Annotated in this window: 50 protein-coding genes (2 of these 50 cut by a window edge); 14 read left to right on the forward strand and 36 right to left on the reverse strand. The window is 66.7% G+C overall.

The genetic code is table 11. The features are described from left to right. From IBX18_RS15665 to IBX18_RS15710, 10 genes are all read right to left on the reverse strand, one after another. Window positions 1-668, reverse strand: partial view of a type I polyketide synthase gene (locus IBX18_RS15665; RefSeq protein ID WP_194834404.1) — the beginning only. The gene continues 3,049 nt to the left of window position 1, outside the view; the window shows 668 of its 3,717 coding nt (coding positions 1-668); the start codon lies at window positions 666-668; its stop codon lies off the left edge, out of view. After that, a complete protein-coding gene (locus tag IBX18_RS15670) occupies window positions 665-1,840 on the reverse strand; it encodes an acyl-CoA dehydrogenase family protein (RefSeq protein WP_194834405.1) in 1,176 nt (391 codons plus the stop codon). The genes IBX18_RS15665 and IBX18_RS15670 overlap by 4 nt, the downstream gene beginning before the upstream one ends. Before the next feature lie 8 nt (window positions 1,841-1,848). Next, a complete protein-coding gene (locus tag IBX18_RS15675) occupies window positions 1,849-2,889 on the reverse strand; it encodes a C45 family peptidase (RefSeq protein WP_194834406.1) in 1,041 nt (346 codons plus the stop codon). After that, window positions 2,886-3,500, reverse strand: coding sequence for a GNAT family N-acetyltransferase (locus tag IBX18_RS15680; RefSeq protein WP_194834407.1), 615 nt, complete (start codon window positions 3,498-3,500; stop codon window positions 2,886-2,888). Before IBX18_RS15680 ends, IBX18_RS15675 begins: the two co-directional genes overlap by 4 nt. 1 nt (window position 3,501) lies before the next feature. Continuing rightward, window positions 3,502-3,762: an acyl carrier protein gene (locus tag IBX18_RS15685; protein WP_147135292.1), complete on the reverse strand. Its 261-nt coding sequence runs from the start codon at window positions 3,760-3,762 to the stop codon at window positions 3,502-3,504. Next, complete coding sequence (locus tag IBX18_RS15690) at window positions 3,755-5,242, reverse strand: AMP-binding protein (RefSeq protein WP_194834408.1); 1,488 nt, start codon at window positions 5,240-5,242, stop codon at window positions 3,755-3,757. The genes IBX18_RS15685 and IBX18_RS15690 overlap by 8 nt, the downstream gene beginning before the upstream one ends. Then, window positions 5,242-7,257 carry a class I tRNA ligase family protein gene (locus tag IBX18_RS15695; RefSeq protein WP_194834409.1) on the reverse strand — a complete coding sequence of 672 codons (2,016 nt, stop codon included), beginning with the start codon at window positions 7,255-7,257 and terminating at the stop codon, window positions 5,242-5,244. Before IBX18_RS15695 ends, IBX18_RS15690 begins: the two co-directional genes overlap by 1 nt. Further along, window positions 7,254-8,330 carry an FAD-binding oxidoreductase gene (locus IBX18_RS15700; protein ID WP_194834410.1) on the reverse strand — a complete coding sequence of 359 codons (1,077 nt, stop codon included), beginning with the start codon at window positions 8,328-8,330 and terminating at the stop codon, window positions 7,254-7,256. The genes IBX18_RS15695 and IBX18_RS15700 overlap by 4 nt, the downstream gene beginning before the upstream one ends. Then, the gene (locus IBX18_RS15705; RefSeq protein WP_194834411.1) at window positions 8,327-9,646 is read right to left on the reverse strand and encodes a lysine N(6)-hydroxylase/L-ornithine N(5)-oxygenase family protein; all 1,320 of its coding nucleotides are present in this window, start codon (window positions 9,644-9,646) and stop codon (window positions 8,327-8,329) included. The genes IBX18_RS15700 and IBX18_RS15705 overlap by 4 nt, the downstream gene beginning before the upstream one ends. A gap of 488 nt (window positions 9,647-10,134) precedes the next feature. Then, window positions 10,135-11,157, reverse strand: a complete 1,023-nt coding sequence (locus IBX18_RS15710) for a ParB/RepB/Spo0J family partition protein (protein ID WP_194834412.1) — start codon at window positions 11,155-11,157, stop codon at window positions 10,135-10,137. A 569-nt stretch (window positions 11,158-11,726) separates the two neighbouring features. On the opposite strand from IBX18_RS15710, the gene IBX18_RS15715 reads away from it, so the two are divergent. Then, window positions 11,727-12,872, forward strand: a complete 1,146-nt coding sequence (locus IBX18_RS15715; protein WP_194834413.1) for a hypothetical protein — start codon at window positions 11,727-11,729, stop codon at window positions 12,870-12,872. Window positions 12,873-12,976: 104 nt separating this feature from the next. Here IBX18_RS15715 and IBX18_RS15720 read toward each other — a convergent pair whose 3' ends face one another. After that, entirely contained in the window at window positions 12,977-13,297 is a 321-nt protein-coding gene (locus IBX18_RS15720; RefSeq protein WP_194834414.1) for a hypothetical protein, read from the reverse strand. Between the two features lie 262 nt (window positions 13,298-13,559). Between IBX18_RS15720 and IBX18_RS15725 the strand changes: the two genes are divergently transcribed. Beyond that, complete coding sequence (locus IBX18_RS15725) at window positions 13,560-14,408, forward strand: SDR family oxidoreductase (RefSeq protein WP_228541240.1); 849 nt, start codon at window positions 13,560-13,562, stop codon at window positions 14,406-14,408. Next, the gene (locus IBX18_RS15730) at window positions 14,405-14,890 is read left to right on the forward strand and encodes a DUF1772 domain-containing protein (protein ID WP_228541241.1); all 486 of its coding nucleotides are present in this window, start codon (window positions 14,405-14,407) and stop codon (window positions 14,888-14,890) included. The genes IBX18_RS15725 and IBX18_RS15730 overlap by 4 nt, the downstream gene beginning before the upstream one ends. Here the strand turns inward: IBX18_RS15730 and IBX18_RS15735 are convergent. Both IBX18_RS15735 and IBX18_RS15740 read right to left on the reverse strand, forming a co-directional pair. Beyond that, window positions 14,868-16,373, reverse strand: coding sequence for a SulP family inorganic anion transporter (locus IBX18_RS15735; RefSeq protein ID WP_194834416.1), 1,506 nt, complete (start codon window positions 16,371-16,373; stop codon window positions 14,868-14,870). The genes IBX18_RS15730 and IBX18_RS15735 overlap by 23 nt on opposite strands. 210 nt (window positions 16,374-16,583) lie before the next feature. After that, window positions 16,584-17,210 (reverse strand): glyoxalase, encoded by a 627-nt coding sequence (locus tag IBX18_RS15740; RefSeq protein WP_194834417.1) that lies wholly within the window; start codon window positions 17,208-17,210, stop codon window positions 16,584-16,586. A gap of 168 nt (window positions 17,211-17,378) precedes the next feature. Here IBX18_RS15740 and IBX18_RS15745 point away from each other — a divergent pair, with 168 nt between their 5' ends. After that, window positions 17,379-18,713, forward strand: coding sequence for a glycosyltransferase 87 family protein (locus IBX18_RS15745; protein WP_228541243.1), 1,335 nt, complete (start codon window positions 17,379-17,381; stop codon window positions 18,711-18,713). On the opposite strand, the gene IBX18_RS15750 is transcribed toward IBX18_RS15745, so the two are convergent. Together IBX18_RS15750 and IBX18_RS15755 are read right to left on the reverse strand one after the other, a co-directional pair. Beyond that, window positions 18,668-20,380: an ABC transporter ATP-binding protein gene (locus tag IBX18_RS15750; protein ID WP_194834418.1), complete on the reverse strand. Its 1,713-nt coding sequence runs from the start codon at window positions 20,378-20,380 to the stop codon at window positions 18,668-18,670. The genes IBX18_RS15745 and IBX18_RS15750 overlap by 46 nt on opposite strands. Further along, on the reverse strand, window positions 20,377-22,197 hold the full coding sequence (locus tag IBX18_RS15755; RefSeq protein ID WP_194834419.1) for an ABC transporter ATP-binding protein: 1,821 nt from the start codon (window positions 22,195-22,197) through the stop codon (window positions 20,377-20,379). Before IBX18_RS15755 ends, IBX18_RS15750 begins: the two co-directional genes overlap by 4 nt. Window positions 22,198-22,329: 132 nt before the next feature. Here IBX18_RS15755 and IBX18_RS15760 point away from each other — a divergent pair, with 132 nt between their 5' ends. The 4 genes from IBX18_RS15760 to IBX18_RS42075 all read left to right on the forward strand — a co-directional run bounded on the left by IBX18_RS15760 (window position 22,330) and on the right by IBX18_RS42075 (window position 27,220). After that, entirely contained in the window at window positions 22,330-23,076 is a 747-nt protein-coding gene (locus tag IBX18_RS15760; protein ID WP_306796273.1) for an alpha/beta hydrolase, read from the forward strand. A gap of 121 nt (window positions 23,077-23,197) precedes the next feature. Then, window positions 23,198-24,655: an AMP nucleosidase gene (locus tag IBX18_RS15765; protein WP_194834420.1), complete on the forward strand. Its 1,458-nt coding sequence runs from the start codon at window positions 23,198-23,200 to the stop codon at window positions 24,653-24,655. 555 nt (window positions 24,656-25,210) lie between these two features. Further along, entirely contained in the window at window positions 25,211-25,693 is a 483-nt protein-coding gene (locus IBX18_RS15770) for a hypothetical protein (protein ID WP_159080665.1), read from the forward strand. Window positions 25,694-25,831: 138 nt separating this feature from the next. Then, complete coding sequence (locus IBX18_RS42075; RefSeq protein ID WP_306796274.1) at window positions 25,832-27,220, forward strand: CAP domain-containing protein; 1,389 nt, start codon at window positions 25,832-25,834, stop codon at window positions 27,218-27,220. 63 nt (window positions 27,221-27,283) lie between these two features. On the opposite strand, the gene IBX18_RS15780 is transcribed toward IBX18_RS42075, so the two are convergent. Beyond that, window positions 27,284-28,159, reverse strand: a complete 876-nt coding sequence (locus IBX18_RS15780; protein ID WP_194834421.1) for an LLM class F420-dependent oxidoreductase — start codon at window positions 28,157-28,159, stop codon at window positions 27,284-27,286. 122 nt (window positions 28,160-28,281) lie between these two features. Between IBX18_RS15780 and IBX18_RS15785 the strand changes: the two genes are divergently transcribed. Continuing rightward, window positions 28,282-28,908, forward strand: a complete 627-nt coding sequence (locus IBX18_RS15785) for a hypothetical protein (protein ID WP_194834422.1) — start codon at window positions 28,282-28,284, stop codon at window positions 28,906-28,908. Window positions 28,909-28,950: 42 nt separating this feature from the next. On the opposite strand, the gene IBX18_RS15790 is transcribed toward IBX18_RS15785, so the two are convergent. From IBX18_RS15790 to IBX18_RS15820, 7 genes are all read right to left on the reverse strand, one after another. After that, window positions 28,951-30,408 (reverse strand): M20/M25/M40 family metallo-hydrolase, encoded by a 1,458-nt coding sequence (locus IBX18_RS15790; RefSeq protein ID WP_306796275.1) that lies wholly within the window; start codon window positions 30,406-30,408, stop codon window positions 28,951-28,953. Window positions 30,409-30,552: 144 nt separating this feature from the next. After that, on the reverse strand, window positions 30,553-32,070 hold the full coding sequence (locus IBX18_RS15795; protein WP_306796276.1) for a protein kinase: 1,518 nt from the start codon (window positions 32,068-32,070) through the stop codon (window positions 30,553-30,555). 191 nt (window positions 32,071-32,261) lie between these two features. Then, entirely contained in the window at window positions 32,262-34,487 is a 2,226-nt protein-coding gene (locus IBX18_RS15800; RefSeq protein WP_194834423.1) for a TIM-barrel domain-containing protein, read from the reverse strand. 416 nt (window positions 34,488-34,903) lie between these two features. Further along, window positions 34,904-35,347 (reverse strand): hypothetical protein, encoded by a 444-nt coding sequence (locus tag IBX18_RS15805; protein ID WP_228541246.1) that lies wholly within the window; start codon window positions 35,345-35,347, stop codon window positions 34,904-34,906. A gap of 120 nt (window positions 35,348-35,467) precedes the next feature. Beyond that, window positions 35,468-35,638: a hypothetical protein gene (locus IBX18_RS15810; RefSeq protein ID WP_194834424.1), complete on the reverse strand. Its 171-nt coding sequence runs from the start codon at window positions 35,636-35,638 to the stop codon at window positions 35,468-35,470. Window positions 35,639-36,011: 373 nt separating this feature from the next. Next, window positions 36,012-36,539, reverse strand: coding sequence for an RICIN domain-containing protein (locus tag IBX18_RS15815; protein ID WP_194834425.1), 528 nt, complete (start codon window positions 36,537-36,539; stop codon window positions 36,012-36,014). Window positions 36,540-36,954: 415 nt separating this feature from the next. Then, a complete protein-coding gene (locus IBX18_RS15820) occupies window positions 36,955-38,100 on the reverse strand; it encodes a lactonase family protein (protein ID WP_306796277.1) in 1,146 nt (381 codons plus the stop codon). A gap of 368 nt (window positions 38,101-38,468) precedes the next feature. On the opposite strand from IBX18_RS15820, the gene IBX18_RS15825 reads away from it, so the two are divergent. The 3 genes from IBX18_RS15825 to IBX18_RS15835 all read left to right on the forward strand — a co-directional run bounded on the left by IBX18_RS15825 (window position 38,469) and on the right by IBX18_RS15835 (window position 41,705). Next, a complete protein-coding gene (locus IBX18_RS15825; RefSeq protein ID WP_135232778.1) occupies window positions 38,469-38,648 on the forward strand; it encodes a hypothetical protein in 180 nt (59 codons plus the stop codon). A 176-nt stretch (window positions 38,649-38,824) separates the two neighbouring features. Beyond that, entirely contained in the window at window positions 38,825-40,717 is a 1,893-nt protein-coding gene (locus tag IBX18_RS15830; RefSeq protein WP_194834426.1) for a cutinase family protein, read from the forward strand. Between the two features lie 58 nt (window positions 40,718-40,775). Then, on the forward strand, window positions 40,776-41,705 hold the full coding sequence (locus IBX18_RS15835; protein WP_194834427.1) for a carbon-nitrogen hydrolase family protein: 930 nt from the start codon (window positions 40,776-40,778) through the stop codon (window positions 41,703-41,705). 10 nt (window positions 41,706-41,715) lie between these two features. On the opposite strand, the gene IBX18_RS15840 is transcribed toward IBX18_RS15835, so the two are convergent. The 3 genes from IBX18_RS15840 to IBX18_RS15850 all read right to left on the reverse strand — a co-directional run bounded on the left by IBX18_RS15840 (window position 41,716) and on the right by IBX18_RS15850 (window position 45,546). After that, window positions 41,716-43,974 (reverse strand): hypothetical protein, encoded by a 2,259-nt coding sequence (locus tag IBX18_RS15840; RefSeq protein ID WP_194834428.1) that lies wholly within the window; start codon window positions 43,972-43,974, stop codon window positions 41,716-41,718. A gap of 73 nt (window positions 43,975-44,047) precedes the next feature. Beyond that, window positions 44,048-44,752, reverse strand: coding sequence for a CoA pyrophosphatase (locus IBX18_RS15845; RefSeq protein WP_194834429.1), 705 nt, complete (start codon window positions 44,750-44,752; stop codon window positions 44,048-44,050). A 29-nt stretch (window positions 44,753-44,781) separates the two neighbouring features. After that, window positions 44,782-45,546: a DUF1206 domain-containing protein gene (locus tag IBX18_RS15850; protein ID WP_228541247.1), complete on the reverse strand. Its 765-nt coding sequence runs from the start codon at window positions 45,544-45,546 to the stop codon at window positions 44,782-44,784. A 297-nt stretch (window positions 45,547-45,843) separates the two neighbouring features. Here IBX18_RS15850 and IBX18_RS15855 point away from each other — a divergent pair, with 297 nt between their 5' ends. Beyond that, a complete protein-coding gene (locus IBX18_RS15855; RefSeq protein WP_194834431.1) occupies window positions 45,844-47,271 on the forward strand; it encodes a hypothetical protein in 1,428 nt (475 codons plus the stop codon). 5 nt (window positions 47,272-47,276) lie between these two features. Here the strand turns inward: IBX18_RS15855 and IBX18_RS15860 are convergent, their stop codons facing one another. From IBX18_RS15860 to IBX18_RS15875, 4 genes are all read right to left on the reverse strand, one after another. Next, the gene (locus IBX18_RS15860; protein ID WP_194834432.1) at window positions 47,277-47,414 is read right to left on the reverse strand and encodes a hypothetical protein; all 138 of its coding nucleotides are present in this window, start codon (window positions 47,412-47,414) and stop codon (window positions 47,277-47,279) included. Further along, window positions 47,411-48,784 (reverse strand): OFA family MFS transporter, encoded by a 1,374-nt coding sequence (locus IBX18_RS15865; RefSeq protein WP_194834433.1) that lies wholly within the window; start codon window positions 48,782-48,784, stop codon window positions 47,411-47,413. Before IBX18_RS15865 ends, IBX18_RS15860 begins: the two co-directional genes overlap by 4 nt. A 187-nt stretch (window positions 48,785-48,971) precedes the next feature. Next, window positions 48,972-49,934: a sphingomyelin phosphodiesterase gene (gene sph / locus IBX18_RS15870; protein ID WP_194834434.1), complete on the reverse strand. Its 963-nt coding sequence runs from the start codon at window positions 49,932-49,934 to the stop codon at window positions 48,972-48,974. Between the two features lie 173 nt (window positions 49,935-50,107). After that, window positions 50,108-51,166 carry a metallophosphoesterase gene (locus IBX18_RS15875; protein WP_306796278.1) on the reverse strand — a complete coding sequence of 353 codons (1,059 nt, stop codon included), beginning with the start codon at window positions 51,164-51,166 and terminating at the stop codon, window positions 50,108-50,110. Between the two features lie 193 nt (window positions 51,167-51,359). On the opposite strand from IBX18_RS15875, the gene IBX18_RS15880 reads away from it, so the two are divergent. Continuing rightward, on the forward strand, window positions 51,360-51,818 hold the full coding sequence (locus tag IBX18_RS15880; RefSeq protein ID WP_194834435.1) for an SRPBCC family protein: 459 nt from the start codon (window positions 51,360-51,362) through the stop codon (window positions 51,816-51,818). A 7-nt stretch (window positions 51,819-51,825) separates the two neighbouring features. Here the strand turns inward: IBX18_RS15880 and IBX18_RS15885 are convergent, their stop codons facing one another. The 6 genes in view from IBX18_RS15885 to IBX18_RS15910 are tightly spaced (at most 44 nt apart) and all read right to left on the reverse strand, a layout consistent with a single transcriptional unit that may run on beyond the window. After that, complete coding sequence (locus IBX18_RS15885; RefSeq protein WP_194834436.1) at window positions 51,826-52,509, reverse strand: GntR family transcriptional regulator; 684 nt, start codon at window positions 52,507-52,509, stop codon at window positions 51,826-51,828. Window positions 52,510-52,551: 42 nt separating this feature from the next. Further along, the gene (locus IBX18_RS15890; RefSeq protein ID WP_194834437.1) at window positions 52,552-53,985 is read right to left on the reverse strand and encodes an amino acid permease; all 1,434 of its coding nucleotides are present in this window, start codon (window positions 53,983-53,985) and stop codon (window positions 52,552-52,554) included. 44 nt (window positions 53,986-54,029) lie between these two features. After that, on the reverse strand, window positions 54,030-55,031 hold the full coding sequence (locus IBX18_RS15895) for a proline racemase family protein (protein ID WP_194834438.1): 1,002 nt from the start codon (window positions 55,029-55,031) through the stop codon (window positions 54,030-54,032). Window position 55,032: 1 nt separating this feature from the next. Next, window positions 55,033-56,532 carry an FAD-dependent oxidoreductase gene (locus tag IBX18_RS15900; protein WP_194834439.1) on the reverse strand — a complete coding sequence of 500 codons (1,500 nt, stop codon included), beginning with the start codon at window positions 56,530-56,532 and terminating at the stop codon, window positions 55,033-55,035. Continuing rightward, a complete protein-coding gene (locus IBX18_RS15905; protein ID WP_194834440.1) occupies window positions 56,529-56,843 on the reverse strand; it encodes a (2Fe-2S)-binding protein in 315 nt (104 codons plus the stop codon). The genes IBX18_RS15900 and IBX18_RS15905 overlap by 4 nt, the downstream gene beginning before the upstream one ends. Further along, window positions 56,840-57,533, reverse strand: the 3' portion of a protein-coding gene (locus IBX18_RS15910) for an FAD-binding oxidoreductase (RefSeq protein ID WP_194834441.1). The gene runs 524 nt beyond the window's last position; the window shows 694 of its 1,218 coding nt (coding positions 525-1,218); the start codon falls outside the window, past its right edge; the stop codon is at window positions 56,840-56,842. The genes IBX18_RS15905 and IBX18_RS15910 overlap by 4 nt, the downstream gene beginning before the upstream one ends.

Below are 57,533 nucleotides of genomic sequence, written 5' to 3' on the forward strand. Positions count from 1 at the left end.
AAATGGCCGCCCGGCAATACGCGCGTTCGCACTGTCCCATCGGTGAGTTCATCCCACGCGTCGGCATCGTCCGGCGCGGCCATGGTGTCGTCCCGGCCGCTGAACACCACGATCGGGCACTCCACCGGTGCGGCGGGCCGATGCTGGTAGGTGGAGAACATCGTGACGTCCGCGCGCAACGCGGGCAGCGCCGCGCGCAGCAGATCACGCTCATCGCGCAATTCGGCTGGGGTGCCGCCCATCTCGAAGATCCGGTCGAGCAGCTCGTCGTCGGGCAGCTCGTGCATGGGATCCGGGGTGAGCCGATGCGCTGCGGCCAGGCCTGCCACCAGCAGCGCGACCGGGGCGGGTGCGCCGTCGCGGTGCAGCCGCAGCGCCACCTGGTAGGCCAGCAGGCCGCCCAGGCTGTGCCCGAACAGCGCGAAGGGCGCGTCGAGATGTGGACGGAGCGCGTCGACGACCGCGTCGGCCAATGCGTCCAGATCGGCAAGCGGCGGCTCGCTCGCGCGTTCCTCCCGTCCGGGCAGCAGCACCGGTAGCACGTCCACCCAACCTGGCAGCTCCTGTTGCCAGCCACGGAAAACCGATGCGCCGCCGCCGGAATGCGGGAAGCAGAACAGCCGCACCCGAGCCGAACGGCGGGGCGGCCGTGACAGGAACGCACTCATTTCGCCCGCCCCCGGCCGCCCAGCGAGCCCGCGATGATCAGTTTCTGCACCTCGGAGGTGCCCTCGTAGATCCGCAGCGACCGGATCTGCCGGTACAGCCGCTCCGGCACGCTGTCGGCGACCAGTCCCGCGGCACCGAAGACCTGCACGCAGGCGTCCACGATGTGCTGCGCGTGTTCGGTGGCGTACAGCTTGGCGATGCTGGAGTGTTTCGCCGCCGCCGGATCGCCGCGGTCGGCCTCCCATGCGGCGCGGGCCACCAGCAAGGCCGCGGCGTTCAGCTCGACCTCGATCTCCGCGAACGTCGCCTTCACCAGTTGCAGGTCGAACTGCCGAGCGCCGTACATCGACCGGTTCTTCGCGTGGGTCAGCGCGGCGTCGGTGGCCCGGCGCGCGAACCCGATCGCCGCGGCGCCCACGGTCATCCGAAACCGTTCGAGTACCTCCATCGCGATCACAAAACCGCCGCCTGGTCTGCCCAGGACGCTGTCTTGCGGCAGGTGGCAGTCCACGAACTCGAGATCGGCGAAGGATCGGGGTGCGATCAGCGGAACTCGTTGCCCCACCGTCAGTCCTGGGGTGTTCGCGGGCACCAGGAACGCCGTCAGGCCCAGTGCGCCCGGACCCTCGCCGGTCCGCGCGATGACGCAGAACAGGTCCGCGATACCGCCGTTGGCAATCCAGGCCTTCTTGCCGTTCAGCACAAAGCCATCGGCAACCCGCTCGGCCCGCAGGCCGATCGCCGCGACGTCCGAACCGACCTCCGGTTCGGAGATGGCGAACGCGCCGCACAGGGTGCCCTTCGCCATCGGCGCCAGATACCGGCGCTGCTGTTCTTCGTTGCCGTGCCGCACGATCGGCGTCGCGGCCAGGGCCTGGATCGAGAAGGCGAAGTCGGCGAGATCGTCGGCGTAGGCCAGCGCCTCGCGCAGCAGGCATAGCGAGCGGCAGTCGCCTGCCGCCAGGCCCTCCGGTCCCGCCGCGGGATCCAGCGCCGCCAGCCAGCCGTGTTCACCCAGCGCCCGCAGGATTCGCAGCCCGGTCGCATCAGGATCGGCCTGGTTGTCCCACAGCTCGGTGTGCTCGGCACACCAGCTCTCGATCTGCCTCGCGCGCTCCACATGTCGCGGCTCGTAGAAGGGTAGGGCGAGGATGCCCCCATCGAAGCTCATCGTTGCTCCTAGGACAGCGTGAAGATTTCGGTGGCGTGCACCGCCGGGTCACCCGGGCGCAGGTGCAGCCGACCGCGACCCGGACACAGCACGACGGCGGCGACGGTGCGTTCGCGGCGGATGTCACCGTTGTCCGTGACGTTGATCGGTGGTGCGGACAGCACGGCGAAATGGTCTTCCGGATCGGCAGGCACGGTGGCGAGGCGGGTCCGGCACTGTTCGAGCCTGCGGACCGACGAATTGCGGGCGAACACGTTGATCTCGTCGCGTGGCGCGAGGTCGGGATGCAGGAAATGATTGGTATGCGCGGTATTCAGGCTGTACTCGACCCGGAAATCCGAGTCGAGCACCTCGACATAGGCGGCGGTGTCTTTGTCGCACAACACGATGTTGCGCGAACTCGCCAGCGGCAGCTTCCGCAACACGCGCACCGCTTCCTCGACGGAGCCCGCGTTGTCGAGCAGATGCCGGATGGCGAGGTAGGGCGGCACACCCGGATGCCACTCACCACCGAGCACGAGATTCAACCCGACCGCAAGCCCGTCGCTGTTGAGGCCGAGGTAACCGAGCAGACCGCCGAAACTGAGCACGAGAACGCGCCGGGATGTCCCGGCACGCACGACCTCCAGCACACTGATCTGATCATCGAGATTTCCGTTGAGATCCACGGTCTGCGCCAGCACGGGTTCGGCACCGGCCAGCGCGTATGTGGTGCAGTCCCCGGCGGTCGGAATCTTTTGGTACCCAAGGATTTCACGGCGTAGTTGTAGCAACGCCGCCTCGTACGGGTCGATGTCCGCGCCGGCGGCGAGGCCGCGGATCTCCTCGGCCAGGTCCGGTGTCGCAGCGGTGATCTCGGCCAGATAGGCGTCGATCGTCGGCCGTAACTCCGGCAGCGACACCGGCTCGGGCAGGATCCGGTTCAACCGGCACAACTCGTCGTCCAGGAAGGCCCGCAGGTCGGCGGCTCTGGCCTTGCCGTGCTGATAGCCGAGGGCGAAGGAATCACCCTCGACTCGGACGAACGGAGTCCGCAGGACCGCGCTCATTCGACGGCGCCCGCCAATTGCACCTTCGGATATGCCGCCAGTTTGCTTTTGACGCCGGGCCATTCCCCACGCAGCACGCTGTAGAAGATGGCGTCCCGGCGACGGCCGCCGGGCATCGGATTGAAGCTGCGCAGTACGCCCTCCTCGACCGCTCCGATATTGCGCAGGCCGCGGCGTGCCTGCTCGTTGAGCACGTCGGTCTTGAACTCCACCCGTTCCGCGCCGAGTCGCTCGAAGGCGTGTTCCAGGAGTAGGTATTTCGCCCACCGGTTGAGCCCGCTGCCGCGGAAGTCCCGGCCGAGCCAGGACCAGCCGATCTCGAGCCTGCCGTCCCGCTCGGCCATGTTCCCGTAGCTCATGCTGCCCGCGGCCCGGCCGCTGGCCTTGTCCATGATGTAGAAGACCACCCGGCGCCCGGCCAGCTGATCATCCAGTGCCGCATCGAAAAACGTGTCGAAGTCCGCTTCGTTCTCCACCAGCGAGACGAAGTATCGCCAGATATCGGGGTCCAGCGCGATCGCGCACAAAGCCGCCCGGTCCGTCGGCTCGATCGGCCGGAGCAGGACGTGGTCGTTCTCCAGCCGCGCGGGCGCCAGCTCAGCCCAACCCATGTCAGACCGCACTTTCGGAGTGCCGGGACAGCGCGGCCGTCACGTCGCGCAGGGTGCGCATGGCGGCCACGTCCTCCTCGGTGAAGCTCGCCAGCGAGATGCCCGTGTCGTCGCAGACCGCGGTCAGGAACAAAACCTTGTTCAGCGAGGTGAGGCCGTAGTCGTCGACCATGTCGAGGTCCGGATCGAGTTCGCCGGGCGCGTTGTTCGACGCAATTACCTTCCGGAAGTTGTCGTGCACGGCCTTTTCCAGATCAGGCATGTGTTCGTCCTTTCTCGCCGATTTCCCGTCGATACTGCTCGAGGATCTGCCGACGTTTCGGTTTGTATTGCGAACTGAGCAGCCCGTTTTCGATGCTGAACCGGGGCTCGGCGATCACCACTTTGGCGATGCGCTCATCGCGTTCGAGCTCCTGATTGGTGCGCTCGAGGTGTTCGGCGATCGCCGCCGCATCGGCGGGTTCGCTGGTCGGCGAGACGACCGCGACGAGTTGGGTCTGCGTCGGGCAGAACAGCACGCAGTGCTCGATCGCCGGACTCGCGGCCATGCGTTCTTCGATCGGCCGGACGATGATCTTCTTCCCGTTCGCCAATACGATCACGTCGTCGGCGCGACCCTGGATATACAGAAAGCCGTCCTCGTCCAGGTAGCCGATATCGCCGGTCCGGACCGTGCCATCCGCGGCGAACGCGCCCATCGAATGCGCGGTCGCGCCGTACTCGTACCGCCGCGCCACCGGGAAGTCGCTGCGCACACTGATGACTCCGTCGGCGTCGAACAGCACCTCCTTGCCGGGCACGACGCGTCCGACGCTGCCTTCCTTGCTCGCGCCCGGGTAGTTCTTGGCGACGATGCAGGTCTCGTTCATGCCGTAGCCCTCGTAGATGGGCAGGCCCAGGTTCGTGAAGAAACGCAGCATGTCCGGGCCGGCCGGCGCGGAACCGGTCCACAGGTATCGGATTCGGTCGCCGAACATCTCCTTGGCCGCCACCTGCGGATCGGTCTGCGCCGCCAGATGCCGTTTCACGGTCTCGTAGAAGCCCGGCACTCCCATCACGACGGTGGGCCGCACCTGCCGCATCGCCGTGAAGGCCGCTTCGTAGGTGCTCACCGTGACGTCGTGGCCGAAACACAGCGCCGAATAGACCCAGTACCGCTGCTGCAACAGGGCCAACGGCAGAAAGCAGAACAGGTGGTCGCCGGGGCCGTGCGCGAACATTGCCTGGACGGCGCGCAGTGAACTGTCGATGCTGCCGACGCTGGCCGCCAAGCCTTTCGGCACGCCGGTGCTGCCCGAGGTGAACTTGAGGGTCGTCGCCTCCGCGCTGTCGTACCGGATCTCGGGCAGGGGGTCGGCCGGTTGGTCGGCGAGCACGCGAGCCTCGCTGATCGGTCGGACACCGGCGGCGGTGGACGGCTGATCGGTGAACAGCAGCTTCAGGTCGTAGCGGGCGAGCAGCGCCGCGTCGGGCTCGAACTTGCCGGGCTCCAGCCCCGCGGTCACCGCTTTGCACCGCAGCGCGGCGAGATCGAGCAGCACCCACTCCAGACAGTTCGCGGCGAGGATGCCGATCCGATCCCCTTGTCGCACACCCAATTCGCGGAGCCGGACCGCCAGGCGTTCGGCACTGGCCGCCAGCTCGCGTAGTTCGATCGTTTCCGTCTTACCCAGCCGCGCGAAGGTCGCGTGGTATCCGGCCGGGGGCGGCGTCGTGACGATCTGGTTGATCACCGAATCCATCAAGCGCTCCCCACCCCGACCGGCTCCGCTGCCTCGACCGATGGTTCGGCGAAGAACTCGCGCACCAGGTCCACCCGGGTTCCGGCCGGCACGAGTTCCACGGTGTGCGGCCATTCGTCCGGGCGCTCCTCGCCGAGGGCTGCGCCGAGCTGACCGGCGAACCGGGGCAGCACCGGTGTGGCGCAGTGGGCGAGCAACCGCGCTGCGGCGAGTTCCAGCGCCACCGCGGTACGGGCCTCGTCGGACCAGTCCTCGGCCGTTGCCACGGCGCTTTCCTGGTCGACGAATCGGCGTGTGTCGGTGACGATTCCGTGCAGCTCCGCGGCCGCGACCTCCAGCGAGAACCCGTCGGGACCGAGGGCGGCGGTGACGGCGGACAGTCGCGCGCCCAGGCGACCGAGAAATGCGGTGTGCTCCGGGGTCCAGATGCCGGCGTCCGGGGCGTGGCCGCCGTATCGAGTCCGGATGCGGTGGCCCAGGTCGTTGAGCCACTGCTGCCAGGTGCCGATCAGTTCGTCACGTACTGCGGCCGTATAGCTTTCGCGAGTGAAGTTGGTGCGCTTCGACTCCGGCCGCGTCCGGGAAAGGAAATAGCGCACCCCGTCCACGCTGTCCGGCGTCAGGATTTCCTTGCCCCAGACGGCATGGCGTCGGCTGGTGGAGAATTTGCCGCCGTCCAGGAGATAGAACTCGTTGACGTGGTAGTCGATATCCGGCTGCCAGTCGGGGAAGGCCAGCCGGTACAGCACCGGATACAGGATCGAGTGGTAGAAGCTGTTGTCGTAGCCGAAGAAGTGCACGATCTTCCAGTCCTGCTCGGGCTCGTCCGCCCGCCAGTCGCGGCCGAGGCGACGGCCCAGCGCCGAAATGCTGTGCAGGAAGCCGTAAGACATCTCCGGCCAGACCCAGATGACCTGGCCCTCCACGTCGGGTTCGGCGGGCGACACACCCCAGTTCGCGGGGTGGGTCATTGCCACGTCGAGCCGAGGGCGGGCGAACAATCGCCCGGCTAGTTCGCGCAGCCGCGCCGGAACGCGGCCGAGCCGGTGGTGCGCCGCGAGTTCGGTGGCGAACTCGTGCAACGGAAGGGTGAACCTGGTGATCGTGTCGATTCGCGGGGTCTCCTGCGAGAGCTTCGACTGCGGATCGGCCAGGTCGACACAGGAATTGGGCTCGCCGCAGCCCTCGCAGATGTTTCCCCCGGTTACGGCGCCGCAGCCGGGGCAGCCACCGGTCACTTCGGCCTCGTACAGGTAGTCGTGCGTCGTGGCGTCGAAGAGCGCTTTACCTTCTTGGGGCGCAATGGATCCCGACTTCACGAGGCGGGAGAAATACGCCTGCAATCCGGCGCGGTAGGTGGGTTCCGTATCGGTCACCGTGTATTGGTCGGGCTCGATGTCCATCAGCCGCAGCGTTTCGGCGATCTCGGCGCTGTAGTACGCCGCCGTCGCGGCGGGGTCCTTGCCCTCGCGCCTGGCCCGTTCGACCACGTAGCTCTGATAGTCGTCGCTGCCGGTGAGGTGCCACGCTTGCGCACCGTTCATCCGCTGGAACCGGACGAAAACGTCCGCCCCCAGATACGGTCCGGACAGATGCCCGAGATGCAGATCCCCATTGGGAGTCGGCGGCGTGGAGAACACGAAGATCGGCCGCTCGCCGAAACGCCGCCGGTCGCTGTGTCCGGTCGCCGCGCGGGCGGCTCGGCTCGGATCGCGCCAGTACAGGTCGAAGAACACCAGCTCGGTGGACCCGGTGTTCTCGACGACGTGGGTCTCGAACGGATCGAACAGCACGGCCATGCCTGCGGCGACGGGATGCCGGCCACCGTCGACGATGACATCGCCGTGCCCGCTGACCACCAGGAACAGCTCGGTCTCGTCGTGCTGGTGCGGATCGGACCGGCCACCGGCCGGGACCCGGGCCCAGCCGGCGCCGAAGCCGAATCCGTCGATCGAACTCATGTCGATGCCGAATGCGGAGTGCAGTTCGGCCGTGTCGAAACGATTGATGATCACGCGGGACTCATCTCCTTCGGTGGCTGACTTGTCTCCCCGTCCAGTTGCAGCAGGCCGACCGCCTCGGCCGCGATCGCCGGGGCGAGCCGGTAGCCCGAACCGTTCGCGGCACCGGCGAAGATCACCCGTCCGGCCGGGTCGAGCGCGCGCACCTGCGGCTCCCGGTCGGCGCTGTAGGCGTCGCAGAACACGCGACCGCCTGCGGCGCGTTCGGCCAGTGCGGGTGAGTACCGGTGCAGCAGCGGCAGGGCCGCGTCGAGAACTTTTTCGTCGAGCCCGTCGGACACGGTGTCGGGGTCGACATCCCACTCCTGGTGGGTGTAGCTGAACAACCAGTGCCTGCTGTGGCGCAGCGGCAGCAAGAAGGCGTCTTCGTCCTGGAACACGATGACTCCGTCGTCGCGTCTGGGCTCCTGTTCGATGTGGATCGCGGCGACCTTCTTGACTCGCGCGTGCAGCGGGGCGACGAGGTCGCGCCATGCTGGATCGGCCAGCCAGGGGCCGGGGGCCAGCACCACGCGTCCGGCCGTGCACGTCTTCCCGGTGCTGAGCCGGATCAGCACCTCGGAGCCCGTGTCTTCGACGGCGGTGACTCGCACGCCTTCCCGGAAGGTGACGTGCGGACGCAGTTCGCGGGCCACCGCCTGCGCGACCGCGGGTACGTCGGCGTAGTGGCATCCGTTGCCGCGCCAGGCGCGGGCGCCTTGCGGCAACCGGATGTCGGCCGGCACCGTTTCCGTCGGTGTCAGTGCGGCACGGTCGAGATAGACCGCACCGAGCTGTGCAGCGGTCTCTGTCGCCACCACGGTCAGGCCGAGCGAATGTATCGGCAGGGCAGGGTGTTTCGCGGCGAGGTCGGCGTAGAAATCGTGGCTGTACGCGGTCATCTGCCGCACCCGTTCGGTTGCGCCGCGCGGGAAATGCAGTCCTGCTGAGCGTCTGCTGGCTCCGGTGCCGATCCCATCCCGGTCGAACACCACGACGGGGGTGTCGGGGGCGCGCGAAATCACCTCGCGCGCAACCAGGCAACCGACGATGCCCGCGCCAATGACGGCGACGGTGCTGTTCGTCATCGCTCTACGCTCCGGTCGTCGGGCGCCTTGGCCGACCATTCGAGAAACGAATCGTGCGGATCGTCGGAGCGGATGCCGCGCAGGCGGTCGGCTATCCGTTTGCTGCGCCAGGCGACGAGGCTCAGATTGGCGTCGGCCAGGCCGCGCTGTCGACGGGCGCCGTTCTGCAGGAAGATGTTTCGGTCGGCGGGGCCGTCCCAGCACACGGCGAAATCCGAGTCGATTTTGTACTCGTCGCGGTCGCGCTCCAGGCGGTCCGCGACGGGGGACAGGAACTCCATGTCGTCGGCGTGGAAACCGGTCGCCCAGACGATCACATCCGCCTCGGCGTGCTCGTCCACGCCCGGCTGGTCGTTGTGCGTGAAGGTGATGTCCCAGCCCGAGTCGGGATCGCCGGTCACGCCCAGCACATCGCGGTTCGGGTACAGGGCGACCAGATCGGTGGCGCCGTGGACGAAATGGTGCAGGTAGATGCGCTGGTAGATCTCGCGCAGCGTGGCCTCGGAGATGCCGTCGCTGGTCAGCACGTGGGCGGCGTTGAGCACGTCGCGGGACGCGCCGGGTAGGGCGGCGAAGTACTCCGAGTAGCCCGGCATGTAATAGTCGTTCGTGAACGGCGAGTCGTCCAACGGAAAGTAGTTGCGGCGCCGGGATATCCAGCCGACCCGGCGCGGCAGTTCGGTGCGCGGACGGGAGATCAGCTCGAGAAATGCTTCCGCGCCGGACTGGCCGCCGCCGATCACCCAGACTCGTCGTCCCGCGAGTCCGACTGCCTTATCGGCGAATTCGCTGATATGGAACTGGGTCGGTCCGAGCAGTTTTTCGGCCACCGGCGGAACATAAGGCTTGCGGCCGACACCGATAACGACGTTGTCGGCCTTCACCACGCGGTTGCCGGTGCGTAGCAGGAAGACATCATCGAATTCGATGGAACGGACTTCTTCACCGAAAATCAGGTTCTCGTTCTTCGAGCTGACCCATTCGAGGTAGTTGCGGAATTCGCTGCGCGGTACCGCATCGAATTGCGCGTTGAGATAGTGGTAGACCCGGCCCTGGGCATGGAGATAGGACAGGAAAGAGAAGCGGTTCGTCGGGTCGGAGAGGCTGACCAGGTCCTTGAGCATGGAGACCTGGAGCGAGGTGTTGGGGAGGAGTTGCCCGTCGTGCCAACGGAAGTCGCGCCGCTTCTCGAAGAAACGGTTCGACACGTCCGGCTGTTCGTACAGTAATGAGGCCAGGCTCAGGTTTGCTGGTCCGATACCGATGCCCACGCATCGGTAATGTTCACAATTGTCGGTGAGCGAGCTCCGGCTCATTACGCCTCCTGCCCCTCGGGGCCAGTCCCTCGGTGTGCATACCGAGGGAATCGTCGGTTGCGAATTCGCAATACTCGCCCCCGTGGGCGGCTTTGCTGCATGAATAGAACCCCCGTCGATCAGCTGGAGCCCTGTTTACCACTTCAGAATCCGCGGTAATATCCTCGAACTCAACGCTAGCGGGTGGGGGAGGCGTGCACAAGAACGGTGAAAGTTTTTGCCGGAGTTCGGTGCAACGCTGATGATGACGGGTGTGATCGCCTAAGCGGTTGGCGCGGTAGGGGTTTGGGATGCGGCGGCGAAGGCGTAACCTTAGGGTTGAGCAACCACCGATGGAATGCTGTCGGGGCCGCTGAAGTCTCCCCTTGTGCTGGCGCCTGTGCCTGCTGCCGCGCTGTGTTCGGGCAGCGGAAAGCATTGCATGGTAGTGGGTTTCGAAGCGACGCGTGATTGCTCGACGATCGGCCGGGTTCGGCCCTCGAGGGTCATTACGCGGAAAAGGCGCCGCGGGTGTGCTGTTCGAGTCGCTGTGCCAGCCGTTGCAGGTCCTGGGAGCGTCGTCGGGCGAGCTCGGCGACGCGCGGCGCGCAGTGACTCGGAACATTGCCGACGACGTCGTCCCATTCGATGTCGTCCTCGAACGGAAACTCCAGCCACCGCAGCAGTTTTCGGCCCGTTTCGGAGAAGCGCAGTGACGGGTCCTTGCGCAGTTGCTGCAGCATCTCCGCGGTGATCACCCGCTGCGGAGTGGGTGTATCGGAGCTCTCGGCGGGTTCGGGTGTGGCCGTCGAACGCCGCGCCGAGCGGCGCAGTGGCACCGGATTCTCACCACTGTGTAGTCTTTTGCGCACGTCTTTGGCGGTGGTGACCGAAATGCCCGCTGCCACAGCTACTTTCCGCACCGACGCGGTGGGGTCGGCAGTGAACATCTCGGCGGCGCGTTGCCTGCCCTGCGGTCCGGACCGATGCCGGACACCGTTGCGAGCAATCCGACCGGTCGACTGTGGAACTTCCACAGTCGACCGCCTGCGGATGGCGGAGACGGTCTTGGGGGAGACCCCCGCGATGGCGGCGATCGCTCGATCCGACCAGTCCGGATACGACATCAGAATCCGGAGCGCGGCGGCCTTCCGCTCGGCCAGCGACAGCGGCAGGCCGTGCGCCGTGTTCAGCTTGACCGCCAGCACGAACGCTTCCTCGGGGCCGCCGTCGAAAAACACTGCGGCGATGGTCTTTTCGCCGCGCAGCCGAGCCGCGCACAGTCGATGCCAACCGTCGACAACCTGCATCGTCGCACGGCGTACCACAATCGGCGCCAGCGCGGTCGTCGACTCGGCGAGTATGCGGGTGTGATCGGTGTTCTCGCCTACCGAACGGGGCGGCGAATCCGACGGCAGTAGCTCGCCGATCGGCAGTTCGACAATCTTCGAACAGTACGACGGCGAGCCCGTGAAGTTCGGTGCGGATAGGGTTCCCGCCCGGGACGAACCGACATTGCCCCCACTGGTCATAGATTCCCCTCCCGGGTTTCACATGCTTCCGATACGCCGCGCAGCCAAATGCAGTCACGGCCACGGCGCAGGCAATCCGGTATCGAGTCCCACTTCAGGGTACTAGCGGCGCCGCCACCCTGGCTCCCCCGATCGGGGGTACCGCACCGCAGCGCCCATGCAGGTCATCGCCCTCTATCACGACCCCTTCCGCATCGCCGCGACCCCGACAACCCCTTCGGCGGCGCCCACTCGGGACGCCACACCGACTCTGAAAAGCTACCGCATGGAATCACTTAGGGGGTACGGAGTGGCGCATCTGCGACGGGTTTCCACGAAGGTATACCGGGGACCCGATGGCCTGTAGATCACGGTCGGCGCCGCAAGTGAGGCGGCGGCCGAAGGTGCTGTTGCCGGGCAGGGAGTGCGGCGCCGTCGGGGTGTCGAGCAGGACATCGCCCATCCATCCGCCGGGGTTATAATGTCCGGCAGATCAATTCCGAAGTTTGGGTCGAAACGTGAAGTCGAGAAATGCTGAATTTACTCGGCTCAGGGGGCTCGACCTGAGAATAGTCCGGCTCGGTCTGCGGATGCCGATGCAGTTGCTGTGGCGCGTAACCGGACCTGTGAGCCACGATCTGCTGGCGGTGATGCACCGCAATCTCCTTGCCGGGCCGCTCAATCGGCAGGTGCGCTTCGCGCGAGTTCCCTTGGCAAGGCCCATCTGGTCGCCATCGACGCAGGCCAACCCGGTACGGGTGTCACCGGTGGCACTGCGTGCGACCGAGATCTTGGATTGGGCTGACGATGCCGCCGCCGTTGATCTCGATGTAGTCGGTGGTCGCGGTTGGGAACTCACCGCTGCCGCCGTGGATGACGGTACATCGATAGTGTCGTTGGTCTGCTCGCATGCGCTTACCGATGGGCAGGGGTTGTTGGCGGCTCTGCTGCTCGCCGCACATAACGAATACCCGGTCGCGCTCGGCGCAGTAGGGCGGCCAACGATCACGGCGGATGTGATGGACGCCGTGCACGGCGGAATCCGGGACCATGGACGTTTGGTCATTCTGTGGGCCAAGGCATTCCGGGCGGCGCACCGTAAACGAGGCAATGCTCTCGCACCGATGGGCACAGATGACCGGTCCGAGAGCGTTCCCGTGCGATCGACAGTCGCGGTGCAGGTCGACACCAACGCAATTGATCGGATCGCGGCAATGCACGGAGGTACGGCTACGAGCCTGATGCTGGCCATCACCGCAAACGTGGCCCGGCGCGTTCGGGGCGAGGTCGGTGCCGGAGATGCCCTTTCTGTGGCAGTGCCCGTCAGTCTTCGGGTGCCCGGCGATCAGGCGCTGTCGAACGTAATGGCCATCGCGACAGTAGTTTTCGAGGTGCAAGATGCCAGATATACCGACCTGGCAGATGTCAGACAGCGCAGCAAACTCGCGTACGCGCGCGTGTCCGCCCGCGATACGGGCCTGGCACATTCGGATGCGGGGTACTCGACTGTGGGCGTGCTTCCGGCCGAAGTGCGGGAAGCATTCGGGCCCGCATTAGGCGTAATCGGCCGTGCGACATCTGATTCAGGCCTGCGACCCGGCCATGTCTTCGCCTTCACGGGTTGGGGCGACGGCACGACGTCATTGTGGTTCCAGGCAACCGGCATCCAGCTGGACCGCAGCATCGTCACCGATGAGTTCGATGCCTGGGGCCTCGCCGTGATTCGCTGGTGGTGAGCGATCGCGAAAGTGGTGCGGCCGCCGCCGCATCGCCTTCGTCAGCTGGCTCGACGGTCCTCCTGTTGCTCGGTGCGGCGGGAAGCGCTGTGTGAACCGTTGTTTCAACGGGTTTTGCCGGAGAGGCGGGCTAGGACGGCTAGGCCGGTGTCGCGGATGAGGCCGTCGAGGTCGTCGATCAGTTGTTGGACCTGGGCGCCTGCGGTGCGGAAGTGTTGGGGGGTGGGGTCGGGGTGGTCGAAGACTTCTTCGAGGTGGTGTAGGCGTAGGCCTACATCGAAGAGGTGGCGGACCAGGCGGGCGTCGACGTCGGCGAATTCGGTTGAGTCGATGGGTAATTCGGCTTCGAGGCGCAGGGACTGGCGAGGGGTCCGGTTCCGGGGCGGCGTATTGATGGGGCCATCTGGGTGCGACGTAGCGGCCATCGGAGTCTCCTGGTCCGGGCGAATCGAAGCGACCGGTATGCATCCGCGGCACCTTTCTCGACTCGCGGACATACGGATCCCACCTTACTCTCGCTCAGAGCGGATGGCTATCAGCCGAGGTGGGCTCGACGGGTTCGCCGCTGAGCGGTCTTGATCGCGTTGGCTTTCAAGTGAATTCGCCAGGCCGACGGGATGTTACGTAGGCCATACGATATGAGTTTCGAATCAATATGTTACGGTTCTCGTACTATCTGACTCTCGAATGGATTTCATCATGTACCTGGTGACCGGAGCGACCGGCGTCGTCGGACGCCCACTCGTTGAAGCACTGCTATCGGAAGGCGCCGAGGTTCGGGCGGTGACCCGCGCTCCAGCGGATGCCGGCTTCCCCGAAGGCGTGGAAACTGTTGCACCCGAGGCGATTCGATCAGCAATGCAAGGTGTTCACGGGCTCTTCGTCCATCCCCGCGCCGCCGGGAACGACACCGAAAAACTCCTGCGACTGGCCGCCGACGAAGGCGTGCGAAAGGTGGTCGTCATGTCGGCGATCAACGTCGACGACGACCCCGACCACCAGCCCTCGCGCTGCAACGGCGACCGTAACACCGAGGTGGAGCGTGCGGTCACGGAAAGTAACCTTCCGTGGGTTGCGGTGCGACCCAGTTCTTTTGCGATGAACACACTCGGAATGTGGCGTGGTCAGGTCGCACTCGGCGACACCGTCCGAGGTCCCTACGCCGGCTTCGCGGAGGCGGTGATCCACGAACGTGACGTCGCCGAGGTGATCGCCCGTGCGCTCGTGGACGATTCGCTGCTCGGTAGAAGAATCCCCATCACCGGACCAGCGGCCCTCAGGTTCGACGAGATGGTGCCGATCATCGGCGCGGCGATCGGCAGGCCGCTGCGATTTCAGGAGGTCCCGGCCGACCTGGCTGCCGAAGCCATGATCCGAAATGGCCTCGACGAGCGGTTCGTTCGGACCTTGATGGCGCGCTACCAGCGCGAGCTGGCGCGGCCGGCGACGGTCAGCACCGAGGTCAGCACGATCGTGGGCCGCCCCGCCCGTACCTTCGCCACCTGGGTCGCCGACCACGCGGGGGCATGGTCATGACGAACTACTCCCGCTTCGCCAGCGTGCTGTTCGCCGGGCTGTTCGCCGGATTCCTCACCGGCGTAGCGGTTCTGGAGTTCTCCCTGCGCGGATTCGATGGCACGGTCTACACGCAGGTCAGGCTGGTCGAGCTCGATTCCCTGGACAAGCTGGCCGTCGTCACGCTGCTACCCGCGGTGCTGAGCACGGCGGTAGCGGCCTACCGAACGAACACCCGCTGGGCGACCGTGTCCGCACTCGCGCTACTCGTCTTCGTCTTCGGCCTCACGCTGCTGATCAACCTGCCGATCAACGCCGACCAGCTCGAATGGAACGCCCAATCCCCGCCCGCCGACTGGTCCGAGGTGCGGGACCGCTGGCAGCTCGCGCACGCCGTCCGAACGGCCGCCGCGATCCTCGCCTTCGGCATCCTGGCCTACACCGCGTCCCGGCCCAGCCGGGCCGATAGCGGCAAAGGGATCACAGCGCGACGTGGCCGCTGAGCCGTTCATGCCGTTCTCGCGACGCCGCATTGAGCCCGATGATCTCCACCTGCTTGCCCTTGGCACGGTATTTGTGGGTGATGGCGTCCAGGGCGGCGACGGTGGAGGCGTCCCAGATGTGGGTGTCGCTCATGTCGATCACGATGTGGTCCGGGTCGCCGACGTAGTCGAACTGGGTGACCAGGTCGTTGCTGGAGGCGAAGAACAGTTCACCGCGCACCTTGTAGGTGCGGATGTCGGCGTCGGGCACCGGGGTTACCTCGGTGAAGTGGGCGACGCGATGCGCGAACGCGACCATGGCGGTGAGCACGCCGACGATGACGCCGATGGCGAGGTCGGCGGTCACCACGGTGACGACGACCGTGAGCACCATGACGAGGGTTTCGGCGATCGGCATGCGCCGCAACGTCTTCGGCGCGACCGAATGCCAATCGAGGGTCGCCACCGACACCATGATCATGACCGCGGCCAGCGCCGCCATCGGAATGCGCGCGACCAGATCGCTGAGTGCGACGACCAGAACCAGCAGGAAGACGCCGGCCAAGAAGGTGGAGATGCGGGTGCGTGCGCCCGCGATCTTGACGTTGATCATGGTCTGGCCGATCATGGCGCAGCCGCCGATCCCGCCGAAGAAGCCGGTCACGATATTCGCCACACCCTGTCCCCAGGATTCACGCGTCTTGTTCGACGGCGAGTCGGTGATGTCGTCGACCAGGCTCGCCGTCATCAGTGACTCCAGCAAGCCGACCAGGGCCATCGCCAGCGCGTAGGGCGCGATGATCGCGAAGGTGTCGAGGGTGAAAGGGACGTCCGGGAACATCAGTGTCGGCAGGCTCGACGGCAGCGCACCCTCGTCGCCGACCGTGGGCAGATCCAGTCCGAATACCAGGGCCACGGCGGTGAGCACGACGATCGCCACCAGCGGCGCGGGCACGACAGTGGTGAGCTTGGGCAGGAACACGATGATCAGCAGCCCGGCCGCGACCATCGGATAGACCAGCCACGGCACCCCGAGCAGATGCGGCAATTGTGCGCTGAAGATCAGAATCGCGAGCGCGTTGACGAACCCGACCATGACGCTGCGCGGTATGAACCGCATCAACTTCGTCACCCCGGCCACGCTCATCGCGATCTGAAACACCCCGGCAAGCAACACGGTCGCGATCAGGTATTGCAGCCCGTGCTCCTGGACCACCGGCGCGACGACCAACGCCGTCGAACCCGCCGCCCCGGAGATCATCGCGCGCCGGCCACCGGTGATCGCAATCGTGACCGCCATGGTGAACGACGCGAACAGTCCCACCTGCGGATCCACCCCGGCGAGGATGGAGAACGAGAGGGCCTCCGGGATCAATGCCAGCGCGGTGACCAGCCCGGCCAAGACCTCGATGCGCAGCCGCGTCGGACTCCGCAGTGCGGAGAGGACAGTCCCGTCGGCACTGCTCGTTCGTTGCGCGGTGCTCACGAGGGGCGCTCCGTTCATGGTCGTGCCCCACTGGACACAACCGAGCGAGCAAGGTCGGGTCGGGGGGGAGAGGACGGACCCTCGAAAAGGATCTCGGGCGGCACCGGCCGGGCGGCATTGCCCGTGCGTCGGTGCTCAGCTATCGCTCAGCACGAACAACCGTACTCGCCGCCCATGGCCGAGTGGCAAGCCGAGACGGCCACGACGTGGCCTACATCTCAGCGCCGGTCAGATCGTCTCCCAGGCGAATCCGTCGGGATCGGCGAACGGAGCGGCATTGCTGACGATGGCGAAGCGGTGCGAGCCGGTGCCTTCCTCGGGGACGCCCGCGTCCTTGGCGGCGGCACGGCGGCCGTAGAGCGCGAGCTTGATCGCGGCGGCCGGGGCATCGAATTCGACGTATTTGCTGCCGAAGCTCTTCGCCACGGTCAGGCCGTGGTCGGCGTAGAACTGCTTGGTCGCTTTGACGTTGTCCACGCCGAGCAGCACGACGAAATCGTCGACCTCGCGGGTGGCGGGGCCGGTGTCCTTCTTCGAGGAGGTCGCGATCTTCCAGAGGGCACCGTCCGGCGCCTGGATGACCCCGCCGTAACCCCAGAAGCTCTTCTTGGCCGGCTTCACCGTGGTGGCGCCCGCCTCGACCGCGGTGCCGATGAGGCTGTCGACGGTGCTCGGCTGCGACACCACTAGCGACAGGATGTAGCCGCGGAAACCGCTGGTCGGCGCCTCGGAGGTGCGGAAGCGGAGCTTGTCGCCGAGGCCGAACGCGGCGGCGTAGAAGGCCGCGGCGGCGGTGGCGTCGGGCACCTCGAGGAGGACGGAGTCGATGGTGATCTGTTCAGTGGTGGTGTTCATGGCACTAACGCTATGTGCCGGATAGCGCCCGGCGCTTCTCGATTCCTGACCGGTGTGCCGAGCCGGTTGCGGGCGTACCGGGTACCCAGTTGCGGCTGCGGTGGAAACAGCGCGGAGCTGCCACTAGCGTGGGTTGGCGCGAATGGAGTCCGATAGCTGGGAGTGGGTTTGTCGACATCGACGATCGAGCACACCGAAACGTCGTCCGCGCCGAACGTGCCCCGCAGCATCGCGCCACCGGTGTGGTGGACGATCGTGCTCGCCGGGGTGGTCGCGGGCGCGTACTACCTGGTGCAGGTGCTCGAGCATCGGCAGGTGATGCTGCACCTGATCGACCTGAGCGTTTATCAGATCGCCGGCGACCGGGTGAGCCACGGGGTTTCGGTCTACGACAGTCCGTTGCTCGGGAACACCCGCGGCGTCTGGGAATTCGTCTACACGCCGTTCGCCGCGGTGCTCTTCGTGCCACTGCGCTGGCTGCACGGTGATCTGTACACCGTGCTCGGCGGCTTCGGCAATTTCGCCATGCTGGCCGCGACCTGCTGGGCGGCGCTGTCGATGCTCGGCTACCGGCGAGAGCCGCGGCTGGCGATGGCGGCCGTGTCCATCGCCGGATTGCTGCTGTGGTGCGAGCCGATCCGCCAGACCATGGCGTTCGGTCAGATCAATATCTTCCTGCTGCTGCTCGTGATAGCGGATATGGCGTTGCCCGACCACTCGCGCTGGAAAGGCGTGCTGACCGGTATCGCCGCCGGTATCAAACTGACTCCCGCCTTCTTCGTGCTCTACCTGCTGGTCACCCGCCGCTATCGAGCCGCGGCGACGGCGGTGGGCGCGTGCGCCGCGACGCTGGTCCTCGGTTTCGCCGTGCTGCCGAAGGACTCCGTGACGTTCTGGGGCGGCGCGTTCGTCGACCCGGCCCGCGTCGGCGTGCCCGCGAACCTGTCCAACGAATCGCTGCGCGGCATGATCGCTCGCTCCGTCGGAGTCGACGGCGCACACCAATTGCTGTGGCTCGCAGGCGCGGCCGCGATGGCGGTGACCTGCCTGTACCTGGCGCGGCGGCTGTCACAGACCGGGCGCGAACTCGCCGCGGTGGTGTGCGTCGGTGTCACCATGACGGCGGTCTCGCCGTTCAGTTGGGTGCACCACTGGGTTTGGCTCGCACCCCTTTTGATCTGCCTGGGCGACCTGGCGCTGCGCCGCGGCGGTCTCGTCACACCCCTGGTTTTCCTGGCGACGGCCCTCGTCACCTCCGGCGGTGTCCTCGCCTTCCTCGATCCCACCCTGGTCAGCATCTTCGACTACGCCGCCCGCGCCCACCCGACGGTGCTCTATCGCAATGCCTACATCTGGCTCACCGTGGCACTTCTCGCGGGCACCGCCCTCGCGCTGCGCCGATCGATAGACACGGAGCAAGCGCGTGCCTTCCTGTCGACTGGGCACGGGCGAAAACCTCAGTCGCCCACCGGGGCCAGTGAAAGGTTCCAGAAGTCGGCGTAGCGTCCGCCGCGCTGCAGCAACTGTTCGTGGCTTCCTTGCTCCACGATGCGGCCGCCGTCCAGGAACACGATGTGGTCGGCGCGGCGCACGGTGCGCAGGCGGTGGGCCACCATGACCACGGTTCGGCCGGCCATCAAGCGTTCGATTCCTTCGTGCACGGCCGCTTCGTTCACTGGGTCGAGTGCGGAGGTGACCTCGTCGAGCAGGACGATGGGTGCGTTTTTGAGGAGCGCTCGGGCGATCGAAACGCGTTGACGTTCACCGCCGGACAGTAGTGCGCCGCCTTCGCCGACGTTCGTCGACCAGCCGGCGGGCAGTCGCTCGATCACTTCGTCCAACCGCGCGGCGCCGGCTGCTGCGCGCACGTCGGCCTCGTCGGCGTCGGGGCGGCCGAGGCGCACGTTGTCCTCGATGGTGCCGTCGAAGAGGTAGACGTTTTGGAAGACGATGGCGATTCGCGCCATCAGTGCCTCGGTGCTGATCGAGCGGACGTCCACCCCGCCGACGCGCACTGCGCCCTTGTCTACGTCGTAGAACCGGGCGAGTAACCGGAGCAGCGTGCTCTTACCCGCGCCGGAGGGTCCGACGATGGCGAGCCGCTGACCCTCGGGCAGGGACAACGACACGTCGTCGATCAGGGTGCGGTTGTTCTGCCGGAAGGTGATCGACGCGAACTCCAGGTCATGGGCCACCGGCTGGATCGGGTCGTGGGGTTCCGGCAGCGGCTCGGTGCGCAACACCGTGTCGAGCCGGATCAGTTCCGCCCGCGCGCCGCGCAGTTTGCCGCCGATGTCCGACAGCGACAGCAGTGGATCGGCGCAGCGGGCGGCGAGGACCAGGGTCGCCAAAAGCTCTGCGGCGCCGAGGGTTCCGCCGAGGGCGAGGTAGGTTCCGAGGATCAGCAGCGCGGTGAACATCGCCTGCACGGCGAAAGCGAGGCCCACTGCGCCGGGCAGTGCCGACAGTGTCGAACGGCGGGCCGCCCGCTGGACGTCGCGCAACGAGTGGTCGAGCAACTCGAAGCGTTCCCCGGTCCGGCCGCCGGCCCGCAGCACCGGCTGCGCCTGGAGGAATTCGATGACCCGCCCGGACGCGGTGTGGCTGCGTTCGGCGGCCTCGGCGTCGGTGACGGCCATCGATCGGGCGGTCCAGATCTGGACCGCCACCACGACCGGAGCGGCGACCAACGCGGCAAGGCCCAGCTGCCAGTGGAAGGCGAGCAGCACGACAACGATCGTCAGCGGCGTCACCGAGGCGGAGACGAAGGGCCCCAGCAGATGTGCCGCCACACTCATCGCTTGTAGCAACCCGCGGCTGGCCAGGACGGACACCTCACCGACCCGGCCGCTGCTGTACCAGCCGATGGGCAGCCGGGCCAGGTGATCACCGAGCCGGTGATACATCCCGCGCAACAGTGCGGCGCCGACCCGGAAGCCGGACAAGTCACTGCGGTAGCGCAGGATCGCGTAGCCGGCGACCGCTGCCCCGAACGCGATCAGCCAGGGCCACGCGTCGGCGGGTGTGCTGCCGAACAGGGCACGCAGCACAGGAATCAGCAGCGCGTAGGACAAACCTTCGGCCACTGCGGTGATCGTCATCAGCGCCACGGTGCGACGCATCGGCCGGGCGTACTCGCTGCCCAGCACCCGCAACAGCATTCGGATCATCGGAGCTCGTCTCCTTGTCGTGCGACACTCTCGATCGCGCAGTGGTGGGATCGCCAGAACTCGGCGAACTTTCCGTTCTGTGTCAGCAATTCGGCAGGCCTGCCACGTTCGACGATCGCGCCCTCGGACAGCACGACGACCATGTCCGCGTCGGCGACCGTCTCCAGGCGGTGGGCGATGACGAGAATCGTCCGATCGCCCGCCAGCGTCGCCAGCGCGCCGCGCACCGCCTGCTCGGTCTGCGGGTCGGCGAAGGCGGTGGCCTCGTCGAGCACCAGGACCGGCGCGGCGGACAGTAGTGCCCGGGCGAGCGAAACCCGTTGTGCCTCACCGCCGGACAGTTCGACATCGGTGCCGATCACCGACTCGTAGCCGCGCGGCAGCTCGAGAATTCGCTCGTGGATGTTCGCCAGCTTGGCGACCCGGACCACCTCGTCGAGGTCGGCCTGCGGTACCGCGAGCGCGATATTGTCCGCGATCGAAGCGCGCAGCAGCCGAACATCCTGGAAGACGAAGGAGACGGTCCGGTAGAGCTCCCGGCTACCGAGCTCGTGCAGATCGACCCCGCCCAGGATCACCGCGCCGTGCGTTGGGTCGAAGAACCGCGGCAACAGCTGAACCAGCGTGGACTTCCCACTGCCCGACGGCCCTACGATCGCGGTGACCGTCCCCGGCTCGAGCACCAGATCGATGCCGCGCAGCACCTCGTTGCCGGGTGCGTAACCGAATCGAACGTCCCGCAGTTCCACCCGGTGCCCGTTCGGTGTGACCGGATGCGCGGGCTCCGGAAGTGGCTGTACCGCAAGCACATCCTTGATCCGGCCGAGTGCCCGCCCGGCGGTCTGCATGTCGTCGAACCCGTGGCCCAGCGCGGCCACCGGCGCGGTCAGGCCGAGGCCGAGCAACAAGAAGGGCAGCAGGTCGGCGGGGGTCATCGAGCCGTTCGTGACCAATGCTGTGCCGCCGATCAGCACGACGAGCAGCACGAACGGCGGTGAGAGCGCCAGCTGCATGCCCGCCGCGATAGCCGAGACGCCGCGCACCCAGCGCAGGAAGGTATCTACGAAATCGTCTGCGGCGGTGCGGAATTTACTGTGCGCGCGCCCGGATTCGCCGAAGGCCTTGACGACCGAGATGCCTTGCACGAACTCGACGACCGAGCTCGCGATCCGCCCCATGGCCGTATCGAACTGCGCCTGCTCACGCTGCCGGGTCGGCGTCATCATCAAGGGCACCAACGCTATTGCCAGCAGTACCGGGATGAGCGTGATCAGCGTCAGCCGCCAGTCGATGGTGAACAGGTAGACCAGCGATACCAGCGGCACGACGAACGCGGAAACCAGTTCGCCGGGGGCGTGCGCGATGAACGGGTGTACGGCACTGACATCCTCACCGACCACCTTCGCCAGCTCACCGGTGCGGCGCTGGGCGAACCAGCCGATCGGCACCCGGCCGAGTTGCGCGGCCAGCTGCCTGCGCAACGACAACTGCACCTGACTGTCGAGCAGGTGCCCGAGGCCGGACGAGGCGGCCGTGAACAGCAGCCGGACGAACAAGCCCGTCGCACCCGCGAACACGACCGCCCAGACATGTCCGTGCTCGATCGGACTGGGCGACAACAGGATTCGCCCCAGTTCGATGACCGCGAGCAACGGCGCCAGGCCCGCGACCGCGCCGATCACCTGAAAAATCAGCACGGCAGCAAAGCTCGTGAGATGCGGCCGCAACAGTCTCGGAATGCTCTGGCCCGCTGCGGAATCGGCATCCGGTGGTGGTGTGGACTGCTGTCTCGCCTCGGCAAGGTCGATCGCGGTCATCGTGCTCCCGTTCGGTTTCTATACGCGTATAAATAAAGTACCTCGAGTACTCGTGACAGGCCATAGATCCCTCGTTCGAGGGGGTGGACGCACGGACTTTGATAACTTGCCCTCGAGACAGGGAGGCGGCCGGTGACCGATACGGACCAGCAGAGTTTCGACTACCAGGAACGGGCAGCGCTGGACCGACTGCTCCGGGAGAGTGGAGACCCCGGCACCGTCATCTCCTACGGCCCGGACCCGGATCAGCTGGCGGAGGTCTTCGGCGAACCCGGACCCACCGTGGTCCTCGTGCACGGCGGCTACTTTCGCGAGACCACCGATCGAACCCACGCTCGCCCGCTCGCCCGCGCCCTGGCCGAGGCAGGTGCACACGTCTTGCTGATGGAGTATCGGCGTACGCCCGGAGACCCTATGACCGCGGTCGCTGACCTTGATCTACTCGAATCGCGCTTGACCGAGCCGGTGCTGTGGGTCGGTCATTCCGCAGGCGGGATGCTGGCGCTGACCCGGGCTTACGAGCGCCAGGCCGCCGTCCTCGCCCTGGCTCCGATCGCCGATCTCGCGCGCGCCACCCGGCTGAACCTGGGCGACGGCGCGGTGACGGCCTGGATGGGCGGGACTCCCGAACAGCAGCCGCGCCGATATGCGGACCTGGATCCGCAAGTACGGCTGTCGTCCAAGCCGCCCGGTGTGCTCCTGGTGCACGGCAGCGACGATCAGACCGTGCCCGTCGCCTTGAGTCAGGACAGCCCGGCCGAATCGGTGGTGCTCCCGCACATCCACCACTTCGATCTCATCGACCCCGAATCCGAAGCCTGGCCCGCGCTATCGGAATTGGTGCGCTCGGCCTTGCATCGGCTGCCCCCCGCGCGCTGAACTGTCGCGGCCGGTCATCGGAGCCCTTCGGTGTACTTCGGACCGGCGCGAGCACCGGCTCGTCGGCACGGTGAAATACGGTGTCCCTACGACGGCTAACGACAACGACGCAGGGAGACACATGCCGAGTCGGCAACCAACCACCTCGTTGACCAGCGCGGACGCCTTGGACCAGCTGGAAACGCGCTACCAGCAGTCCGTCGCCGCATTGCGCGATGCGATACGCATCTTCGTCGAGAACGGCACGGTGCCCGACGACGCCGCCCGCGCCGATGGCCTGTTCGTCTATCCCGAACTGCGGATCAGCTGGGACGGCGACGCGCCGACGAAGAACCGCTCCCGCGCCTGGGGCCGCTTCACCAGACCGGGCAGCTACGCCACCACGGTCACCCGCCCCGACCTGTTGCGCCATTACCTGACGGAACAATTGGAGATGATCGAGGGCGATTACGACGTGCGGATCGAGGTGTCGCCGTCCCGGCAGGAGATTCCGTTCCCGTACGTCATCGATCGCACCGAGCTCGCGCTGGACAGCTCGATGGCCGCGGTGATGGCGCGATATTTTCCCACCACCGACCTGGCCAGCATCGGTGACGAAACCGCCGACGGCATCTTCAATGCCATCGACACTCTGCCGCTCAGTCATTTCGACGCGCTGCGGACCGATTTCTCGCTGGCACGGTTGCAGCATTACACCGGAACGCCGGTGGAGCATTTCCAGCCGTTCGTGCTGTTCACCAACTACACACGGTATGTCGATGAGTTCGTGCGCTGGGCGTGCGCGCAGATCGCCGACCCGGACAGTCCGTACGACAGCCTCTCCTGCGCGGGCGGCACCGTGATCGATGCCGAAACCGTCGGCACGGCAAGCACTTCGGATGTCGCGTGGAAGAAGCATCAGATGCCGGCCTGGCATCTGCGCTCCGCCGACCGGCGCGGTATCACGCTGGTGAACATCGGCGTCGGGCCGTCGAACGCGAAGACCATCTGCGATCACCTCGCGGTGCTGCGCCCGCACGCCTGGCTGATGATCGGCCACTGTGGTGGTCTGCGGGAGAGCCAGGCGATCGGCGACTACGTGCTGGCCCACGCGTACCTGCGCGACGATCACGTGCTGGATTCGGTACTGCCGCCCGACATTCCGATCCCCAGCATCGCCGAGGTGCAGCGGGCGCTGTACGACGCCACCAAGATCGTGAGCAACATGCCGGGTGAAGCGGTGAAGGAGCGTTTGCGTACCGGCACCGTCGTCACCACCGACGATCGGAATTGGGAGCTGCGGTACTCCGCGTCGGCGCTGCGGTTCAACCTCAGCCGGGCGGTCGCCATCGATATGGAGAGCGCCACGATCGCGGCGCAAGGATATCGATTCCGGGTGCCCTACGGCACACTGCTGTGTGTCTCGGATAAGCCGTTGCACGGCGAGATCAAACTGCCGGGGCAGGCGAACCGCTTCTACGAAGGCGCTATTTCCGAACACTTGCAGATCGGTATCCGCGCGGTGGAATTGCTGCGTGCCGAGGGCGATCGGCTGCATTCGCGCAAGTTGCGCACCTTCAACGAACCGCCCTTCCGGTAGTCGCGCGGCTCAATCCGTCAGCGTCTCGGGTACGGGAACCAGTGGCGTGCTCTCGCGATACGCCGCCACCAGTTCCCGGTGCTCGAGACGCTGACGCCGGGCGGGCAATGCGGAAGTGGTCGAGGATGGGGCGCTGGACCGTTGAGTGGTCGGGCCCTGGAGCGGTGGTTGTGCGGCATGTCGGGTGCGGGCGTGGCTGATCTGGTCCGCCGCCCACCTGGCGGCCGATCGGGGTCCATTGTGATCCGACGTGATCAGGGCGTGATCGGGCTGTGATCGCCTGTGTCGCTGTTAATCAGCCCTCAACTCGATTTTAGAATTCGACTTAGAACTCGTGGGTTGCTGTGCCGAGTTCTACCCTCGAATGCGGGATCAACAATCTGGTGGCACCGGCGAGCAAGGCCACCCGACCAACGTTGCTCGGTGGTCCCGATATGTAGCTCGAACTCGGCAGCACCGAGCCTGTGCCTTTGGGGGACAGGCGATCCGACACGCGATCGACCACTCCGAAAGAAGCGTCTCATGGGTAAGCACAGCGCACCTAGCAAAAATCAAATGCCGGCCCGTTTGGCAATTTTGTCGACGGCAACGTTGATCGGCTTGGGCATCTCGGCCAATACCGGTGCGGGACAGGCTGTCGCGGAATCGACGACGACCACCACGGCCAACCCGAGCGATCACGTTGCCAAGGTTCCGGCGAAGCGGGTCAAGGCGGCGAGCGGGCAGCAGGTCAGCAAGCAGACCGGTCAGCACAGCCACACGGTTCGTGCCGCGAAGCCGCCGAAGAAGAAGCAGCCCGGCGCGGGCAAGCCGAAGGCCAAGCCGGCACCCTCGCAGGATCCGTTGGCGCTGCTGAACAGCGGCAGTGCCGCGCTCGGCGGGTTGGCCAAGAGCCTCGAGACGGGCAGTGCCGCCATCACGCCGCTGGCGAAGGCGCTCAGCACCGGCAGCTCGGCAGTCACCGGGAGCGCGGCGTCCGGCAGCAAGGCGGCAGGCGGGCTGGCCCCACTGCTCGGCCTGCTCACCGGCAGCGCCTGATCCCGAGCGCCACGCGGCGGCCAACCAGCAACCAGAAGGCATTTCATGGGTAAGCACAGTGCACCGCGAAAGATTTCGCCTTTTTCGCCGGCAACAATGCTCACATTGTCCACCGCTTTCGGAGTATCAGCTTTCGCTGTGACTATTGCTGGAGCTCCTTCGGCCTCGGCGGGCCCCGACGCGCCCGCCGATGAGGTGATCAGCCTGACCAACGCTGCACGCACCAAAGCCGGCTGCTCTGCTTTGAAGTCCGACAAGCACCTCACCGAAGCCGCGCAGGCCCACACCAAAGACATGGCGGGCAGCGGAAACCTGGACCACAACTCGTCGAAGGGCGATCCGGGCGACCGGATCACCGCGGCGGGCTACAAGGCGCAGACCTGGGCAGAGAACATCGCCGAGGGGCAGACGAGTGCGTCCGAGGTCGTCGATGCCTGGATGAACAGCGAGGGGCATCGCGCGAACATCCTGAACTGCGGGTTGAAGGACATCGGGGTCGGCTACGCCAAGAGCGGAGACGGAACCCCTTACTGGACACAGGATTTCGGTGCGTCCAGTGAGTCCGACAAGGACAAGGATAAAGAGAAGGACAAGGAGAAAGACAAGGGTAAGGAGAAAGACAAGGACAAGCCGTCCGGTGGCGACAAGGACAAGCCCTCCGACGGCGGCGGGAAGGACAAGCCGTCCGACGGTGGTGGCGACGATAAGCCCTCCGACGAAGGCGGTGCGGACAAGCCCTCCGACGGAGGTGGCGAGGACAAGCCGTCCGACGGAGGTGGCGAGGACCAGCCGTCCGACGGAGGCGACAAGCCTTCCGATGGCGGAGACGACACCTCCGCGGAACCCTCGGAGGAGGTCCCCTCGGAAGGCGAGGGCGACTCGTCCGAGGATCCCTGGGGCGATGGTTCGGACGAATCTTCTGATGGTGAGGGTGATTCGTCCGAGGAACCTTCGGACGACGGTTCCGAGGTCCCCTCGGAAGGGGAAGATGATTCGTCCGAGGACCCCTGGTCCGACGGTTCGGACGAATCTTCCGACGACGCGGGCGATTCGGCTGAGGATCCCTGGGGCGACGGTTCGGACGAGTCTTCGGATAACGGAGGTGATTCGTCCGAAGATTCTTGGGGCGACGACTCGTCCGATGACGGGGGAGATTCGTCCGAGGACCCCTGGGCTGAAGATTCGGACGAACCCGCTTACGGCGCAGGCGATTCCCCCGAGGATTCCTGGAGCGACATCTTCTCCGACGATGCAGGCGAAGGGGCCGGTGACGGCGCTTCCGATGGCTTCGACTGGTTCTCGAAAGACGGCGGCGATTCGTCTTTCGACCCGTGGAGCAACGGGTTCGACGCACCGACAGGTGACGGCCTAGACGCCCTGACCGGCGGCGGCGACGCCTTCGGCGGCCTCGGCGACCTTCTCGGCGGACTCGGTGAGGGCGGCGACGCGTTCGGCGGACTCGGCGAGGCCTTGGGCGGACTCGCCGGTGCGGGCGAAGGCCTCGGGGCACTGGCCGGTGGCTGGTAGCTAGTACCCCGACTCGATCGCCGAACAGGGTTCCTTCCACCCTGTTCGGCGATCACGCGTTTGTCAGCCGAGTTCGGCGAGCTGGGGGACCGCGGGGGCCATGCCGTCGATCCAGGCGGCGGGGGCGCCGGTGGCCGGGGTGACGATGACGGTGTGCGCGCCGAGTGCGGCGTAGTCGGCCATGGCACGGACGAAGTCGTCGCGGGTGTCGGGGCTCGGACGGGGGTTGTTGGCCAGCAGGGTGATGCGGATCTGGTTGTAGTCACGGCCGACGTCGTCGCAATGGCGGCGCAGTACGTCGAGCTTGTGCGCGACGTCCGCGGGGGAAGAGGCGAAGAGGTTGCAGGCGTCGCCGTACTGGGCGACCAGGCGCAGGGTCTTGCGTTCGCCGCCACCGCCGATGAGCACCGTGGGCTGGTTGATCGGCTGGGGCGAGCAGAGCGTCTCGGCCAGTTGATAGTGCTTGCCGTCGAACGGTCCGTTGTTCGCGGGATCCCACATCTGCCGGCAGATGCGCAGCGCCTCCTCCAGCCGCTCGAACCGCTCGGCGATCGGCGGGTACGGCACGCCGAGTCCGTGGTGTTCGCGCTCGAACCACGCGGCGCCGATGCCGAGCGCGGCCCGGCCACCGGAGAGCACATCGAGCGTGGTGATGATCTTTGCGAGCAAGCCGGGGTGCCGGTAGGTCACGCCGGTGACCAGCAGGCCGAGCTCGATGCGGGAGGTGTGCGCGGCCAGGAAGCCGAGCGTGGTGTACCCCTCGAGCATGTTCGACTCGGCGGGCCGCCCGGTCGGCTCGATCTGAAAGTAGTGGTCCATGAAGGACAACCAGGTCGCACCGGACGCCTCTGCCGCGGCGCCGACCCTGGCGAGTTCGCCGGCGATCGCGGTGGTGCCCCCGTCGATGTCGAATATCGGAAGATGAAAACCGAGCTCCATGGCACGATCCCCTCGTAAGTCGGCAACGCAGATTCCTCACGCTACGACCTGGAGTGCACTCCAAGTCAAGTGCGCCGGACGCCCGCCGCAGCGCCCGTATGCCACGGTTCGGTGGTCGGCGAATGTACGTTCGTAGATGTTCCTGTCCCTGGGAGCCGGTCGACGAGGAAGTAGGTGCGATGCACTGGGACCAGATGACCGCCACGCCCGACGAGCTGCACGAGCACGCCACGCGGGTGCGCCGCGCCGTCGGGCAGCTCGGCGTGCTCGAATCGATCATCACCGCGGCGGACGGCCCGTGGCTCGGCGCGATGGACGCCGACGGGCGCGGCGCGGCCGAGCTGAAGATGCACTTGGCCGGGCGTTATCGGCTCACCGTCGTCGTGACGAGCGCCGGAAAAATCAGCCTGGTGCAGATGAACGCGCCCGCGGCGGGGCAGGCCGGCGAGCGGGTGCTCTCGTCGAAGCCCTCGATCCGGCGCGGCTGGGACGACACCGAGGAGATGCCCAAGCAGCCCGAGTGGCTCGACTACGTGGTGGCGTGGGTCCGCACCGCGAGCGAGGACGTGGACCGCCGTGCCGTCATCGAATGGCGGCTGACCGGAGCCGATCTGAAGCTGGCCGCGATGAACGACACGATCGACAGCATGCGCGCCAGTCTGGTGGAACGGGAACAGTTGCGCGACGAACTCGCGGCCGAGGTCGTGGATCTGCGGACCGAACTCGACGCGCTCGGCGCGCGGGAGTAGCGGGACGCGCCGCGCTGGATTCGCGGCGCGTCCGGTCGAGACCTACTGGGAGAGTTGCTTGATCAGCCGGTAGAGGAACTCGCGACTGGCCTCGAGGCCGGCGATCGGCGCTCGTTCATTCACGCCGTGGATGCGACCGGCGTCGGCGGGCACCATGAACAGTCCGCTGATCCCGTACATCGGAATCCCTTTGCTGCGAGCATATTTGCTGTCGGTGGCCCCGGTGGACATGAAGGAGCTCACGGCGGCGGTGGGGAACATTTCTTTGGTCAGCGACGTGATGGCGGACATGACCTCACCGTTGGTCGGCGAGATACCGCCTGCCGGATCCACTTTGGGGGTGATGGTCAACTTGGGTTCGGCGAGTGCCGCCCGGAACTGCTTGTCGATGTCGTCGGGGTTGTCCTGCGGCAGGATACGGCAGTTGACGGTGGCCTTCGCCGTCTGCGGCAATGCGTTCTCGGCTTCGCCGGCCGCCAGCATGGTGGCCACGCAGGTGGTGCGCAGCTGGGCGTTGTAGTCGGGCGTCGCCGAGAGTCGATCCAACGCTTCCGGACTGGGATTGCCCGCGGCGACCGCACGCATGTCTTCGGCTTCCTGCCCGCTGCGCTGCGCCGCGAGCGCGCGGAAATTGTCCCGGGTCGGGTCACTGATCGAGGCTGGGAACCGATGGGCGGCAAGGCGATTCAATGCGGACATGAGGGTGTAGATGGCATTCTCGGGTGTCGGCACCGAACTGTGCCCGCCGGGTGCCTTGGCCTCTACCTGATAAGTGGCATAGGTCTTTTCGGCCACCTGCACGCCTTGCAATGCGGGCTTTCCATCGGCGAGCAGCGCCCGGCCGCCTTCATTGAGGCCGTACTCGGCACTCATCAGGTCGGCTTTGTTCTCCATCAACCATTTTGCGCCATTGTCTTTTCCGGCCTCTTCGTCGGCGGTCAAGGCGAGCACGATGTCGCGGCTTGGCTTGAATCCTTCACGCTTCATTTGGATCAGGTCGGAAATGAGGGCGGACACCATCGCCTTGTCATCGATCGAGCCGCGGGCAGCGTAGAAGCCGTCCACCTCGGTGAGCTTGGCCGGATCGGTGGTCCAGCCGTCTTCCCGTTTGGCCTCGACGACATCGAGATGTCCCAAGAGCAGCAACGGTTTACGTTGCCCCGATCCGGTGAATCGGAGCACCAGGTTGCCCTTGCGCTGTACCGGCTCGAAGATCTGGATATCGGATTCGGCGAAGCCGGCGTCGAGCAGTCGTTGTTTGACCGCGTTCGCGGCCACCGTCGTGCTGCCGGTCGAGTGCGTGGTGTCCGTTTCCACCAATTGCTTGTAGATATCGTGGAAGAGTTTCGTATTGTCTTGCGTCGTAACGCTCGACGAGCTGGTCGAAGAGTTCGAATCGCTCTTCGGAGTATCGGAGTTGCAGGCTGTTGCGGTGAGGGCCGCGATAAGTCCCAATGCGGCCACCGAAATGAGAGGATTGCGGCGACTTATATTAGACACGCTAAAAATTTAGCACGAAGTGAGGTTGCGTGTGCCCGGAATGCGTAGGCGGGTTCCGCGAGTTCTGTTGTGCGGCGGGTGGTTCGGCAATTAGAACGGAGTCGCGTCATATTCGCCGGAATCGGTCGTGCTCGGCATGCCGGCTTACCGGTGCGTCGAACCGCCGGCCCGCAACCAGCGGGCCGTCGTCGTGGACAGGGTCACCAGCAGCGTCAGCACCAGCAACGCCAATCCCACGACCATCGACCACCCGGTGGTGCCGTTCGCACTGTCGTAGTGGAACCGGACAGGTACCAAACTCGCGAGAAAGCCCGCAGACCCGAGAACCACCATGGCACGACCGAATCGCTTGCGGGCCAACAGCAGAACCGCGCCGCCGATGAGTAGGAATGCGGCACCCGCGGCTGCCGCACCTCCTGCGGCATACGGGGCTATGTCGAGATCTCGATAGCGGAGGACCCCGCGGACGACGTGTGCCCGCGGATATGCCACGACCCAGGCGGCCCAGCAGCCGAACAGGAGCGCGAGCACGCAGGCTGCGAGCGCGGTGCCTCGGCCGCTGGGAGTGCGTCGATCGGGCTGCGACGCGGGGGTATGGGCGGCAACCGGTGTCGCTGTCGCCTGGCTCTGACCGTGCGTCGACTGGTCTCGACCGTGCGGCGACGGACTCTGACCGCGCGGCGACTGACCCTGATCGCGCGGCGATCGGCCTTGGTCGTGCGGCAACTGGTCTTGCCCGTGCGGCGACTGGCTCTGACCATGCTGATTGACCGCTGTCGGCGCCACCCGAACGGCTGCCACGGCGGTTCGAGCGGGAGCCGGTCGGACGTGCCGGGACTCCCACGCCGCCGAGGTGAACTCCCGGCAGCTGCCGAATCGTTCCTCGGGCCGCTTGGCCATCGCGCGGAAGATCACCTCGTCCAGCATCGGCGGCACATCCGGGCGCACGGCGCTCAGTCGCGGCACCGGCTTGCTGATATGCCCGGCGACGACCTGGCCGGGATTGGTCGCCGCGAAGGGCGGGTGGCCTGCCACCAGCGTGAACAGCGTGCACGCGAGCGAGTACTGATCCGAGCGATGATCGACCTTTTCGCCGGAGAGCTGTTCCGGGGAGGCATAGGCGAGCGTGGCATGGAAGGTGCCGCTCGAGGTGAGCTGGGTATTGGAGTCGAGCAGCCGGGCGATGCCGAAATCGGTGAGTACCGCGCGTTCCGCGCGACCGGTGTCCGGTGTGGCCAGCAAGATATTCGCCGGTTTGATGTCCCGGTGCAGCACGCCTCGGCTGTGCGCGTAGTCCAGCGCGGCGCCGGTCTCCGCGACGATCCGCAGGGCGCGATCGATCGGCACCTCCCGCGGCGTCAACCGGGCGGCGTCGGAGCCGTGGATGTATTGCATGGCGATCCACAGGTGCCCGTCGTGCGTGCCCCGATCGTGAATGCCGACGATCCCCGGATGATCCAGCCGCGCAACCACATTGGCTTCCTGCTCGAACCGCCGCCGCAGTTCTGGATCGGCGGACACCTCGCGGTTGAGCAGTTTCAGCGCGACCTGCCGGGGTAGCCGAGGGTGCTGCGCCAAATAGACGGTGCCCATTCCACCCCGCCCGAGCACACCCTCGATGAGGTAGTCAGCGAACGACTCGTTCACTCCGAGCTGCACCACGCCTACCCCCTACTCCCTTCGAACACGACGATCCGCTGAGGAGTTAACCACCCTCGCCGATAACCCGCACCCAGCCAATTCGCTGCGCACCGCCGCGACGACGGCCGATTCGGTGCCGAATCGGCCGTCGAAGTGGGCTCCATGGCCCGTGTTCAATGGCAAGCCGCCAGGTCAGCGGCCGTCCGCCGCGGTCACCACAGCGCGACCGACAGGCTGTTCGCTGCCGCGACCGGATCGGTTTTCACGTGCACCACGCCGCCGCGATCGTTCGGGTCGAACCACCAGCCGTTCGGCGCCCGATCCAGGTCCGCACGGCTGCTCCGTTGCGGGAGCGCACCCGCCGAGGTGTGCGCGGCCTTCGGCGCGGACTTGGTGTGCACCGTGAGTTCGTAGCGACGGTCCGCCGGTTTGCCCGGATACGTTCCCGTGCTGGCGCCGATGGTCACCTCGACGGCGCCGGGCGCGAGCGAGCGCACCGCGAAATTCTGCGACGCTTGTTCGCCGCGCTGATAACCCCGGGTCACCCCGTCGTCCTCGACCAGCGTGAAGTTGCCCGCGGCCTGCGGGTAGACGTCCAGGTTCAGCACGCTGCGGTCGCGCGTTTTCCACGACTGAGTGCCCTCCGGCCACATCGGCACCACCGCGCCGGCCCGCACGAACAGCGGAAGAGTGTCCAGCGGAGCGTGATAGCCGTTCACCGTGGTCGGCCCGGTCCAGGAGCGGCCGGTCCAGTAGTCGATCCAGGTGCCCTCCGGCAGGTAGATCCCGTCCCGCTTCTCGGCGTCGTTGTACACCGGCGCTACGAGAAAGTCCTTCCCGGAAAGGAATTCGTACCGGGCCTTGTCGCCCCAGGTCTGGGGATCGTTCGGATACTCCAGTGCGAGTGGCCGGACCTGGCCGACGCCGGTGCGATTCGCCTCCACCGCATAGGAATAGGTGTAGGGCAGCAGTCTTTCCTTGAGCTCCAAGTACTTTCGATTGATCGAGGTGTAGGGCTCGCCGTAGCGCCACGGCTGCTTGTCGTTGGGTGCCCAGCCGTCCATCGACATGATGGTGGGCAGGAACGCTTTCCACTGCAGGTCGCGGGTGTAGGTCTTCGGACTGCCGCCGAAGATGCCGTCGACGTCACCGGTGTTGTAGGCGATGCCGGACATCGTCGAACCCGCGTAGGTGGGGATCTGCCAGCGGATGTAGTCGTAGGAACCGGCTTGGTCGCCGCTCCAGAGCACCGCGCATCGTTGCGCGCCCGCCCAGCTCACCGGGGTCCAGACGAAACCACGGGCATCGCTGTTCTCCTCGATGCCGCGGTGTGCGGTGTCGCAGCCGTCCAGCGCGAACTGGTAGCCGGGGCCGACCCAGGCCACGTCCAGCTTGCGCACCCGCACACCGGCTTTGACCTCCTCGGCCTGATGCGGCAGTCCGTCTTCGGTCCACAGGCCGAGCTGCATGTTGTTCTTGCGCAGCCCCTCGCCGACCTGTTGCAGATTCTCGTACCCGCAGCCGTAGCCGTCGTTGACCAGCATCCAGCCGTTCGGCATCTTGTTGCGCACATACCCCTCGGCAATGGCGACCGCGTCGAGGGTGTGCCGCTCACCGCGGTTGGCGTTGTGCAGGTAGCAATCGGAGTCGCCCATCTCCAGGCCGTAGATCGGCGGCAGGAACGGCCTGCCGACCAGCCCGGTGTAGGCGGAGATCACGCCCTTGGGGCCGTCGCCGACGACGTAGATCGCGTCGAAGCGGCGTTCCTGATGGGTGGTGCGTGCCGGGTCGGTGAAGCTGTAGCTGCCCGGTGCGAAGGTGTTGCGCAGCACGCCGTATCCGTTGCTGGACAGGTAGAACGGTTGCGAGTTGGGCGCGCCGCCGTCGTTCCAGTTGTAGTCGGCGAAGATCTTGATGGTCTGGTCGCGATGGCTGAACCGCCCGTTCTGCTCACCGCCGCCGAAGAACTGTTCGTGCTGACCACGGCCGAGGCTTTGCGTTGTCGCGTCCTTAGTCCAGGAGAGCGGCGCGGTCTCGGCCCAGATCTGTTTCGTGTCGGCGCGGTCGTAGAGGGCGAAGCGCAGCGGAGATTTGTAGGCGCGCAGGGTGAGATCGGTGGTGGCGATGGCCCAGTAGTCGCCCTTGTCGGTCCGTTTCGCCGTGGCGGGCGGGACCTTGCTCGGCAGGACGATCTTGTCCTTGGCCGGATCGGTGAACTGTCCGTCGGGCGCCAGTTGTACGCGGACCGCGCCGGGGTTGGGAAAGCTGACCCGGACCGCGGCCGCGCCGGAGCGCAAGGTGGTTGTTGCGCCGTCGTCAGCGATGCCGCTGAGATCGGTGAGCCGACCGGATTCCGGCTCGGCCCAGGAGTTGGGGGTAGCGACGAGACTGCCGGCTACTACCAGCAGGCCCAGGGTGATATGCGTGATTCTGCGCATTTCGGGAACCTTTCACGCGCGAACGAGCATGAGATGCCTTTCATGTATAGCTTTGCGCTGTCCGCTTCGGAGCGAAATGCGTTGTGTAGCAATCTGATTCATCGAGAATTCACTTGAACTCGCAACTAGATGTGCGGAAAAGTGTTGGGGCGCAGGGAAACACCATCTAGAGCGCGCGCTTCGGCCCCGGTGCGGACGATGGCACCGGGGTCGGAGATCGGTTACTACTCCTGCACGGCTGCGGCCGATCTTGTAGCACTCCGAGGTGTGCGTTGCATGATCAAGTAAAACCACACTCGCGCAATCATTTCGACTGGCGCACAACTGGGGACGGGTGCGGCGCCGGGTCGTAGTTGTCTGCCGTCGACTGCGGCGCGCGGTTCGGTGGCGCCGTGGCGGGCGTGGCCGACTGCTGATCATGGTCGGCTGAACGCCCGCCCGGCAGCAGAGTGTGCTACTCCGCGTCCAGCTGATCCTTTCCTTGTGCGCTGTAGCCGAGGCTCCAGATGTATCCGTCCGGGCCCGCGAACATGGCGCCGTATCCACCCCCACAGCAGCGCGCCGGCGGGCTTGAGGATGGTGGCGCCTGCCTTCACCGCCGCCGCGGTGAGCTCGTCCACCCGTGCCTCGCTGCGCACGACATAGGTCAGGACCAGCCCGCTGAAGCCGTCGCCCTCCGGGCTGACGCCCACCTGCTCGGCCAAGCCGTCACGGCCGTAGAAGCCGACGGGTGTGGCGCCGTCGGACTCGAAGAAGACCGAGACGCCGTAGTCGTTCTTGATCTTCCAGCCCAGGCCGTCGGTAAACCTGGCCCGTTGGCTGACCACGATCGTGGCGCACCGCCTGCCCGACCTCGACATAGTCCTGCTCCACGCCGCCAACCAGGAACGGCAAGGAGCGGCCTACCCAGAAGTTTTGGGGCGTGACCGGATTCGAGGCCTGACGCTCGCCGTCCACGATCTGGACGAAGCGCTCGGCGTCTACTGCGCGGTGCTCGGCTTCGTACTACGCGACATATCGAAGCTCGGCTTCGTCGCAGCAAGCAAGCCGATCGGCAATCCTGGACGTTCGTCGGCGCGGGCAGCGACCTCGCGTAGTAGCGCGAAGGATGGATTTGCTACGCCGAGGTGGGCGACGAGCACGTTGCTCATCCGGTCCCCGAGGCCCGGATTCTGGAGTCGAACGCAAGGGCAGGATTTGAGCCGAGCTCGAGACCGGCCCCGAGATCCCAAGGTTCGTGACCGACTTGCTCGTCCCGGACGGCAGGCCGATCAGAACGCACGCTATTCGGCATGCGGATGCGTTGAAAAGGCATATCGAGCAACCGATCTGGCCGCTGCCCATCGTGTGGACGGCGGTAGGTGCGCGCACTGCCGACGGCCGTACATTGCTCTGCCCGTTGGCAGTGCTCTGGCCGTTTCGCTCAGCGCGCTCGGAGTCATTACCGGACACGCACCGTCTCGCCTGAAGTGGCGGCGCCCTCCGGCCCACCACCCGGCAACTTCAAACGGCCAACTGGCACCGTCAGGATGTGACGGGGGTGAGCACCCATGCCTCTTCGTTGTTGGTGGTCGGGAGGACGATCGTAGCTTCGGGTGGCCCTGAAGGCGAGGGCTTGTCCGGACCTGCGCCGAGTTCACCTCCAGGGATAGGGGCGCCTACACCCATGTAGTGCTCGCCGTCGGGGTGCTGGAGAGTTACCGCTCCAGCTGTGGATGTGGATTTGACGAGCAGCGGCATCACCCTGGAGCAGCTGTCAACGGAATACGGGTAAAAATCGTCCGGTGCAAGGCAGTTACTTTTGTTTCCGGGGGTTTGGAGCTTGTACTGGCCATTGCCGACCTTCGCGGCGGTCCACTGTTGGTTTTTGCTGGTGGTGTCGCACTTCACGAGTTGCAGCCGGTCGGAATCCTCGAGGCATTTCCCGGAGTCGACGTTGCGGATGGTGAACTTGCCGGTCGGCACCAAGTCTTTCTCGGCTGCCACGGCTTGCCCACACGTGGCCAACCCAAGTACTCCAGCAACAGCGAACATGATCGCGATACGACCCATAGCATAGCCCTCCGGCCTGTCGGGATTAGTTGTCTGGATGGATGATCCGATCGTTCCAGGTCACGCCACTAATCGGAGCGCACCTGCACCAGTGAGCGTGTCCCGCCCTAATCCTGTCGGTCAGGACGACCTGTATTCGACGCTGCGGACGGCTTGGATTGGTCAAGACGCACGCCACCTGCAATACGTCACGAAGGCCAGCCCATCCATCGAGGCATCTTCGGCAACGACCGCGAGCTGACCACCAAGATCCGGACCACTAGCTCGGGTGCACGCAATTGAAGCCATGAGGGTTCGTTGAGTTGTTATGTGCCCGAGGCAATGTAGGCGGCGAGGGTGTAGTTGGCGTGGCGGTCGAGGTTGGTGCGGGCGCGGTCGTAGCGCATGGTGGTGCGCGGGTCGGCATGGCGGGCGGCTACTCGAAAAGCACGCAGGTGGCGGCGGGGGTGTCTAGCGAGGCCGATGGGGCGGCGGGGAGGCCGGTGGCGCGGTGGAGGTTCAACCAGGTCACCTTGTTCGACTTCTGGTTGGCCGCGTACAGCCGCCGGCCGTCCGGGCTCAGCGTCAGATCGCGGGGGAACTTTCCGCCGCAGGGGGTGGTGCCCATCGGGACGAGCAGACCGCCGAGGATGGCGAAGGTCGCGATGTTGTCGTGGCCGCGGTTGGCGAGGTAGAGGAAGCGGCCGTCCTTGGCGACCACGGGTGCGGACGGGTAGTTTCGGTCGCCGCCGCGATCGAGATCGGCGGGCACCGAAAGCCCGGCCCGCAATTCGCCGCGCTCGGACTGCCAATCCAGCACGGTGACAGTGGAATTCAGTTCGTTGGCGAGGAAGGCGGTGCGGCCGTTGGGGTGGAAGCAGAGGTGGCGTGGTCCGCTGCCCGGTGCCATGATGACCTGCGCGTGCCGGTGCAGTTTGCCTGCGGCGAGACGGTAGACGTAGACCGAGTCGACCCCCAGGTCCACCGCGAGTACCCAGCGGCCGGAGGGGTCGATCGACACCTGGTGGGCGTGCGGTGCGGACTGCCGATCCGGATCCGGTCCGGTGCCGGTGTGCCGGACGACGTCGGTCACCGTGCCGAGGCGTCCGTCCGCGGCGACGGCGAGCACGCTGATGCTGCCCGATCCGTAGTTCGCGGTCAGTACGTGCCGACCGTCCGGGGTGACGCACAGGTGGGTCGGCCCCTCGCCTTGCACCGCAACGGTATTCAACACCGTCGGCCGTGGCGAGCGCAGGTCGATCGCGGTGGCCGTACCGGCACCCGAGCCTTCGTTCACCGCGTACAGGTAGCGCCGGTCGGGCGACAGCGCCAGGAAGGACGGATCTGCCACCGGGACAACGCTTTCCACGGTCATTCGTCCGGTGCCGGGATCCGCGGTGGCGACGCCGACGCCGGAACCCCCTGCGCCGCCGGAGGTATAGCAGCCCACGAACGCGCGCGTCCCGCTCGCCGCACCCGCCATCGCGGGCTGGAACGCCCCGGTTGTCACTGCGACGCCGACGCCCACCGCGCCACCGAGCAGGCCGAGCAAACGCCGCCGTTCGAACTCACCATTGCGCACCGTTTTCTCCTTCCGTGCCGCGGGAGATCCCGCGTCGGGCCAGAATGTCCCACGTCACTTCAGTCCGCAAGTGGCGCAACTGATATTGCGCTGTTCGCAATCCGACCTCCGGTGCGTTGCAACCTGTGCGCGGCAATCACGTAAACACCTGCCCCCAGCTCCCCAGTCACAGTGGGGAGACCAGAAAACCTGCCGGTCCGCCACCGGCATTCGCTGGAATAGGCCACTGCGGCACAACTTCCCCAGTTGAGCAGCTGGACGCGGCGGCGATCCCAGTGGAATCTGGTTGCTGCCAACATCAATAATCACGGGACCTGAGCTCAGGTGCTGTTCGGTGCAATACCGTTACAAGACAGGCGGTTTGAGACATGTCGACTCTCGTCAGCGTTATGGATACCGTTAACTTCATTGCCGCCGGTTCCGGGTCCAGTGAGGGCTCGGAATCGCTCAGCGGCGGCGGATCCTCGACCGGGTCACTCGGCACCGGACTGGATTTGCTCAAAGTGAGCCTCAAACTGCTCAGCTTGCTTGTCGGTAATTTGTCCTGACTCGGATGTGCGTATTCAGCGCGGCGCCACGGGTCGCCGCGCTGAATACGCGTAAACCGCTCTCTCGATAAATTCGCGATACCTCCTCGCCTGATGCCCCCGTTGTTCTCAGGTCGAGTCGGCCGACTCTGACGTTCGGCGATGAGCGACCCACCGAGCTCGGTAGTGAGGTTCACATGTCTGTCCTGCCTTTGTCCCATCGCTATGTGGTGGCAGTGCTGGTGGCCATGGGAGTGGCCGTCGCGCCCGTTACCGTCGCCGCCCCGGCCTTCGCGCGGTCCGCGCAGGCCGACTGCGCGCAGACCTTCAATCTGTTCATTCCCGGCACCTGGGAGACCAACGAAAAGGCGGACCCCGCAAAGCCGATCGGCATGCTCCGCCCGATCGCCGAGGCGATCCAACACCGGCAGGGCCCCAGCTCCGACATCTACTTCACGCCCTACATGGCGCGCGCCTTCGACAATGGTTACACCTATGCGGACAGCAAGAACACCGCGCTGGTCAACGCCCGCAAGGCGCTGCGTGACTACGGAAACCGTTGCCCAGAGGCGAAATTCACGATCACCGGCTATAGCCAGGGCGCGGACGCCGCGGGTGATGTCGCCTCCGAGATCGGCAACGATCGCGGCCCCGTGCCACCCGAGCGGGTGCTGGCCGTCGGGCTCATCGCCGATCCGGCGTCGGGTACCAAGGGCGAAACCGCCGTCGGTCCGCACACCGCGGGCTCGGGTATCGCCGATCCGCGCCCGCAGGGCATGGGCAAGCTCACCGGGCGGGTCAGCTCGATCTGCGACCCCGGCGACCTGTACTGCTCGATCAAGAAGAGCGACAACCCGCTGCTCGCGCGGCTCGGCTCACTGCTGAGCAAGGCGGCCAGCAACTCCAGCTTCGCGAAAACCTTGGCAGTCAAGGACACCAAGATCGACCTGTCCGGCCTGGCCACCGCGGTCGACGAGCTGACCACCAGCCGTAACGCTCCCGGTGGCCTCGACCTGACGCACGTCCGCGACACCGCCGCCAAGTTGACCGACACCATCGAAACCCTCGCCGGCCTGAAAGACTCCGGGACCGCCGAGCGACTGGCCGCCGCCCCCGCCGGTACGGCCGAGCACAACGCGAGCCAGGTGCTGAGCAAGGCGGGGGAGGCCGATCTGGCCGGTGCCGCGTCGGCGGTGAACACGATCACCGACAGCTCAACTGCCTTGCTGAACAGGGGTATTCGCACAGTCCCTGCGGACTCACCCGATGCCACCGCACTCACGGTCAAGGTCGACGCACTCATCGACCTGGTGGGACCGCTGGCCGAGATACCGGCGGCCATCCTCGGATCGGCCACGAAGATCCTGGCGATGCTGAAACCCACCGTGCTGGTCGATCAGACCCTCGATGTCGTCGCCAACGTCACGGCCCTCGACTTCGGCGCGATCCTCGACAATTTCGCGTTGCTGTCGCAGAAGGTGGCGGCGATGGACGCCAAAGGTGCCCACCAGGTCGCCGGTGCGCTGAACAACCAGTTCCGGCCGCTGGTCGAACTCGTCGCGAGCGCCGACCTGAAAGCCGTCGCACAGGTGCTCTCCACGATCCCGAACTCGCAGGGCTACACCCAGATCGCGACGTCGATGACCGCGATCCTGTCCAAGGCCGACGTGCTGCGGCTGGCCACCCTGGTCGGCCAGATCCAGGAGATCGCGTGGTCGGTGCTGGAGAAACTGGTCCCGCCGCCCGGGCAGGCCCCCGACCCGGCGGGCGCGGCGGCCGTGCTGTCCGGCCTGCTGCCGGTGGGTCTCGAGCTGGCCTCGGTCGCCACCGGACTGCTCGCCGAAACCAAAACCAGCGACAACACTCAGCGCCTCGACCTCGAGGATCTGACCGGGGCCCTCGCCAAGACCGCGCCGGCCAAGGGCGGCATCAGCCTGCTCACGATGCTGCGCGACGGCCTCAGCGCCGCAAGCTTTTTCGCCTCGAGCGCGCACATCAACTACGGCGCCCTCATCGTCGACGACTCGGGTCGCAACGCCATCCAGTGGCTCGGTGACTGGATGAACACCCAGATCGGACACGCCAACTGAACTATCGGGTGCTACGGCAAAGCCCTTGCGTATCGGGCGGTTTCGCTAGCATCGTGCCATGCGGATCGCTGCGGCCCAGGCCCGGCCTGCCTGGCTCGACCCCACGGCAGGCACGAAGATCGTCGTCGACTATCTGACCCAGGCCGCGGCGGCCGGGGTGCAGCTCGTCGCCTTCCCGGAGACCTTCCTGTCCGGCTACCCGATCTGGCTGGCGGACACCGGCGGCGCCCGGTTCGACAACCCGGCCCAAAAAGCCGCCTACGCCTACTATTTGGACGCGGCAGTCACCCTGGACGGCACGCACCTCGCCACTGTGCGCGAGGCGGTCGCCGACCTCGGTGTGTTCTGCTACCTCGGCATCACCGAGCGCGTCCGCGGCACGGTGTACTGCACGCTGGTCGCCATCGACCCGGCCCGCGGCGTGGTCGGCGCGCATCGCAAGCTGATGCCGACCCACGAGGAGCGGATGGTCTGGGGGATCGGCGACGGGCACGGGTTGCGCGCGCACGACGTCGGCGAGTTCCGGGTCAGCGGCCTGTCCTGCTGGGAGAACTGGATGCCGCAGGCCAGGCACGCGCTGTATGCCGACGGCACGACCCTGCACATCGCCACCTGGCCGGGCGCGGTCCGCAACACCGAGGACATCACCCGCTTCATCGCCAAGGAGGGCCGGGTGTACTCCCTGGCCGTCGGCGCGGTGCTCGACTACACCGATGTGCCGTCGGACTTCCCGCTGCGCGACGAGCTGCTCGCCCTGGGCACGCCCGCGGGGTACGACGGCGGCTCCGCCCTGGCCGGCCCGGACGGCCGCTGGCTGATCGAGCCGGTGGCCGGCGACGAACGTCTCGTCATCGCCGACATCGATCCGGCCGCGGTCGCGCGGGAACGCCAGAACTTCGACCCCACCGGGCATTACGCCCGGCCCGACGTGTTCACGGTGAGCGTGGACCGTCGGCGCCGGAACGCCGCGACCTTCCTGGACGACTAGGCTGCGCGCGTCAGACGCTGGACGTCAGGGACGGGGTCGCTTCCCGGCGGTCGTCCGGATCCGGTCCGACTGATTCTTCCGTCGGCTGCTCGTCTTCGGCGAGGATTTGCGAGCCCTGCCTGCGCTGCCGCAGAAATATCCACTGCAACACGGCGATTCCGGCAAGACCGGCCACAGCGGTGCCGATGCCGACCTGCCAGCCCGGCGGACGCCAGGTAGCCCGCAGGTCGGCGCGGTCGGTGCCTACCGGGAGGTCGACGGCGAGGAAGGTGTTCGCCACCGTGGTCGACGGTATTTCGTTGCCGTTCAGGGTGATTCGGTAACCGGGCCAGGCGAGCCGGGAGAACACGATGCGGCCGCCGTTCGGCGCGGAGACCTTGGCATCGATCGTGACCGCGTCACCAGAGGTGGACGTGGCGCTGACATTCGAGGTATCGGCGATCGCCCCGTTGACGGTGGAGATCGGCCCGTTCTCCCGTTCCAGCACCCAGATGTAGCGCTCGTGGCCCGGGTAGTTCACCCACTTCCAGCCGGGCGGCGCCGGGTGGTTGCCCGCATCGGGATACTGCGCCGTGTGCAGCACGACCCGGTCGACCTTCATCAGGTCGACAATTGTTCGCCCCGTGGACGGCTCGGCGGCGAAAGCGCGGCGGAACGCGTCGGTGCAAGTGCTGCCGTCCCAGGCCATGCACAGCATGCCCGCGAACGGGTAATGGCCGATGGGGGTGTAGCCGTTGACGTACTGCAACCCCAGATTCTTGGCGTAGTTGCCGATGGCGAGTGACCCGTAGGCGCCTTCGAGGGTCTTGTCGTGCGGCGCCAGGATCGCCCGGTCCGCGAGTTGCAGTGTGACACCGGTGAAATCGGGGAAGACCGCGGTCATCTCCGACCGCTGTTCCGGGAAGTCGTAGGACATCGGCGTCGGCGGTGCGGCCTGCACCTGGGCGAAGGCGATCGGGAACATGGTGACGATGATCAGCGCGCACGCCGCCGCTATGCCCTTGGTCCGGGCCAGCCACACCACCACTGCACCGATCGCGGCAACCACCGCCACCGCGACGAGGTGGCGCACCACGATCTGCGGGGCCGCGGAGAACGACCGCAGGAACAGCACGCCGATCAACACGCCCGCGGCGATGGCCCGCCTGCGTAGCGAGGTGAAAGTGCCGTAGCGGCTGAGCAATACGCACACCAGCACGAGCAGCGCCATCGCGAGGATCGGCAGCACGCGAGCCGGCCAGCGCAGCGGGCCGATGGCGCCCGGCCCCGCGGTCCACATCAGCACCGCCGCCGCGAACAGCGCGATACTGCTGAACTCCCGGACCGACGTGCGGGCCGCCTGCCAGCCGACGAACGCCAGCGCCGGAATCAGGAACCAGGCGATGTAGACCATCGGCAACGGCTGGACATGCCCCCACCAGGCGGTGAACGCGGGCGTCGTGCTGGGCAGGCTGGCGTTGAGCGATTCCGACCAGGGCACCGTCAGGAACGGATCGTTGTGGATCTTCGCGTTGCCCCGCCAGGTCACCTGCGAGGAGAGGATGCCGGGCAGGTTGGCGACCATGGCCGCGAGCGCGGCGCAGCTCGCCGCCGCGAGTAGTCGCGCCGAGGGCTGCCAGCGCCGCTGATAGATGAACTCACCGAGGGCGACGCAGACCACCATCAACGCGGCTTCGACCGCGGGGAAGGCGTATTGGACCGTGAGCGCCAGATACAGGAAGACGAACACCGAGATCGGGCTGCCGCGTCCGCGGGTGTAGCGCACCGAGGACGCCCAGGCGTGCACCAGCCACGCCGTGGCGGTGTGCGAGGTCCACCAGCTGGCCTCGTCGAAGAACAGGAACCAACCGCTCAACGGGAACGCGATGCCGGCGACCGCCGCCCACGGTGTGCGCGCGCCGTAGGCCAGGCAGACCCGGTACACGCCGAGCGCGGCGATGATCGAGCAGACCAGCTTCACCACCGTGGCGTACACCGCGAGGTTGTCCATCGACGGCGCGAGCAGATGGACCAGCAGCTGGGGCGGGTTGTAGAGCCCGGCCTCTTCCAGCGCGTAGTTGCCCGCCATCCACTCGTAGGGCACTAGGGCGGAGAATTGACCGTCGCGCAGCCGGTTACCGAGCATCACCCACATCGGGGCGTACTGGGCTTCGGTGTCGTCGGTGTAATAGTGCCGGGCGTCCGCAAGCAGGACCGCCACATATCCGGCGATCACCCCCGCCGCGGTAATCAACCCCCACTTGAGTACATCTGTTCGCGATGCGATCACCGCACTAGGCCTCACGAGCGCGGGACCATATGCCAATGGAGTGAACAGAGCAAGTCTGCCGGTCGCGGCGTGCTCATTGCTGGGTCCAGTCCGGCTGGGTGAAGTGCGCGACCCGGGCGCCCGCGTGGTCGCGGCCGAGCAGCACGACCTCGCGGAACTGCCACAGCATCGCGCCCGTCGGGGCGTGGATGGTCATGCCGTCGCCGAGCCGCATCTGTAGCAGGCCAACGTCTTCGGGGACGGGCGGTGCGGTCCGGCCGCGGAGTTGGGGTTGCGGCACCGCGTCGTGCGGGGCAACCCAGTGCGGTACATCGTCGGCGGCCAGCCGCGCGAGCGGAACCAGGTGCGCGGAGTGCACTTCGTCGGGGCTCGGCTTCAGCTCGGCGGCCCCGGGTAGCGCCGCGACGAACGGGGTGATCACGAAGCCCGAGGCCGCGGGAAAGTCGTCGAGTCGGCCGACCAGATCGGCCGGGGCGGCGGTCAAGCCGAGTTCCTCGTGTAGCTCACGCAATACAGCTTGCTCGGCGGTCTCGCCCGCGTCCAGCCGACCCCCGGGTAACCCCCATTGCCCGGCATTGCGGCCACGGTAGGCGCGGCGGATGACGACCACCGCCGGTGTGCCGTCGTCCTGCGCGATGACGCACAGCAGCACCGCGGCCCGGCGGATACCCGGCGCGTCGGGAACTTCGGTGTGCGGAAAGTCGCGCAGCCTGGTGTGCGCGAGATCGCGGAAGTCGGCCACGGTATCGGGAACCGGCGGTCCGGTGGTGGGGCCCATGGCCTCGATCTTGCCCCACCACCCGACCGCTACATCTTGGCGTAGCGGGCCATGACGAAGCTGTAGAGGCCGTAGGTGATGATGCCGAGGCCGGCCACGATCAGCAGGATCATGCCATAAGGCTGTGCGCCAAGGGTTTTCAGCGCACCGTCGAGTCCGGCGGCCTTGTCCGGCTCGGACCGGGTCGGGGCGAGGATCACCAGTACCCCGATGGCGCCGACCGCGAGGCCCTTCGCGACGTATCCGGCCATACCGAGCCTGCGCACCAGTTCGCTGGTGTTGCCCTTCAGGTCTTTCAGGAATTTCTGGCTGATCCCCTTGTAGAGGTGGTATCCGCCGACGCCGATGATGATCAGCCCGGCGACGACCAGCGCGACCGTCCCCGCGGTGCTTTGCATCAACCGCGCCGTGATCCCGGCACTTTCCTGGCCGCTCGACTTGCCTGCGCCACGGGCAAAGCCGTACGCCGAGAACGCGAACGACGCATAGATCACCGCCAAGGCGAAGGCTTTGACCCGGCGGAACGCTTCGGACTTCTTGCTGTCCTTATCGGGTTTGGACGCGCTGCCGAAGACCGTCTCGGCCAGTCGCCACAAGGCCATCAGCACAAACGCGACAACCGCCACCCACATGATGAAGACGCCGCCCGGTTTACTGACCAATTCAGCCATGGCACCGGAGTGATCGGCCTCGCCGCCTCGCCCGCCGAGGGCGATGCGGATGGCGATGTAACCGATGAGCAGGTGCACGATGCCCGTCATCACGAAGCCCGCGCGAGCAAACCGCTCGAACATCGGGTGCTGTGCAATCCGGCTAGCGCTCGAGGACGAGGTCCCCGACCATGCCCCTCGACCGCGGGCCTTGTCCGTACCAGCTGACAAGCCACTCATCAGATTCCCTCATCTCCGTCGAACCGATCGTCGGGCAGATACCCGGCGGCGGCGTCTCGAAACAACGGCGGCGGCTGCGGGTGCGAACGGCGTCGATGGATCGGAGCAGTTGGGGCAGGGGAATTAACGGCTTTTTGATTCTCTATATCGGCGACGGCGGCGACGTCTATCGATCGCGCGGCCTGTCGCACAGGAGCGTTCATGGCAACAATCACTCGCGGCTTCCGGGCTGATCGGGACAAGACCGATCGATACCGTGCACGCCCCTCGACAAGTCCGGTGTATGTCAATCTCACCGACAAGGCCTTCCTGCGGCTGCACCACGGCTACGGCCTGCCGGTGGTGACGCAGACGCTGACAATCCTGGGCCGCCGTCCCGGCCGCGACGAGCTGAACTCGATGCACGCACTGCTGCAGGCCGGACCGCTGGCGCGCCGGGTGCATCGCTCGACGGCGCCGTTCGCGCGTGCGCGCTGGGTGCCTGCCGACACCGCGCTGCCGCTCGCGGTGGACCCCGGCCCGATCGCCGAGACCGACGCGTTGACCTGGGCCAATGATCAGGCCCAGTATCCACTCGCGCCCGACGCCGGGTTCGGTTGGCGACTGTCGGCCGTGCCGACCACCTCGGGCGGCATGATCGTCTGCCTGACCAAGTCGCATGCCGTCGCCGACGGTCACGCGGGACTGATGGCCGAGGCCGGGCTGGTCGACCCGGAGCTCGCCACGCAGGATGGTCTCGCCGCCGAGGTAGGCCTGTGGCGTGAACTCGCCGACGGTGCTCATCGCGGCATCACCGTTGCGCGCCAGGCGGTTACGGAGCTGCGGCGGGCCTCGCACGATCCGGGACACCGCGCGGCCTTGCGCGCGGCACTGTTCTCCCGCGTGCCGGAACCCGAACCGGACCCGCGCGGGTGGCGGGAACAGTCCGTGGTACTCACTTTCGATGCGGCGCAATGGAAGTCGGCGGCCGAGCGCGACGGTGGCACGACCAACACGCTGTATTGCGCGCTGACCGCCGATCTGCTGCGGCGCTGCCCGCTGATCGACAACATTCCGCCGGTCCTGACCCCCGCCGTGCGCATCCTGCGGGAGACCGATCAACCGGATTCGAATTCGTTCACCAGGGTGCCGATCGTGGTGCAGCGGGAATGGCTGGACAACCACGACCTGACCACGCTGCGCGCGGTGAGCAAGGCGGCGTTCGCGGCCGTGGCGACGGTCGGTTCCGGTGTGCTGTCGCAGCCGCGTCGGATGCCGCCCGATCTGCTCGACGTGCTGCCGGACGGCGTCGTGCACCGGCTGCTGGAAACGGTGCCGATCACCGTCGGAATGTGTTCCAACATGGGAGTTCTCGACGATTTCGTCGCGCCGCAGCTGGCCGAGTTCGCGCCGTCGCTGCATATGAAGCGGGCCGTGGTGCAGGGTATCGACGTGCCACGCACCGAACGGCAGCCGGTTGCGCTGGCGACGTGGCTTTCCGAATCCGGCGGCACCATGCACTGGGCATTGGAGTCGCTGAAGCCTGAGATGGCGCACACCGCAGCGGAATTGGCCGATCTGGCGAAGAAGGTCGCCAGGTCGTGGGGCTTGCACCCGACGCGGATCTACACCGGTGACACGAATCCCTGATCGCGCTACTGGAACAGCTTGAGCAGGTTGACGATCAGGCGGTAGACGCCGTAGCTGAAGGGTGCGGCGACCCACAGCCAGGCGAAGATCAGCAGCGGAATGCGTCGCGGCGCGGCGGTTTCGGCGGTGCCGGGTTCGGTCATGCCGGGCTCCCCTCGGTGCGGACGGCCGGTGCGGCGACCGGCCGGTGGTGTTTCGCCGCGACCGGGCGAATCAGCTCGTTGGCGACGAAGCCGACACAGAGCAGCGTGATCATCACGGCGAACGAGGCGCCGTACAGCTCCGGTCCGGACTTTCCCTGCCCCGCACCGGAATCCGCGATGGCGTTGACGATCAACGGCCCGGCCACACCGGCCACCGACCAGGCTGTCAGCAGCCGCCCGTGGATCGCGCCGACCTGGAAAGTCCCGAACAGATCCTTGAGATACGCCGGTATCGTCGCGAATCCGCCGCCGTAGAAGGACAGGATAACCATCGCGCCGAGAATGAACAGCGCCTTGTTGGTCTGCCCGACCGACCACACCACCGCATAGGCGAGCGCACCGACACCCAGGTAGACCCGGTAGACGTTCTTGCGCCCGATCACGTCCGACAGCGACGACCAGCCGATCCGCCCCGCCATATTGGCGGCGGAAAGCACCGCGACGAAGCCCGCGGCGGCGACCGCCGTCACCGGGGTCGCGGTCTGTGCGAAGAAGTCGATCACCATCGGCGCCGCTTTCTCCAGGATGCCGATGCCCGCGGTGACGTTGCAGCACAATACGATCCACAGCAGCCAGAACTGTGGCGTGCGGATCGCGTCGTTGGCCGCGACGTCGTGCAGGCTGATCAGCTTGGCCGGTTTCTCCTGCGGCACCCAGCCGGCCGGACGCCACCCCGGCGGCGGCACCCGGACGAGCAGCACGCCCACCGACATGAACACCGCGTAGGTCAGGCCCATGACCAGAAAGGTCTCCGCGATGCCGACGTTGTCTCGGCCGAAGGTGGTGAGCAGCTGGGTCGTCCACGGCGACGCGATCAGCGCGCCGCCGCCGAAGCCCATGATCGCGAAGCCGGTGGCCATGCCCGGTCGGTCGGGAAACCAGCGGATCAGCGTGGAGACGGGGGAGATGTAGCCGATGCCGAGCCCGATCCCGCCGACGAACCCGTAGCCGAAGACGATGAGCCAGTAGGCGTTCGCGAACGCGCCGAGCGCCGAGATGAGCAGGCCGGAGCAGAAACAGAGCAGCGAGACGGTCATCGCCCAGCGCGGGCCCCGGCGTTCGACGAGCGTGCCGCCGAAAGCCGCGGACAGTCCGAGCATGACGATGGCGATCTGGAAGGGCAGCGCGCTACCGGTGCCCGAGATGTGCATCGACTTTTCCAGCGGCGGCTTGAATACGCTCCACGCGTAGGCCTGTCCGATGGCGAGGTGAATGGACAGCGCGGCGGGCGGAACCAGCCAGCGGCTCCACCCCGGTGGCGCGATGACGCGGGAATATCCGGTGGTACCGGCGTCGGCAACTGCGGTCATGCGGCGATCTCCACTCTCACTGTGTGGCGATCATAGGACCGGGGCTGCCGTGCGATGACGGTTCTGTGGCAATAACTTTCACTCGCCGCCGCTGGGTTGCCATCGATGCGTCGAACCTCGGGCGCTACCTGCGGCAACCGTGCCCGCACCGCCTTGCCTGCGGGGCGGGCACGGTCCGCTGAGCGGATCAGGCGCCCGCGGTCACCGGGTAGTGGTCGGACAGGTTGGTGTAGGTGTAGTTCTTGCCCTGGCTGGTGACAGTCCACGCGGGAGCGGACTCCTTGACGACGTGGTTCTGCCAGTTCGCCGGCTTGGCATGACCCTTGCGGTGCAGGACGTAGTCGAGATCCTCACGCGGATCGTTCGGGTAGCGGTCGGCGGCGATCGAGTTCTCCTTGGTGTCGAAGGAGAACGGGTGGCCGGTGCGGGCGGTCGCGGGCTCGAGCCGGGCATCGGCCAGCATCGACGCGTATTCGGCGCTGTGCGAGTCCACATTCAGATCGCCGGCCAGCAGCACCTGCTCGGTCGCGGGGATCTTCTTCGCGGTGAGGAAGGCGTCGATCTCCTTGAACTGCAAGGCGCGATCCTTCGCGGCCTCACCGTCCGAGCAGCCGGGGTCGGTCGATTGGCTGTGCGTGCCGACCACGTGCACCTTGCTGCCGTTGACCGAGAGCACCGCGTAGGCGATCCCCTTGTTGGCCCACCAGTCGGCGCCGCAGGCGTTGGCGAAGATGAACTGCTCCTGGCGGATGATCGGCCACTTGCTGAGGATGGTGACGCCGCCGTCCTCCGGCGTGCCCGCGCTGTACTTGCCGCCGGTGGCGTCCCAGCCTTCCTTCGCGCGGCCGACAACCGGTGTCTGGTGCGGGTATTCGGCCTTGGCTTTGGCCTTCAGTGCGTCGGAGGCCTCGTTGTCGAACATCTCCTGCAGGACGACCACGTCGTTGCCCTTGAAGAAGCTGGTCTTCGGGATTTCTGCCGCGCGGTGGTCCTGGCCCCAGTTGGGAAACAGGTTCTTGCTCATCAGGAAGGTGTTGTAGGTCAGCACCCGGAGTTCCGGGGTCGCTGCGGAGGCCTGCGGGGCATTCACCATGAGGGTGGTGGCGAGTGCTGCGATGATGCTGAGCCGGGTGGGCTGGGATAGCGGCATGGCACGTCCTCGGATCTCGTAGAACCTGGATATGGCAGAACTGATCGGACCAGGCGTGGATGACACGCTCGTGACGTTTCCATGATCATTCGTCCGCTCGCGGACGTCGGATCGATGGCAGACTCGGCGAATCAGCTTGGCCCGAAGGGCTTCTCGGAGGTGCTTGTCGGACGTCAGCGCGGACGAACGTGGGAATAGGCCGCTCGCGCCGTGCCGTTCGCGGCGTCGACGGTGTAGGCCTCGAGGGTGACCGCGTTGCGGCGGATCTTCGCTATCATGAAGCCGAGGCTCGAAAAGTCCTGCCAGAACGCCTTATTGGTGACGGCCGACGAGCCGTCGCCCTGCTTTGCTGAGGCGCCGCAGACGATCTGCTGGGTGCCGCGGGCCGCACCGGCGGTATCCAGGATCTGCGAGGTGTGGTCGTGTCCGGAGAGGATGTAATCCGCTCTGCCGCAGACGACCTCTTCGAACAGCTCCTTCAAATGCCGGCCGCTCATGTAGTCGCCGGTGGTGACGCCGTCGTAAGCGCCTGCGTTGCCGTGCTTTCCGTTGTTGCGGTAGGGGTGATGGGTCAGCACGATCTTCCACGTCGCGCGGGACGCGGTCAGTGCGCGTTCCAACCACTGGCGCTGCGCGCGCATGTACGGGCCGTTCCACTGGTAGTGCGGATCGGTCTGCAGCACTGTGGAGGAGACGGGAACGGTGTCCAGCGCGAAGAATTCGACCAGCGGTTCCGGCCCGGCGGGCAGCGCCACCTGGTAATACCGGGACGGCATGTACCAGCGGGCGGAGCGCTGGTGGTAGGCGACCTCGTGATCGCCCTTGCTCGGATTCCCGCCGCTGCCCGCGAAGATACCGCTGCAATCGTGATTGCCGAGCACCATCAACCAGGGCACGTCGATGCCCGCGTTGGGTTGTTCGAACTTCGTCGAGAACTCGTCGTCGTCCGCGCTTTCCGCACCGTCCTCGTAGATGTTGTCGCCCAGCCCGACCGCCAGCGACACCCCTTCCGCCTGGCAGATCCGCTTCGCCGCAGTTGCCACCGCGCGTTGCCCGGCCTCGCCGGTCCCCGCGTCCCCGGTGATCAACACGTTGATGTCCGGGCCCGTCGGCATCGGAAACTTGCTGTCCGCGTTGGCGATACCGGGCAGCACCAGGCTCCCCGCCAACACGCTCGCGCCGACGAGCAGCCCGCGCCTGGAAATACACAGTTGGTTGTTTCGGTCGTCCACTTACTGCCTCCCTGGGTCCGACAGATTGAAGTGACAACGTTTAACTGGGTCGGACGAACTGTGCGCGGTAAGCATGGGACGAATCCCCATCATTCGGGCAAACAGGAGGTGGTGTTCCGATTGGACCCGGCAGCTGAGGTGCGAATACTCCCGCGCCTGGCGCAGTCGGCCACCGGATGCTTCGATCAAGACCATGACGGACAACATCGATTCATCGCGCACGGTGACCGCCAGCCGGGACATCGCGGCCGCATCGGCACAGGTCTTCGAGCTCATCGCCGACCCGGCACAGCAGCCGCGCTGGGACGGCAACGAAAACCTCGCGACCGCCGCGGCCGATCAGCGGGTCCGCGCGGTGGGCGACGTGTTCGTCATGACGCTCACCACCGGCGCCGACCGGCACAACCACATCGTGGAGTTCGAAGAAGGCCGCCGCATCGCCTGGCTCCCCTCCGAACCCGGTCAGCAGCCCCCCGGCCACCTCTGGCGCTGGGAACTCGAGCCCATCGACGAGAACAGCACCCGAGTCACCCACACCTACGACTGGTCCCAGCTCACCGACGAGAAGCGCCTCGTCCGCGCCCGCGCCACCACCCCCGACAAACTCCAGGCCTCCCTCGACCGACTCGCCGAAGTCGCCGAGGGGCGCTGAAATTCGGTTACGGCTGACCCAAGTCTTCGTCGGGGGTGTTGCCTGCGGCCCAGATGCCGCGGACGTGGCCGATGTGTTTGCGGAGGAATTGTTCGAGGTCCTCGGCGCGGCCTTGTTCGATGAGGTCGATGATGGTGTGGTGTTCCTGGGCTGATTTGTCGAGTTCGCCGCGCTCGACGAGCGCGGCGAGACCGAACAGGCGGGTTTGGGCGCGTAGGTCGCCGACGATCTGGGACAGGCGCGGGTTGTGGCAGTAGTCGAGCAGCATCAGGTGGAATTGGCGGTCGGCGTCGACGTATTCGACGAGGTCGCCGCGCTTGGCCGCGTCGACGATCTTGTCGGCCTGCACCCGCAGACCCGGAATATCGGACTCGGGGATGGTGCCGACGATGGCGCGGACACTCGGCGGCTCCAGCAGCATCCGGATCTTGGCGATCGAATCGAGGTCGGCGTCGGAGATCTCGGTGACCCGGAAACCCTTGTTCGGCACCGAGATCACCAAGCCCTGCTTGACCAGATCCAGCATGGCCTCGCGCACCGGCGTGGGGGAGACCCCGAAGCGCTCCGACAGCCACGGCGCCGAGTAGAGCACGCCCGGCTCGAGCTCACCGGAGATGATCGCGGCACGCAGCGCGTCGGACACGTGATCGCGCAGCGTGGGCCGCTTGGGTATAACCAGCCGTTCGATCATCACTGCGCTCCGGGTTTCTCCTGTGTGCGAGCACCACTTCTATCAGATTAGAGAGCTGTCGCCGCTGTTCAGCTTCGAGTGCCGGTAGCTGAAGGCGAGGTATACCCCCAGGCCGAGCAGCAGCCAGAGCACGAACCGGAGCCAGGTGACCCAGGTGAGGTGACTGATCAGCCAGATGGAGAACACTATCCCGATCAACGGCACCACCGGCACCCACGGGGTGCGGAACGCGCGCTCGACCTCCGGGCGGGTCCGGCGCAACCGCATCACGCCGAGCGCCACCACGATGAACGCCATCAGGATGCCGACATTGGTGAGCTCGGCGGCTTCCCGGATCGGCAGGAAGCCGGCGATCAGCGCCGACACGATGCCGACCGGCCAGATCACCCGGGTCGGCACCTTGCGGACCGGGCTGGACTTGCCGAAGTAGGACGGCAGCAGGCCGTCGCGGCTCATCGCGAAGCCGACCCTGGTCACCGCGAGCATGTTGGCGAACGCCGAGGTGGTGACGCCGACCACCGCGCCGACCGCGATGACCAGGCCGAGGATGCCCATGCCCACCGAATCGAAGGCGCTGGCGAACGGCGAGGAGACGTTGATGTCGGTGTAGTTGACCATGCCGACGATGACGAGGCAGACCAGCAGATAGACCAGCGACGCGATGCCGAGGCTGATCATGATCGCCTTGGGCATCAGCTTCTTGCCGTCCTTGGACTCCTCCGCGGCCGCGCTCATCGCGTCGTAGCCGTAGACCGCGAAGAAGGCCAGCGCCGCACCGGAGACCGCGCCGCCGACACCGAACGGGAAGAACGGCTGGTAGTTGCCCCCCTTGATGTGGAACGCGCCCGCGACGACCACGATCGCGACGATCAGCATCTTCAAGACGACGAGACCCGTTTGCACCCTGGCGGATTCGCGGGTGCCCCGGGAGAGCAGGAAGGCCAGGAGCAGGCACAGCAGGACCGCGAAGAGATCGACCCGGTGCCCGTCCCCGGTGCCCGGCGCGCCGAGCGCCCAGGTGGGCAGGTCGAAGCCGAGGTAGTGGGTGATGTAGTTGAGATACCCGGACACCGCGATGGCCACGACGGACACGATGGCGGTGTACTCCAGCAGTAGATCCCAGCCGATCATGAAGCCGATGATCTCGCCGAGCGCGACGTAGGAGTAGGTGTAGGCCGAGCCCGCGCGCGGGACCATGCCCGCGAACTCGGCGTAGCAGAGCCCCGCCGCCCCCGAGGCGATGATCGCGATGGCGAACGAGATCAGCACCGCCGGTCCCGCCACCTCGTTGGCCACCACACCGGCCAGCGAGAACACGCCCGCGCCGACCAGTCCGCCGAGGCTCAGCGCGACCAGTTGCCACAGCCCCATGCTCTTGGTGAAATCGCCGGTGTCGGCGACGACCACCGGCATTCGCCGCATGACTCCGCCCTTGGTGAGCGGCGGGCGGGCAGGTTTGGTCACGACAGTCTTCATCGACGGTGCCTTTCAGGGTGGAGCAGTGGAGCGAGTGGTGATGGTCAGAAGACGAAGCCCTCGGGGAAAGGGTCGGTGGGGTCGAGCAGGTAGTTCGCCGTCCCGGTGAGCCAGGCTCGACCGGTGATGGCGGGCACGATCGCGGGGCGGTCGCCGACCGTGGTGGGCTCGACGGCGCGCGCGTAGAAGGTGGTGCCGATGAACGAATCATTTTGCAGCACTTGATCATCGGTGAGGAAGCCGCGGGCGTGCTGGCGGGCGAGCAGTGCGGAGGTGCCGGTGCCGCAGGGCGAGCGGTCGAACCAGCCGGGGTGGATGGCCATCGCGTGCCGGGTGTGCGCGGGCTCGGACGCCGGGTCGAGGAACAGCACGTGCTTGCAGCCGGCGATCCGCTCGTCCGTGAGATGCACGGGACGCTGGAAATCGTTGATGGCAGCCATGATTCGCAGACCGGCATCGAGGATGCGGTCCTTGTGCTCGCGGTCGAACGGTAGTCCGAGCTTGCCGAGATCGGTGATGGCGTAGAAGTTGCCGCCGTAGGCCATGTCGTAGCGGACCCGTCCGAGACCGGGCACCTCGACCTCGTTGTCGAGGCTGTCGCAGTAGGCGGGCACGTTGCGCAGGGTGACCGAATCCGCATGGCCGCCGCTGACCGCGACCGAGGCCACGACGCGTCCGGCGGGGGTGTCGAGCCGGATCTCGGTGACCGGCTCGGTGACCGGGACCATGCCCGCCTCCACCAATGCTGTTGCGACACCGATGGTGCCGTGCCCGCACATCGGCAGCAACCCGCTGACCTCGATGAACAGCACGCCGTAGTGGCCGTCGTCGGTGGTGGCGGGTTGCAGGATGGCGCCGCTCATCGAGGCGTGCCCGCGCGGCTCGTTGACCAGCAACTTGCGCAGGCCGTCCAGGTGCTCGGCGAAGTACACGCGGCGCGCCGCCATGGTGTCGCCGGGGATGGTGCCGACGCCGCCGGTGATCACCCGGGTCGGCATGCCCTCGGTGTGCGTGTCGATCGCGGAAATGATGGTTTTGCTGCGCATTTCAGGACTTCCCTCTGTCTAAGTGCGGCGTTCGGGGGCACTGCGGAGTTGCGCCAGCTGCCGCCTCCTGGCCTGAACCTGGTGTCGCGTCCGAGTCGAGTTCGGCGAGTTCGCGTATTCGCACGGGCGCTGCCAGTGGCCGCCACGCCGCGCTGGCCGCCGCGAGACCCGTTGTTGCCGTGCGTTGGTCGGCGTACGGCTGATCACGCAACGCCTCGATATTCGCTGCGCACATCCGTCCTTGGCACGGGCCGAGTCCGGCGCGGGTGGCAAGCTTGGCGGTGCGATAGCTGTCGCCTGCCGCGCTGGCCCAGGCGGTGGTCAGTTCGCCGCAGGTGGTGCCCTCGCACCGGCAGATGATGGTGTCGGGCCGGGTCCAGGTGAGCACGCCGGGCCGGATCGGGTGCGCGGCCGCGAGGCGGGTCACGAATTGCTCGGCTGTGCGGTGGCGCGCCAGCAGCGCACGGTCCGCGGTGCCGCCCGCTGCGGCGAGGCCTGCGACGGTCCCTTCGACAGCGGCGACCTGAAAGCCGCCGATGCCGGTGATTTCGCCTGCGGCCCAGACGCATTCGGCGCTGGTCTGCTGCGTGTCGTCGACGTATACGAAGCCGTTCTCGGTCAGTCGCGCACCTGCGGCGACCGCGAGCTCGTGCTGCGGGGTGAATCCGTGCGAGACCGCAACCGCGTCCACCGCTACGGTGCGGTGGCTACCCGGGATCGGCGTCCAATTCGCGTCGAGCCGGGCCACGGTGGCCTCTTCCACCCGGCCGTCGCCGGCCACCGCGACCACCGCATGCGCAGTGCGCAACGGAATCCCATGCCGCACACCGCATGTCACGTACTCGAACAGTTCCAGGGCCTTTCCCGTGCTGTGCCGAAGCTGCCAAGGACGGGTGGCCCAGTGCCGCAGAATCGTGCGGCCCGGGTTGGCTTCCAACACGGCCCGCACCTCGGCGCCGTTCTCCGCCAGCGACTGTGCGACCGGGAGCAGGAACGGGCCGGTGCCGGAGACCAACACGGACCGGCCGACCAAGAGGCGCTGGGTCTTCGCGAGCGTCTGTGCGGCACCGGCGGTGTACACGCCGGGTAGATCCCAGCCGGGGAATGGGCACACCCGGTCGTAGGCGCCGGTGGCGAGCACCAGCGCGTCGCCACGGACTACGCGGTGCACCCGCCGGTCGCCCTCGGCGCCGATCAACAAGCGCACTGCGGGACAACCGCCTTCGAGTTGGCGCTCGATCTGATAGACGGCCGCCATAGGAAGGTACTCACAGCGCGGATGCTCGATCAGCAGGCGTGCGCGGCGCGCGGCCGCCGCATATCCGTGCCCGATGTCGAGCGGTTGCCGGATGCCGTACGCGGCCGGGATGCGCCGGTTGTATTGGCCACCCAAGGCCTCGTTCGAGTCGATCAGGGTTACCGTCGCGCCGTGCCGCAGCGCTGATTCGGCGGCCGCGGTGCCTGCCGGGCCGCCGCCGATCACCACCACATGTCTGGTCACTGCGCGTTTCCTGTCAGTCGAGACTGGGTGGTGACGACGTCGCCGTCCCGAGCCGGACGCCGGCACAGCCGAACATCCGGCACACCGTTGACGGTGGCGACGCAGTCGAAACACACACCGATGCCGCAGAACACACCGCGCGGCCCGCCGGTGGGGGCGGTGCGCCAGTGCGTGCGGCCGTCGGCCAGCAGCACCGTGGCGAGGGTCTGACCGTGCACGCCGGGCACCGGGGTGTCGTCGACGGTGACCGTCAGCGGTCGATCGGCGCGGCCGACGGGATCGGCCTCCGGTCGAATCAGATGTGGGCTCATCGGGATACCTGCTCCGGTGTGGTGATGACGGCGGGCCGGTCGACGGCGAAGGCCGCGAGGTCGACCTCGCCGGGGTGACCCGCCAGCGCGGCGGAAATCAGTTGGGCGGTACCGACCGAGAGGCCGATGCCCGCGCCCTCGTGCCCGGTCGCATGCCACAGGCCGGGTAGTCGCGGATCGGGGCCGATGACCGGGAGGTGATCGTCCACGTAGGGACGGAAACCGCCGTACGCCCGCATGATCGCGACGTCGGCCAGGATCGGATACAGCCGCAACGCCTTTCGCGCGATGGCAGCCAAGCTGTCGGGGCGCAGCCGGTCGTCGAAACCGCACTGGCGGCGCGACGAGCCGAGCAACAACGGCCCACCCCTGGTCGACTCGACAACGGCCGACGATTGCAGGGCGGCGTCCGAACTGCCCACGGCGCCTACATAATCCGCGTCGTAGACCTTGTGGAACACCGTCGGCGGCATGGGCGCGGTGATGAGCACGTCGCCTCGGCGCGGCTTGATCGCGATCGGCGCGCCGAGCAGCTCGGACACCACGCCGGACCACGGGCCTGCCGCATTGATCACGATGTCGGCGTGCCGTGGACCCAGGGTGGTCGCTACGCCGATCAGTCGACCGTCGCGAAGGAGCGGAGCGGTGACCTCGCAGCGGGTCTCGACGATCGCGCCTGCCGTGACCGCC

The organism is Nocardia sp. XZ_19_369 (genome assembly GCF_015355715.1).
Classification (GTDB): domain Bacteria; phylum Actinomycetota; class Actinomycetes; order Mycobacteriales; family Mycobacteriaceae; genus Nocardia.

What these genes read in the sequence shown, in the direction of transcription:
- IBX18_RS15810 (WP_194834424.1), bottom strand. Translation starts at nt 35,638, where the DNA reads ATGAGCAACGTGCTCGTCGCCCACCTCGGCGTAGCAAATCCATCCTTC.
- IBX18_RS15880 (WP_194834435.1), top strand. Translation starts at nt 51,360, where the DNA reads ATGACGGACAACATCGATTCATCGCGCACGGTGACCGCCAGCCGGGAC.
- IBX18_RS15865 (WP_194834433.1), bottom strand. Translation starts at nt 48,784, where the DNA reads ATGACCGCAGTTGCCGACGCCGGTACCACCGGATATTCCCGCGTCATC.
- IBX18_RS15830 (WP_194834426.1), top strand. Translation starts at nt 38,825, where the DNA reads ATGTCTGTCCTGCCTTTGTCCCATCGCTATGTGGTGGCAGTGCTGGTG.
- IBX18_RS15860 (WP_194834432.1), bottom strand. Translation starts at nt 47,414, where the DNA reads ATGACCGAACCCGGCACCGCCGAAACCGCCGCGCCGCGACGCATTCCG.
- IBX18_RS15755 (WP_194834419.1), bottom strand. Translation starts at nt 22,197, where the DNA reads ATGACCGCGATCGACCTTGCCGAGGCGAGACAGCAGTCCACACCACCA.
- IBX18_RS15690 (WP_194834408.1), bottom strand. Translation starts at nt 5,242, where the DNA reads ATGGATTCGGTGATCAACCAGATCGTCACGACGCCGCCCCCGGCCGGA.
- IBX18_RS15805 (WP_228541246.1), bottom strand. Translation starts at nt 35,347, where the DNA reads ATGTCGAGGTCGGGCAGGCGGTGCGCCACGATCGTGGTCAGCCAACGG.
- IBX18_RS15835 (WP_194834427.1), top strand. Translation starts at nt 40,776, where the DNA reads ATGCGGATCGCTGCGGCCCAGGCCCGGCCTGCCTGGCTCGACCCCACG.
- IBX18_RS15670 (WP_194834405.1), bottom strand. Translation starts at nt 1,840, where the DNA reads ATGAGCTTCGATGGGGGCATCCTCGCCCTACCCTTCTACGAGCCGCGA.
- IBX18_RS15735 (WP_194834416.1), bottom strand. Translation starts at nt 16,373, where the DNA reads ATGAACGGAGCGCCCCTCGTGAGCACCGCGCAACGAACGAGCAGTGCC.
- IBX18_RS15710 (WP_194834412.1), bottom strand. Translation starts at nt 11,157, where the DNA reads ATGACCAGTGGGGGCAATGTCGGTTCGTCCCGGGCGGGAACCCTATCC.
- IBX18_RS15730 (WP_228541241.1), top strand. Translation starts at nt 14,405, where the DNA reads ATGACGAACTACTCCCGCTTCGCCAGCGTGCTGTTCGCCGGGCTGTTC.
- IBX18_RS15825 (WP_135232778.1), top strand. Translation starts at nt 38,469, where the DNA reads ATGTCGACTCTCGTCAGCGTTATGGATACCGTTAACTTCATTGCCGCC.
- IBX18_RS15850 (WP_228541247.1), bottom strand. Translation starts at nt 45,546, where the DNA reads ATGTTCGAGCGGTTTGCTCGCGCGGGCTTCGTGATGACGGGCATCGTG.
- IBX18_RS15785 (WP_194834422.1), top strand. Translation starts at nt 28,282, where the DNA reads ATGTACGTTCGTAGATGTTCCTGTCCCTGGGAGCCGGTCGACGAGGAA.
- IBX18_RS15895 (WP_194834438.1), bottom strand. Translation starts at nt 55,031, where the DNA reads ATGCGCAGCAAAACCATCATTTCCGCGATCGACACGCACACCGAGGGC.
- IBX18_RS15720 (WP_194834414.1), bottom strand. Translation starts at nt 13,297, where the DNA reads ATGGCCGCTACGTCGCACCCAGATGGCCCCATCAATACGCCGCCCCGG.
- IBX18_RS15780 (WP_194834421.1), bottom strand. Translation starts at nt 28,159, where the DNA reads ATGGAGCTCGGTTTTCATCTTCCGATATTCGACATCGACGGGGGCACC.
- sph (WP_194834434.1), bottom strand. Translation starts at nt 49,934, where the DNA reads ATGCCGCTATCCCAGCCCACCCGGCTCAGCATCATCGCAGCACTCGCC.
- IBX18_RS15815 (WP_194834425.1), bottom strand. Translation starts at nt 36,539, where the DNA reads ATGGGTCGTATCGCGATCATGTTCGCTGTTGCTGGAGTACTTGGGTTG.
- IBX18_RS15685 (WP_147135292.1), bottom strand. Translation starts at nt 3,762, where the DNA reads ATGCCTGATCTGGAAAAGGCCGTGCACGACAACTTCCGGAAGGTAATT.
- IBX18_RS15855 (WP_194834431.1), top strand. Translation starts at nt 45,844, where the DNA reads ATGGCAACAATCACTCGCGGCTTCCGGGCTGATCGGGACAAGACCGAT.
- IBX18_RS15750 (WP_194834418.1), bottom strand. Translation starts at nt 20,380, where the DNA reads ATGATCCGAATGCTGTTGCGGGTGCTGGGCAGCGAGTACGCCCGGCCG.
- IBX18_RS15675 (WP_194834406.1), bottom strand. Translation starts at nt 2,889, where the DNA reads ATGAGCGCGGTCCTGCGGACTCCGTTCGTCCGAGTCGAGGGTGATTCC.
- IBX18_RS15715 (WP_194834413.1), top strand. Translation starts at nt 11,727, where the DNA reads ATGCCGATGCAGTTGCTGTGGCGCGTAACCGGACCTGTGAGCCACGAT.
- IBX18_RS15885 (WP_194834436.1), bottom strand. Translation starts at nt 52,509, where the DNA reads ATGATCGAACGGCTGGTTATACCCAAGCGGCCCACGCTGCGCGATCAC.
- IBX18_RS15765 (WP_194834420.1), top strand. Translation starts at nt 23,198, where the DNA reads ATGCCGAGTCGGCAACCAACCACCTCGTTGACCAGCGCGGACGCCTTG.
- IBX18_RS15700 (WP_194834410.1), bottom strand. Translation starts at nt 8,330, where the DNA reads ATGACGAACAGCACCGTCGCCGTCATTGGCGCGGGCATCGTCGGTTGC.
- IBX18_RS15890 (WP_194834437.1), bottom strand. Translation starts at nt 53,985, where the DNA reads ATGAAGACTGTCGTGACCAAACCTGCCCGCCCGCCGCTCACCAAGGGC.
- IBX18_RS15740 (WP_194834417.1), bottom strand. Translation starts at nt 17,210, where the DNA reads ATGAACACCACCACTGAACAGATCACCATCGACTCCGTCCTCCTCGAG.
- IBX18_RS15770 (WP_159080665.1), top strand. Translation starts at nt 25,211, where the DNA reads ATGCCGGCCCGTTTGGCAATTTTGTCGACGGCAACGTTGATCGGCTTG.
- IBX18_RS15705 (WP_194834411.1), bottom strand. Translation starts at nt 9,646, where the DNA reads ATGAGCCGGAGCTCGCTCACCGACAATTGTGAACATTACCGATGCGTG.
- IBX18_RS15680 (WP_194834407.1), bottom strand. Translation starts at nt 3,500, where the DNA reads ATGGGTTGGGCTGAGCTGGCGCCCGCGCGGCTGGAGAACGACCACGTC.
- IBX18_RS15845 (WP_194834429.1), bottom strand. Translation starts at nt 44,752, where the DNA reads ATGGGCCCCACCACCGGACCGCCGGTTCCCGATACCGTGGCCGACTTC.
- IBX18_RS15725 (WP_228541240.1), top strand. Translation starts at nt 13,560, where the DNA reads ATGGATTTCATCATGTACCTGGTGACCGGAGCGACCGGCGTCGTCGGA.
- IBX18_RS15905 (WP_194834440.1), bottom strand. Translation starts at nt 56,843, where the DNA reads ATGAGCCCACATCTGATTCGACCGGAGGCCGATCCCGTCGGCCGCGCC.
- IBX18_RS15800 (WP_194834423.1), bottom strand. Translation starts at nt 34,487, where the DNA reads ATGCGCAGAATCACGCATATCACCCTGGGCCTGCTGGTAGTAGCCGGC.